The organism is Cellvibrio sp. UBA7661, from assembly GCA_002483365.1.
In the GTDB taxonomy this organism is placed as follows: domain Bacteria; phylum Pseudomonadota; class Gammaproteobacteria; order Pseudomonadales; family Cellvibrionaceae; genus Cellvibrio.
This window is the reverse complement of sequence record DLHT01000003.1, coordinates 403,103-448,338: the sequence shown is the minus strand read 5'-3', so window position 1 is coordinate 448,338 and position 45,236 is coordinate 403,103. Positions and strand designations below refer to the sequence as shown.

The 45,236-nt window shown below is 45.5% G+C and carries 32 protein-coding genes and 1 pseudogene (1 of these 33 cut by a window edge); 12 read left to right on the top strand and 21 right to left on the bottom strand.

Features of this window, described 5'->3' with window-relative positions; genetic code table 11:
• Positions 1 to 185: 185 nt before the first annotated feature.
• The 5 genes and pseudogenes from B2739_RS02215 to B2739_RS02200 form a co-directional block, all read right to left on the bottom strand.
• Positions 186 to 713 carry a hypothetical protein gene (locus B2739_RS02215; protein ID WP_331344239.1) on the bottom strand — a complete coding sequence of 176 codons (528 nt, stop codon included), beginning with the start codon at positions 711 to 713 and terminating at the stop codon, positions 186 to 188.
• Positions 710 to 1,444, bottom strand: a complete 735-nt coding sequence (locus tag B2739_RS02210; RefSeq protein ID WP_331344238.1) for a hypothetical protein — start codon at positions 1,442 to 1,444, stop codon at positions 710 to 712. The genes B2739_RS02215 and B2739_RS02210 overlap by 4 nt, the downstream gene beginning before the upstream one ends.
• A gap of 371 nt (positions 1,445 to 1,815) precedes the next feature.
• Positions 1,816 to 2,169: pseudogene (locus B2739_RS17870) on the bottom strand (DEAD/DEAH box helicase family protein); the annotation flags it as partial.
• A gap of 109 nt (positions 2,170 to 2,278) precedes the next feature.
• Complete coding sequence (locus tag B2739_RS02205) at positions 2,279 to 2,911, bottom strand: hypothetical protein (RefSeq protein WP_331344237.1); 633 nt, start codon at positions 2,909 to 2,911, stop codon at positions 2,279 to 2,281.
• Positions 2,912 to 2,922: 11 nt separating this feature from the next.
• Positions 2,923 to 3,948 carry an ImmA/IrrE family metallo-endopeptidase gene (locus B2739_RS02200; protein WP_331344236.1) on the bottom strand — a complete coding sequence of 342 codons (1,026 nt, stop codon included), beginning with the start codon at positions 3,946 to 3,948 and terminating at the stop codon, positions 2,923 to 2,925.
• Between the two features lie 394 nt (positions 3,949 to 4,342).
• On the opposite strand from B2739_RS02200, the gene B2739_RS02195 reads away from it, so the two are divergent.
• On the top strand, positions 4,343 to 4,936 hold the full coding sequence (locus B2739_RS02195; protein ID WP_331344235.1) for a sce7726 family protein: 594 nt from the start codon (positions 4,343 to 4,345) through the stop codon (positions 4,934 to 4,936).
• Positions 4,937 to 4,953: 17 nt separating this feature from the next.
• Here B2739_RS02195 and B2739_RS02190 read toward each other — a convergent pair whose 3' ends face one another.
• The 7 genes from B2739_RS02190 to B2739_RS02160 form a co-directional block, all read right to left on the bottom strand.
• A complete protein-coding gene (locus B2739_RS02190) occupies positions 4,954 to 5,910 on the bottom strand; it encodes a beta family protein (RefSeq protein ID WP_331344234.1) in 957 nt (318 codons plus the stop codon).
• 101 nt (positions 5,911 to 6,011) lie between these two features.
• Positions 6,012 to 7,421 (bottom strand): thiamine pyridinylase, encoded by a 1,410-nt coding sequence (gene bcmE / locus B2739_RS02185; RefSeq protein ID WP_331344233.1) that lies wholly within the window; start codon positions 7,419 to 7,421, stop codon positions 6,012 to 6,014.
• Positions 7,422 to 8,006: 585 nt separating this feature from the next.
• Positions 8,007 to 8,366: a hypothetical protein gene (locus tag B2739_RS02180; RefSeq protein WP_331344232.1), complete on the bottom strand. Its 360-nt coding sequence runs from the start codon at positions 8,364 to 8,366 to the stop codon at positions 8,007 to 8,009.
• A gap of 521 nt (positions 8,367 to 8,887) precedes the next feature.
• Positions 8,888 to 15,337 (bottom strand): hypothetical protein, encoded by a 6,450-nt coding sequence (locus B2739_RS02175; RefSeq protein ID WP_331344231.1) that lies wholly within the window; start codon positions 15,335 to 15,337, stop codon positions 8,888 to 8,890.
• Between the two features lie 92 nt (positions 15,338 to 15,429).
• Positions 15,430 to 16,083 carry a hypothetical protein gene (locus B2739_RS02170; protein ID WP_331344230.1) on the bottom strand — a complete coding sequence of 218 codons (654 nt, stop codon included), beginning with the start codon at positions 16,081 to 16,083 and terminating at the stop codon, positions 15,430 to 15,432.
• Positions 16,070 to 16,633 (bottom strand): cyclin-dependent kinase inhibitor 3 family protein, encoded by a 564-nt coding sequence (locus B2739_RS02165; protein ID WP_331344229.1) that lies wholly within the window; start codon positions 16,631 to 16,633, stop codon positions 16,070 to 16,072. Before B2739_RS02165 ends, B2739_RS02170 begins: the two co-directional genes overlap by 14 nt.
• Positions 16,634 to 16,635: 2 nt before the next feature.
• Positions 16,636 to 17,370, bottom strand: coding sequence for an NUDIX hydrolase (locus B2739_RS02160; RefSeq protein WP_331344228.1), 735 nt, complete (start codon positions 17,368 to 17,370; stop codon positions 16,636 to 16,638).
• Positions 17,371 to 17,481: 111 nt separating this feature from the next.
• Here B2739_RS02160 and B2739_RS02155 point away from each other — a divergent pair, with 111 nt between their 5' ends.
• Entirely contained in the window at positions 17,482 to 18,603 is a 1,122-nt protein-coding gene (locus B2739_RS02155; protein WP_331344227.1) for a bifunctional nicotinamide-nucleotide adenylyltransferase/Nudix hydroxylase, read from the top strand.
• Between the two features lie 117 nt (positions 18,604 to 18,720).
• Here B2739_RS02155 and B2739_RS02150 read toward each other — a convergent pair whose 3' ends face one another.
• Positions 18,721 to 19,344: a hypothetical protein gene (locus tag B2739_RS02150; RefSeq protein WP_331344226.1), complete on the bottom strand. Its 624-nt coding sequence runs from the start codon at positions 19,342 to 19,344 to the stop codon at positions 18,721 to 18,723.
• The gene (locus B2739_RS02145; RefSeq protein WP_331344225.1) at positions 19,341 to 21,374 is read right to left on the bottom strand and encodes a DEAD/DEAH box helicase; all 2,034 of its coding nucleotides are present in this window, start codon (positions 21,372 to 21,374) and stop codon (positions 19,341 to 19,343) included. The genes B2739_RS02150 and B2739_RS02145 overlap by 4 nt, the downstream gene beginning before the upstream one ends.
• 354 nt (positions 21,375 to 21,728) lie before the next feature.
• Between B2739_RS02145 and B2739_RS02140 the strand changes: the two genes are divergently transcribed.
• The 5 genes from B2739_RS02140 to B2739_RS02120 all read left to right on the top strand — a co-directional run bounded on the left by B2739_RS02140 (position 21,729) and on the right by B2739_RS02120 (position 26,833).
• Positions 21,729 to 23,123: a nicotinate phosphoribosyltransferase gene (locus B2739_RS02140; protein WP_331344224.1), complete on the top strand. Its 1,395-nt coding sequence runs from the start codon at positions 21,729 to 21,731 to the stop codon at positions 23,121 to 23,123.
• A 15-nt stretch (positions 23,124 to 23,138) separates the two neighbouring features.
• The gene (locus B2739_RS02135) at positions 23,139 to 24,152 is read left to right on the top strand and encodes an SPFH domain-containing protein (protein WP_331344223.1); all 1,014 of its coding nucleotides are present in this window, start codon (positions 23,139 to 23,141) and stop codon (positions 24,150 to 24,152) included.
• A 2-nt stretch (positions 24,153 to 24,154) separates the two neighbouring features.
• Positions 24,155 to 25,075 carry a sugar kinase gene (locus B2739_RS02130; RefSeq protein ID WP_331344222.1) on the top strand — a complete coding sequence of 307 codons (921 nt, stop codon included), beginning with the start codon at positions 24,155 to 24,157 and terminating at the stop codon, positions 25,073 to 25,075.
• A gap of 250 nt (positions 25,076 to 25,325) precedes the next feature.
• Positions 25,326 to 25,514 (top strand): hypothetical protein, encoded by a 189-nt coding sequence (locus B2739_RS02125; protein WP_331344221.1) that lies wholly within the window; start codon positions 25,326 to 25,328, stop codon positions 25,512 to 25,514.
• Positions 25,515 to 26,059: 545 nt separating this feature from the next.
• Positions 26,060 to 26,833, top strand: a complete 774-nt coding sequence (locus B2739_RS02120) for a sulfite exporter TauE/SafE family protein (protein WP_331344220.1) — start codon at positions 26,060 to 26,062, stop codon at positions 26,831 to 26,833.
• On the opposite strand, the gene B2739_RS02115 is transcribed toward B2739_RS02120, so the two are convergent.
• The 3 genes from B2739_RS02115 to B2739_RS02105 form a co-directional block, all read right to left on the bottom strand.
• Positions 26,834 to 29,419: a bifunctional diguanylate cyclase/phosphodiesterase gene (locus tag B2739_RS02115; protein ID WP_331344219.1), complete on the bottom strand. Its 2,586-nt coding sequence runs from the start codon at positions 29,417 to 29,419 to the stop codon at positions 26,834 to 26,836.
• Between the two features lie 102 nt (positions 29,420 to 29,521).
• Entirely contained in the window at positions 29,522 to 30,208 is a 687-nt protein-coding gene (locus B2739_RS02110) for a YkgJ family cysteine cluster protein (protein ID WP_331344218.1), read from the bottom strand.
• Between the two features lie 25 nt (positions 30,209 to 30,233).
• Positions 30,234 to 30,851: a response regulator transcription factor gene (locus B2739_RS02105; RefSeq protein ID WP_331344217.1), complete on the bottom strand. Its 618-nt coding sequence runs from the start codon at positions 30,849 to 30,851 to the stop codon at positions 30,234 to 30,236.
• Positions 30,852 to 31,045: 194 nt separating this feature from the next.
• Here B2739_RS02105 and B2739_RS02100 point away from each other — a divergent pair, with 194 nt between their 5' ends.
• From B2739_RS02100 to B2739_RS02090, 3 genes are all read left to right on the top strand, one after another.
• Positions 31,046 to 33,136 carry a hypothetical protein gene (locus B2739_RS02100; RefSeq protein WP_331344216.1) on the top strand — a complete coding sequence of 697 codons (2,091 nt, stop codon included), beginning with the start codon at positions 31,046 to 31,048 and terminating at the stop codon, positions 33,134 to 33,136.
• A gap of 63 nt (positions 33,137 to 33,199) precedes the next feature.
• On the top strand, positions 33,200 to 34,720 hold the full coding sequence (locus B2739_RS02095) for a hypothetical protein (RefSeq protein WP_331344215.1): 1,521 nt from the start codon (positions 33,200 to 33,202) through the stop codon (positions 34,718 to 34,720).
• A gap of 449 nt (positions 34,721 to 35,169) precedes the next feature.
• Positions 35,170 to 36,582, top strand: coding sequence for an alpha-amylase family protein (locus B2739_RS02090; RefSeq protein WP_331344214.1), 1,413 nt, complete (start codon positions 35,170 to 35,172; stop codon positions 36,580 to 36,582).
• A 72-nt stretch (positions 36,583 to 36,654) separates the two neighbouring features.
• On the opposite strand, the gene B2739_RS02085 is transcribed toward B2739_RS02090, so the two are convergent.
• Positions 36,655 to 37,269: a cation transporter gene (locus B2739_RS02085; RefSeq protein ID WP_331344213.1), complete on the bottom strand. Its 615-nt coding sequence runs from the start codon at positions 37,267 to 37,269 to the stop codon at positions 36,655 to 36,657.
• Positions 37,270 to 37,420: 151 nt separating this feature from the next.
• Between B2739_RS02085 and B2739_RS02080 the strand changes: the two genes are divergently transcribed.
• Together B2739_RS02080 and B2739_RS02075 are read left to right on the top strand one after the other, a co-directional pair.
• Entirely contained in the window at positions 37,421 to 38,785 is a 1,365-nt protein-coding gene (locus tag B2739_RS02080) for a diguanylate cyclase domain-containing protein (protein WP_331344212.1), read from the top strand.
• Positions 38,786 to 38,974: 189 nt separating this feature from the next.
• On the top strand, positions 38,975 to 40,099 hold the full coding sequence (locus B2739_RS02075; RefSeq protein ID WP_331344211.1) for a serine hydrolase domain-containing protein: 1,125 nt from the start codon (positions 38,975 to 38,977) through the stop codon (positions 40,097 to 40,099).
• Between the two features lie 75 nt (positions 40,100 to 40,174).
• On the opposite strand, the gene B2739_RS02070 is transcribed toward B2739_RS02075, so the two are convergent.
• The 3 genes in view from B2739_RS02070 to B2739_RS02060 are tightly spaced (at most 39 nt apart) and all read right to left on the bottom strand, a layout consistent with a single transcriptional unit that may run on beyond the window.
• Positions 40,175 to 43,276 carry a CusA/CzcA family heavy metal efflux RND transporter gene (locus B2739_RS02070; RefSeq protein ID WP_331344210.1) on the bottom strand — a complete coding sequence of 1,034 codons (3,102 nt, stop codon included), beginning with the start codon at positions 43,274 to 43,276 and terminating at the stop codon, positions 40,175 to 40,177.
• A gap of 39 nt (positions 43,277 to 43,315) precedes the next feature.
• Entirely contained in the window at positions 43,316 to 44,548 is a 1,233-nt protein-coding gene (locus B2739_RS02065; protein ID WP_331344209.1) for an efflux RND transporter periplasmic adaptor subunit, read from the bottom strand.
• Positions 44,545 to 45,236: the 3' portion of a TolC family protein gene (locus tag B2739_RS02060; RefSeq protein ID WP_331344208.1), read on the bottom strand. 628 nt of this gene lie beyond the right edge of the window; the window shows 692 of its 1,320 coding nt (coding positions 629-1,320); its start codon lies off the right edge, out of view; the stop codon is at positions 44,545 to 44,547. Before B2739_RS02060 ends, B2739_RS02065 begins: the two co-directional genes overlap by 4 nt.

Sequence of the window (45,236 nt, the reverse complement as noted above, 5' to 3'; positions counted from 1 at the left end):
AGGGTGGGGTTTGTCAGCAATCTGAAACCGCCCTTCGGCGGTTTTTTCATTTCCGATGGTTTGAAAACCCCGATAAAGATTTCTATTCGTCGGAGATTTGTACTGTCAATTCGGGTGGGCGTCTGTACTGCCTATACTTAGGATGAAGCAACTTTGATCGTACTATCCACGAGCCATGCCGCAAATTACCGCTTGGGCTTCAAATAATAGAGTGCGCCTTGCGTTCTTGAGACCAACCCGGAATCACCAATTATTTCGACGCATTTCTTTCCATGACAATCATACACGTCGCCATATTTTTTTAGTTCGTCAGCTGAGTTCTGCATTACAATTAACTCACCTCTTGTTGGAATATCTCTCATAAAGAAAAACCATAGTACAAGAATGCTCATTACAAAGAACACAAAATGCAATATTGAAAAAATAAGAAAGGACTTCTGAGATGCCTTATCTAATCGTTCAGCGGCATCATTCGCAAGTTCATTTGCTTTAAACAGATCTTTTGTTATTTTCTTAGCAATTTCAATCGATGCATCTTGAACAGATGTTTTGATTGCGTTGGCGATGGTGTTATCCATCGCGCGCGATTTTGTTTCCAGCAACGCTGAGGATGAATCCAATTTTTTTAGCAAGTTTTGCAGCTCCGCTTGATTCTGCTCCGCTGCCTTCAGCAAATTGTAAGCCGCTTCCATCACAGCATGTTCAGGCTTCATAGTGAATATCCTCTGTCATAGTCCAAGCTCCGCGTCAGATTTTTATTTTTCTGGCTATCGATTCCTGAACGCATTATTGACCCCATCTCCTGACTCAAACTTTTAATAAATTCGCTCTGGTGCAGCTGAAGCTGAAGAGGGTTCGTGTATTGGACGAACGCCAAACCAGTTTTACTGACGCACAATAAAAGGCCGCTAGAACTCATTTCGATTTCCCCATTGTTACTGCGATTTCGATCCTGCGTCCCTTGGCAACCAGCAACAACTTGCAAATAACCTTGTATGCTTTCTTTGCTAAATTCTTCGTTGGGACTTACAACTTCTTCTGTAACGACGTCAAGGAAGGATTCGATGGTGTGTGTTCCAGGAGTATCGAATGCATTTAAATAGGGGACGATTTTGTTGAAGCAGATTTCTTTTAGTGGATCTGTTTCGATATACCAATGAACAGCACACGATATCTCGGTCAATTCCCTGTTATCCGTTAAAGCAATTTTCAGTTGGCGAATTCTATCCTTCTCCTTTGCTTTGCTACTTTTTTTATTCTTAAATTCGATTAGCTTCACCACACCGGGGTATTCCATCAGCAAATCTCCCAATAAAGGATCCGCCGGAGTTTGTTGTAAAAGATTTATTGAAGAAAACTGTGTTCGTGCAGCGGTGGCTTTTCCTACTGAAATCCCCAATGCATATAAAAAGTCACCAATTATTATATTTTCATAAACCTTCACACTAACTCCTTAAGTTGACGAGAGGTATCGTTACCGTTCTTTTTTAGCACGAACGTTTGCGAAAGTAATCTTTTGTTGATCTTTTCCTTAAAGCTATTTGCACTTGCGGAAGCTTTCCCTTCCTAATAGTTTTTATAGAGCTAACAATCATCTCGTCATAAAGAAACCATATCCGATCGGTATAATTTAAAATGAAATAAATCTGATGAACAAACTCAACTGCTCCGAGGTCGTGCACGTATTTTCAAGGTTAGCTCAACGTCCCAGCGTTCCGAACATGAATACTCTTATTCATCAACTTGGCGAGCCAATTATCTTTTTAATGTCAGCCCCGTAATATTCCAGTTCTTCTAACAAATCAGCGTGTCTTATCAATAATTGATCTCATAAAATATAATTGCGTCAACTTCTTCATTAAATAACTTTGACCTTCCGTTGAAAAGTGCTTGATATGTTGTAATGCATACTGCTTTATTCTGCTCAAAAAGATCATTGCTGAATATATTTTGGAAGTAAGTGGTGACATTGATTCCATAGCTTTCAAATTTATTTTGAGTTTGTTGAATAATTTTAATTGATCCGCAAACATACACAACCTTTCCTCGTGTTTCGTTCACTAAAGATTGTGATATCAAGGCGCATATAAGTGTCTTTCCTGCGCCAGTATTTAGCACTAATGAGATGTCGGTTTTTTCTCTATGCCGGTGCCATCCTCTTAATGCGTCGACTTGTACCGCCCATAGATCATTAACTCCTCAATCCGACATTCTGGAGACGTTTCGTCTAAATATTTCATAAGGGGCAATCGGATGGTCTTCTTTTTTTTCGATTAAATTATAGCGCCCAAAAAGTCAGTGAATCACATTTTCTTTTCAAGTCGCCGATATAGCTTTCCAATGCTGCAAATACATTCTCCATTGTGTCGGGCGTGGCGCCTCGAAAACAAAGATCAATGGCTTTGTCAACATTGGGTTTGCCAAGTACTTTACTGATGACCTCTTCCGGATTATAGATCTTCAGAAGAATTTTTAAGGTGTGTTCGAGAATGATGATTATGCAATGCTCTAACGGTAGAGTTTTTGATTCTACAAGTTTGTTTGCTGCTTGAATTGCCCTCTTGTCGCCTGAGCAAAATGCGGGATCGTCTGACTCCAACGCACAGCCTAAAAGTGTAAGTTCGCCTTCATCTAAGTGTGGATCGTTAATAGATGCGATGAGTTGAAAAGTAGAAGGATACGCAATTGATGCAATATCTGTTTTCCCAATAAAGGCCTTGAGTTGTTCGAGCGCTTTTGCATTGGAGGGTAAATTTTTTCTCCCGGTTGGTTTGAATAATCCTGCAACATAAGGAAGGCTTTCAAGTGTTTGAATATCATGGCCTGAATTGGCAATGATTTCCTGAAGGCATAGCAGTAGCTCGTATTCCGCGAGTTTTATGGCAACGTCATTATCAACAAAAAGCAGCATTTCAATCCCTGTTATTGCAAGCGTTCTAGAAGCTCAAGATCGTCAGTTTTAATGTTGTACCGGCTCTTCACGTTTTCATAAGATGCCTTGAATATGGTTTGCGCCGTATCGCGCTCCAGAAACTTCAGTGCTTGATGTGCGAGTATCCAATTACGCGTTTCTCTGCCATATGTCAGCACAAAATGACCGGGGTTCACATTGTGTGAATTGCTCAGTTTTTTCGCGTGTAAAGCGAGCTCTCCTGGTCGCTCTATCGCACCAAGATTGCGTAATAGCCCTCTCAAATCGATTCCATTTCTGAGAACGTTCAACGCGAACTCATCCGCTTCGATTTCTTGCTGGTCTGTATCTTCTTTTAGTGTTTCTCCCAATGCCGAGATGCTTACGTCAGTAATTAAGCCGGATGTTTCTAAGTGGCCGAGCTTCATGTGACCAATTTCATGAAGCAGTACAAATAGCTGTGTAGATACGCTTTTATGTTTGTGACTTAAAACAATTGCGTAACAGTCCTCGTCACGAACAATGGCGCCCGCGGGGCGGGATAGCGCTGACGGAAAATTATCTAAATACAAAACGGGAATGTTGTGCTTCCACAGAAGGTCCACCACATTCGCGAGATCCACGTTTGCACGGGCAAGTTCGGAAAAAAACAATTCAGTATTTTGTAAGGCGTCGTTGTATCTCAGTATCCTAATAAAGGTTTTCCCCACCGCTTGGGTTAAAAGTGCGGCATCGGCAAGCTTTTCGTGGTCAGTATTTGCTCGCTTTTTGAATTGGATGGGCGTTGATGCAGCTCTGAAACTTACGGATCCGGATTCGGCCACGTCCATTTGTATGCCGAGGCGATTCCTTAACAAAAGAGAAAATTGAAGCAGCCCTGTATTGGAACTCAATAGGCTGTCGTCCCACCACTGAGGAAGTACTCGTTTAAGGAGCGTTTTGCTTACTCCGCAATCTTTAATCATTTTGTAAATGATCGATTTGGAAGGGGGTGTGAACGATTCCATTACCTTGCTAAGCCTCGTTCTGATTTCCATTAAGTCTACAAGAGTGGGCCACCATTAGCAGCTTGGACAGTTGCTTGGCATGCGCGTCCGTTCCGTTCCACACCAGGTTTAATGCTTCCATTAAGTACTTGTTCGAGGCCGGATCCTTATCGCTGTATTTTCTGATATCAAAATTTGCATAATTGCATAGCTTTACTATCCCCTTGGTCAGCTTAGCGTGTTCTTTGTATAAGCTTCTGTGAACCGTTGACTGCGGCATTTCTAAGAGATCAGCTATCGCCGTGGACGTCGTATGTCCTTTCTTTTTGAAGAAGGATTGGAGATCATTTTGCAATTTTTCGATATTCATAAAGTCATAGATAAATGCATAATTGAATAGCATAATAGTGGTATACTTACGGCAGGTCAAACTGAAGTCGATGCTATGAATGATGCGGATATAAGAGTTAGCCTGGCGGCGTACTTATCCAGACGAAAGACTTTTTCGGCCAGCAGGTTGCTGGAGGAAGTTTCGCTGCAAAATGGGTTGGTCCGTGCAGATTTGGTGTACTGCTCAAATCGTTTGGAGTGTTTTGAAATCAAGAGTCATAACGACACGTTAAAGAGGCTCGTCGCCCAAGGGTGGCAATATGAGCAGTCCTTTGACCTTGTTACCTTGGTCTGTGCTACCAAACATTTGTCCCAGGCTACTGACATCGTCCCGGAATGGTGGGGAATTTTAGAAGTGACCAAGGGAGGCGCCTTGCAGTCACTGAGAAAATCAATCTCAAATCCAAACGTAGGTGCTGCTGGAATGGTGGATTTACTTACCAACGATGAATCCAGAGCATTTCTCGCCTATATCGGCCACAGCGAGGGGGTGAGTAAACTCTCTCATTCGCAGCTGAAGATGAAGATACAGGCTGTAACCACTGTCCCGATTTTGAGGCGTTGGATTTTGGACACTCTCCAGGGGCGAAGAGATGGTTGGGGGCCTCGCGCCGACGGAAGTTATCAGGACGCGAGGCTATGTGGTTAGGTTACCGTTGTTGTGCCCTAACCGTATTTAACAACTTGGGCGATGTGATGATGGATAAATTCGGAAACGTGGAAGGTCGAATTACCTGGGCCAGTTTGCGGCGGCTCTTCTGATCTTTTTTTCCATATATCGTCGGCCCATGAAAATTCAGCCCCTCTATACTCATCTTGTAAGACTAGCAGTTGCGTTAGTTCGTAAATGGCAGCGGCATCCTTCCCTCTTTGGCGTAACACGAGCCAGTGATCATCGTGTGTGTATCGAATATTGATATGGTTGCTTCTCAATATTTCGGATTGACTCCAATCGGGACTCAATGTCGCATAATCGCTGTACTGAATTGTCGTTGAAATATTTGCAGATATTTCTGTGTACAAATTCTTTTCAATCCTGGCTATCGGGCGCGCTCCTTGTACGTCTTGTAGTGTGCTAGGGAAGCTGCCACCCGATACGATAATCTGTCGCTTGAGATTTGTAGAATACATTTCAACAATCTCAGCCAAGCGCTTACTCTCATCAACGAAGTGCGTAGTAACAAAGCCAAAATCAATGATTACAATTAAGTTTTGGTTTTCTGCGAAGGCTTTGATTTGGTCGATATTTTTGGTGTGTCTTTCAACTTCTAATGTTTCTTCGAGAGACGGAGGACACGCTACCCGAAAACAGGGACGCTTCGAGAAAGCTTTCAGCAAATTTTTTGTAAGGTGAGGTACGCTTTGGGGCAGAATCGCAAACGGAAGATTTGTTGATTCCACTGCTGTGTATAAGTCTTCCTCAATATCTTCTATATCCACTCTGCTCATATCAAGGATTTGGTCGCCACTCCAAACGGAAGCAATTCCCAAGGCTGCATCAACAAGAACGCCCTGTGGATTTTCTATTATCCAGATAGGGCACACTGTCGAAATCCACTCATCGGGAGCGTTTTCCAGCGCTTTAATCTCTCCTTGTTTCCATCGTAAATTAGGGTAATACATTCCATTTCCTCTTGTTGATTGCCTGGCCAGTTTTTAATGCAGTCGCGCGGTTGTTCCCACGCTAAGATTGTCAGAACAGTAATAATATTTTTATTTGAATACTATGGAGAGCTGGGGATGTCGCATGCATTGCATCCGCAGACTCCTTTTGCTGATTCTGGAACGAATGGGCGTTCAGACGTCCATTGCTCACTCCAACCCAATTTTCCACAAGCTTTATTGCATTCCTGTGCAGCATTCGCTGCTATCAAGAAAACATCGGTAGTCTTGTCGCATCCGCAGCTGAAGTCTTCCCGAATGTCTGTTCGAATGGCGCTCTTGTTGGAGTCGAACCAGGTGTACAAGTCGTTTGATAAGGTGAACATATTTATATCCGGGTTACTCGCTACGTGTTTCATATCTTTATAAATTGGGTATGAAACTGCTAGCTCATCAAATGCGGATTTTAGAGTGAGCAATAAGTATTGTGGTACCCCGTCTTGTGTTGCTCCGGTCGAGCTTTTAACAACGACTTTTTTAGAACCCAGCAAGGCGGCAAGTTTTTTTGCATGAGTCAAATTTTTACTCTTTGCATTAACGCCAATCACATCGGCGAAAAAAAGAGGTTTACTGGTTTCACCTGGATTCCAGAGCGGTAATGGCATGAAACTAAAATCATCGGGCAATTTTTTCCCGTTTCCTTGCGATATTCCCCACATGTCTTCTGTAAACCCTACGAAACTATTGCCATGACCTTCTCCAAACCAAATTCCGCGTTGGTAGGGTTGTAGGTCACCATTTGTTGAATTTAAGTAGCTGCTCATTTCCATTAGCTCGGTTAAACGCTGTGTAACCTTTTCGTCAATGGATGAAGGTGTTGGGAAAGGATACTTCCCATGAATTGCGTATTGTGTTGCAACATAGAATGTGCCGTTTGTTGTTGATCCTGAAATATCAAGCATCATTCCATTTTTATCCCCTGCACCAGGAACAGTACCGGTATATCTGCACGTTTTTACTGCTTTCTTTACTTCCGCGAGAGTGCTCGACGGAGTAATATTCAAATTCTTCTTATAAAACAAAATATTGGTGCATCCCAAAAGTGGTATTCCGGCGTAAGTTTGATTGTCGGAATTTTTAACTCCATTGATAGCGTAAGGAAGAAAATCGTCGAGGCCAGCGGGATTGATTTCTTGAGTTAAAAACGGTTCCAGCAAATCCTGGTTTCGGTATTTATTTAAAAATAGGGCATCAAATACAAACACATCGAGATTTTCCGGAGAGGTTCTATATCCACCATCCCACAATTTGTCATCGGTAATTACGTTTAGAGTTATCCCGGTTTGCATCGCATTCCATTCCTCGATCAGGACCTTTTTGAATTGTTCTGGACGAGGTACATAGGGGTACAGGCCTACATTTAACGTGATCTGCTGAGCGGTCGGTGTGGGTACATCGTTGTTAACTGAAGGTTGTGAAGAGCATGCAGATAAGATAACTAAAATTAAGACAACGAATATCTTCGATTTCATTTCATACATCCTTTATTTTGAGGAGGATTCAAGCCGTCGATGAGATTTTTAGCATCCAAGATGTGGAATAGCTCAACCAGTGTAGAGTGGCATTAGTTAGGAGGTCGGATAGATGTGGTTATTGAAAAATAAGATCGTTGCCAATCGTTGTGTGGCCAGCGATTTAATGTATTTACTTCTACAGGGCGTTTCATATCCTTACTTTAACTCCGTTAACCGCCTTATGGGATCCACAAAACTCTAGTTCACAGAACATGCATTGTCTAAACACTTGAGACGGAAATTTAATTTCCATGGAGGCAAAATGAAAGGAGCGCCATATCAAATGGATTTAAATTTACATATACATCTAACGATAATTTTACCAGAGTAACAGTTTTAGCCTAGCTGGACATTACAGCACATTACACAGTTATTCTGTAAGAATTGATGCCATTTAGCGTGTAGTAAATTCTTTCTGAGCAGTTTCTCGTATCGTCCGATAAGTTGATGCAGGTGTAATAATCTCAATGTCGTTCTTCAGCGCGAGCAACATAATTCGAGCAATTTAGGTTGTATGTCATCAGGGTTGCTATTGAACCGAAATTAATCGGGGACGTAGTTCATTGGTAATGAACTATCCATAGATTTGATGTTGAAGGTTCTGTGCTCATAAAATGTTTGGAAAATCTGGCGGAGCATAAAATCGAGCCGTTCTTGTGACCCATCTGCCAATTTCAAAATATATATAAATTCATGTGGATCAAAAAGGTGCACAAAAGCCCTGGTTTCTTCATAAATGTTGCGCGCAAAATTCACGCATTCATTCCATGCTTCATTATCAGGAATGAATTCAGAAATAATTGCAATTGCATGAACAGGTAAAGTGCGATTAAAATAAATAACATCGCCACTTTCAAATTTTGTTATCTTTTCACCCCTACGAATTGATTTGACGGCACACATGTACCTGTGCGAATGCTTTTTCGGTATGAGACGTTAGTGTAGAAATTCTCCTTTGCATGGATTTCTTATAGCCTGACTGATACAAAGACATGGCTTTCGACGATATCAATAAGTTGTATGTATTGGAAATTACAAAAATATCTACAAATACCCTTTTCTGGGTGTCACGAGTCTTGTCTGGAGAGTGATGCACATCTCCCTGAAACAAAATGCTAAGTTTGTGAGCAAACAGTTTTTCTTGAACGATACCTTCCTTTCCAGCGTCAATTTTATATGCTGCATTACTATGGTGTTCATAATCCAGGATCGTTACATTCACAATATTACTTATCGGAATGTGATGTGTCACCGCGGCTAAAACATAAAATATATTGGTCGTTGGCTGTTATTTGAAGACCGGCTCGTTCAAATTATGGGAAAATTTGTATGTCTGATTGATGTTGTTCTGTGCAGTATTTCTTGACGCTGCTCATCATTAAGTGAAAATTCAGGTAGGACTAATAGCATTCTACGTCTCTGCTTTAATAGTGCGCTTGCTTATGTCTCTGAAATGCAACGCAGAGTTTCTCTATTTCATTGCTGAGCATTTCACTGAATCGTTGGTCGGCCGTCTTACGTTGTTGTTCCAATTCAGCAATTCGATGGAGCATCCAGCGCCCTAAAGTATCAACACTATTTTCAACGTTCTCTCGCCGCACTAAAAATCGTCCTAAGCTCTTTCTTTCTCGTTGAATCCGAGTCAGTTCACCATGCGCATTAAATACGTAGACTAGCCATTTGGGGCGGTTGTTATGATAATCCTCCGCTTTCAATTGGCGCGAAATCTCGACGACAAAAATCAAGCTTCTATCTTTTTTCCTAAGGAAATCAATGATAAAAGCTCTATCAGATGTGGCTCGCCAGCCATGACCATTGGGACTATCCTCACTACCCCACAGTGCAATTTTAATTTTGGGCTCTCTCGATGTTGGCGACTGCCAGGCATTATTAGTTATATCGAAAGTTAGTCCCTCAGATTCTGCTGCTCCTATGGGTTTTACGGGAATTCCATATACCCTCCCGCGACGAACATCAAAATCGTCCGCTTTTGTTTCGCGCGAGGTCTCATGTAGCCATGGTTCAAGTTGAAATCCCGGCATATCAAGATCGTGCCCATATGAGCCATTCGGCAAAGCAAAGTCCCAGCGATCCCGGGTATTGGCGAGAGCTTGAGCAAGTGCTTTTGCTGTTGAGGGTGATACTAAAGCAGAATGAATTTGAACGCTGTGGATGGCATGATTCCACCGAACTTCGAAATCTGCAGCCACCACTAATTTGTTGACCGCATTAATTTCTAAATCGAAATCAGTAGGCACGAGCGTTTTACTCCAGGCAAGCGCTTGCGCCTCACGATCTTCGACTGTGTCATGTTGCTCTGGAGGATCTATTGGAGCTATTCCCCAGAAGCGTTGTTCGAGAGGAGGAGTTGTCCGTAAATCGTTTAACCAATATGGCGATATGGTTGGCAAGTTACGGCCTATCCATTCATCCAGTGCAGCGTTAGCATCGTCGTATGAGATCGCCAGTGGTACCTCGGCGATCATTTCACCCACCGCGCACATCATGGCTTGCCACTCTAAATAATGACTTAGCCTTTCTATGGTTGCGAGTTCACCCTGTCGGCGAGAAGTGTACTCATGCTGACCCCTCAAGCGATCAAGGCGCGGCTCTTGATCCCAATGGGTCGCAGTTTCTCCATAACCCCATTTGTCATGAACCCACTTTTCTAGCCGATCTAGAAAATCATCCATACCCATTCCAAATAATCGTGAAATAGGATGATACCAATTGGGTATGGCGTCAGTGCTGTCGAAGTGGTACTTACGCTGCTCACTCCTGTGTTGTCTTTTACTTCGCCAGTTCGAATTTTCAGGCTCAATTAGATCCAGCTGACTTCGATTCAGTTGCTGCACAAAAACGTAGTCTTCTGCAGAGGGTAGCCATACTTTAGCCTCTTCAAGTGCCATAAGTACCGAACGTCCCAATTCCCTAATAATTACGTGAGAGTCGGTCCGAATCGTTTCCAAAACAAGAGGCGCATAGCGAGCTACGTCTGGTGCGCTTTCTGCTGCTGCGCGTAGTAAAACAATCAAAAGTTGCTCACGAGCCGCATAGTGATAAAAGGGGGCGCCAGCAAATACCGGTTCCTCAGTTTTAGCCAAACAAGAGACTAACCTATCCCATGCAGGATCATTTCCTCGCATCAGTATTAATGCGGCGTGGCTTGCTCGCCAGCGCACTCGGCGATCCATATCTCCCATTGCTGCAAACAAACAACGTGCAACGCTATCGACGATATCTTGAGGTGGTGTGATACCGATGAGGTGAACACGTGGAGGGTGTGATGTGCGGCTCTCAACCCTTCGTAAGAGTGCATCGAATAATCCTGCGCGATCTTCATCCGGGGTACGCGCTGCAATCATGCCAGTTAAGGTGTAGAGAAGATCCGCAGAGATTCGATTCCTATGCTGCTCAATTCCAGAAAGAATGATATTTGCTTGTTCAGCAGCGCTAAGACCAGTCAACTTAAGTACTTCGTCGAGTGTATCGGTCTCGCTGTAATTCCAGCGAAATAAATGACGTAACGAGCCAGCGATATAGAATGGAAATTGCGTACGCATCCACTCTGTTACCGGAGGGTAACTCGTCCACTGGCTGAGGATTTCGAGCATAGCTTCACCAAATTCCCCTCGCTTTTTGTCAAGTTCAACTGCGATATTGAGAAAGGCTACTCTAAGCGTAATGCTTGCAAGTTTTTTTGCTACCTGACAAAACTGATAAGCGTTTGGTCCGTATTCTCCAGATCCTTCTTCTAATGCCAAACGTATCTCATCCGAAGTTCGAAGAGTGGCGGTCAGATTCTCATCAGGAGCATCTTCCATTACGTCAGTAGATCCTTGTTGTGTCCCAATAGCATCAAGCCATTGCTGAAAAGTGTCACGATGTAATCTGGCTGTTTCAATAGCAGGTTTAGCATCAGGTGCAGAGCTGTTCTCGAGCACGTCAAATTCAGAAATAAAAGCTTCGATATCGCCTTCACATAACTTTGCTTTCAATAGTGGTTCGACCACCCAATTTGGAAGCAGCGTTCTATCGTCAAGTATTGCCGCGGTATCAACAGAACCATCAGAAGCTAACAATCTGAGAGCTACTCTCTGAGCGAGAGACATTGTTGTGCTGGTTGCTGTGACATTTGGCAAGCTGTAATCAAATGGGACAATTCCTCGATCATGCCATCGTGCGGCAGCAACCAAACCCATAGGAAGGCTTGCCGCAGTGATCCAGCCAACCACCTCTCCCCAATCAAAGTCACCTGTGAGACCAAGTGATTCCACAACTGCGCCGGCAGCATCCCCGAGCCGAGCGGCGTATACGGTTCGTTCAGCATGACTACCTGTGAGGCCGGTTCTTGCGATAGCCCCTGCGGCTGCAAGTGCGCTTCTTGCTTCGTAGTCAGCAGCCCCAGTTGCCTCGACGGCCTTATTGAAAAACCATTCCGCTAGAGCTGGATCAAGTGGAAGTGCAATCCGGGCATTCTCACTTAACAGTTCGACACGGTCTGATGCAGCGAGAGGAGCTTTTTCGATTTCATCTACAAGCTCTGTCAAAAGTATTAGTACAGCATCGTGCGTACTTGGTAACAATGCCAGTGTTCTGGCCAGATGCTGAGCAGTTTTAGTGTCATCTGCCCGCCAGTTCTGTAACACCTTACGCATCGAGGGTATCAATGTTGTCACATCTCCCCCGCCAATCCCTAAATGCACAAGATGTTGCCGCATGAGAAAAAAAGCTTGGTCAGAGTCCCTCTCAACTGACCGATTAAAGCTTCTGGATATATCGAGTACGCTGGCAAGCTTTGGCCATGAAACAACTGATTTGTTGGTAATAGCAGCTAAGTTAACCCGGGCAGCCTCAACGAACCGCGAAAATGCGGTTATTGCATCCGCAAGCGACTCATTCCAGCGTGCTTCTGGGGATTTCTCTTGTCGTTTTCCTAAACGCTCTTCGTTGTGTGGTTCTTCGCGTTTCGGCGGCAACCATTTTTCTACAGGAATAACTATCCCAGAAATTAGCTCACGTAGTGCGTAGGCTCGCGCTTGTCTCGCACCAGCTGAACGTAGCCGATAAAGATGATACGTCTCGGTGAGTTCAGGCGTTGGAAATGCGCGTTCAAGAATTTTTGAAATTAGGGGTTTAAGTTCATCGTGAGTAACGGAGCGCTCACAAATAAGAAGTACCGCTTCATGCCAATCCAAAATCTTCGAATTCAAAATGCCAATATCAATCGGTTTGTTCCATCTGGCTCTAGTTGCTTTTGCTAAACGCGACAAAGCATTAGCCATCACTGGGTCACTCATTTTTGCACCAGCCAGCAGAGCTGCGGCCATAAATGGTGCAAGCCCAAATGGCGACCACTTTCGGGAATCGATCACATTGAGCAACGTTTGGAGATTGCGTCCTGCAGCTTGTGCTGCAAGCATTCTAAATACGGAAAGTAGAGCGGATTTTGGTCGCCAAGTGAAAAGACGATGGAGAGCTGCCTTCTCGCCAAACAATGTCGCATAAGTGGCATATTCGGATGCGATATCTGTGTCTGATACTTTGAAGTCGTTACTGCCCCTGTTATGCGGCAATTCGTCAAGATAACCGTGCCACCATCTAAGGTGTATCTTTGCGGTCTCGGGAAAATTTTGTGCTGCTTGAGAAGCAAGCTTAATTCTTAGGCTCGGGCGTTTGGTTTTATGATCCTGCCCTACCATCACGAGCCTATTTGCTTCATCCGCTGCAAACTGCACTGACAAATCTAAATTTTTGACGATTAAATCCTCCAGGAGTTTTGCTCGTCTAATCGCATCGGCCGAAGTGATAAGTAAATTACAAGCGTTTGTTATATCCGAAGCCATTCGACAACAACGAATTGCAAGGCCGAGATTTCGGGACCAAACAAACTGAGCTTCAAGCGAAGTTAGAACTTCAGATGGTTTTTCTTCCGCAGTAACCAAATCATAAAGTTCTTTAAGGCGATTGGAGGCCACTAGCACTTCTGCCACATTGGTGGCGGCATACCTATCAATAAAGCGGCTTTTTAGAAGCAAATCAGCACCACGAGTAAGGACTTCATCTCCATCATTGTTGGGGCGCTCAATTACAAAAGCCTCAAAGTCTTCATCATGGAAAGACCATCCCTCCTCTCGTTCAATAATGCCGCCTACATCCACAGCTAAATCTTGGATATCTGCCGAAGCTAGGCCTGTTAGTGCTGCGAGCGTTAGCGCCGGAACAGGGCGAGGCAGGCGGGACAATGCATCAAGAACCTGCCAGACTTTTTCGGCGGAACCCAAATGCTTGCCAGCTTCGGCAACGCGCTGTTCAAATAATGGATTTATACCCTCAGCCTTCGGCATCAGACGCTCAATCGCACGCGCTGCACCATCATTTGACAGGCCCTCAACTGCATATACAAGACGTCGAGGATTGCCTCCTGTTAAATTTTCAAATGTCGCTGCTAATTCGGGATTCCATTGTGGTTGCCATAGTGCAACAAGCTTGCGAACCTCATCGACATCGAAACTCGGAATCTCAAAGTCATCATATAGCTTCTCGTGTCCTACCTCTTCTCGTCGAGAAGTCCGACAACTGGCCACGATACGAACATTGGTCGGCCAGCTTGATGCCTGGGTCAAAACATCTAGGAAACAAGGTTCTTGCCAATGTCGAGCGCCAGTTTTTGCATTATCAACAGCATCAAAGCACAACACCAACTTTGCATCCGGGTTACGAAGTTTCACGAGATCGGCTGCGATCAAAACGCGGTTTCGAAATGCTTCGAAAATATCAATACTACCTTGCCGCCGTATTACAAAAGGAGTTTTGAGGCGAACCGCCAATTCGTTACCAAGTTGCGTAAATGCTTGCTCAGATAGGTGACGTTTTTGATCAGAGGCTAAAAACAAACCTCCACCATAACAATCGTAAATGAATAATTCAGAGCCTGAAGGTAGAACGGAGGTCAGATCGGAAATCAGGCTTGTTTTTCCGCACCCACCTCCAGCATGTATACGTAAAGGTTTTGATTGAGAAGAGTTGAGCTTCTCACTGAGGCGATCAATTACCATTCGACGCAAATATGGCTGTGCTGGCTTGATATGAGATGGGGCTGGAAAAAACATATTTGTGCTGCCAACACCCAGCCAAATTAATAGAGTTTCTCGCGTTATCGCCGGATGGCTCCTGTTCTCAGGAAGCATCAAGGTGGATACTCTCCGTTGCAAAAGGTTGGAATCATCGCGAGCATCAGCGTCGGACATACCGGCAAGGCGTTGAATAACTTCACTTTCCAAAATTAGTCGTGAAACTGAAGAAAAGCCCGTTGTATCCCAGGCCTTTAGGAAAGTTATTAGTTGTTTGGGAGTGAGCCCGAGTGCCTTGGTCAGGGTATTAAATAATTCTGCATCTTCAGGAATAGGTTTACTGCCATTACTAATCAACCGCGCGACATCGTCAGCCACTGTGGTGGACAAGGGTTGATTAGTAACGATGGAGAAATCACCTTTAAATCCTACAGCCTTCATTAATCCCGCGAGTTTCCCTAGAACACTACTTAAAGGTTTTCTCTTGGTTCTGCGAGTGAGCAATCGTGACCAGCTCCAGCCTTCTTCTGGAGCTGATGCTGAGTATTTGAGTTGCAGATAGGTGTTGGTTTCCCCGTCCTTAGTGTTGCGAGTCAAGTAGATATCTACTGCTTGGCCATGTTCACCAACATGAGCGTGAATTTCATCTGGTGGAAGACCTTCAACTTTGATAGCGGTTACATCGCCATTTGCATCAAGCAACCGCAAAATTTCACGGGTTGCCCAAAGAGTGTGGAAATCATCTCCAGCATTTGAAGCAACAGCGCCAAGAAAGCTCTCGTCTTTTTCCAAATCGCCCACTTATTGACTCCAATCTAGGTACATACTGAAGGTATCAAAACGCATTTCCAATCAGACGTGACTGAAAAACTTATTACTAAGCATCATCATTCTTAAGGGTATATTTGGTTTATCACCTCAGCGTTTAAGGCAATAGTGCCGATGCTATTCCAATGTAACGTTTCTGAGCCATGCGCTAAATCATTTCTAATTTTATTGGAATGATCAGAGATGGCGGCAACCATATCTAGTTCGCTCATTGCTAATGCTATTTCTTCCTCGGTGGGGTCATCAATCAATAAAGACTGCCCTTCTTCCAGTTCACTTACAGAAAGTGCTTCGGAGGCTTTTTTTATCTCTGCATTTTGCTGTGCAATCGCGTAACGATTTTTAAATCCTTCATTGCGCAGCCACTTTTCCTTTTTCGCATGCTGTAACAGCTTATATAGCGATAGCAATTTCTTTTGGCTTTCAGAAAGATCAGGGTTTTCTGAAAGATAGCGATGACGTAATGCCATTTCCATAGCGGCAAATGAAATTAGCTCTGCTGGTTGGTGAAAGCGGTATACAAACCATGTGTAAAGGGACAAGTTTTTTGCTGTTTCAAATAATTGTTTTACCGCTAAAGGAACCGCGTCGTTTAAGGTTATTGATGCTAATGATTTATGGATATCTGGCAAATCGGCAATAAAACTTGATTGCCGTTCATCTGGCTCATATATTTTATCTAGCGATTTAAGCGGATCTTGAATTTCATCGTCTTGCATGTGATTTCCTTAATTGCGAATAATCCATCAAAAATTGCTCTTGAGCTAATGTTTCAACTGATAGCTCTCTCGCTTTTCTACACTCGATAATCGCATCAGTAACTGAATATCCGAAGTCCATTAATATCATCGCAGCCACAGTGCCGGTTCTACCAAAACCACCCTTACAATGAATCATTATCTTTTCGCCATTATTGAGCTGGGTGTGTATGAGCCCCCGGATTGCTAGCCAGTTTTCTAGCCAATTTTGGTTGGGTGCATTTTTGTCCTGGATCGGAAGGTTGTACCAGGTTTTAAATTCTCGCTGATAAACGGCAGGTAATTCTGGAACCTGGAGTTCTTCGTGCTCGAAATCTTCGAGTAAAGAAATAATCGCGTCAGCGCCCCAGGATTTTATGGTGGCGATATCCAAAGTAATATCGCGATCCCATGAGCCCGTCATAGCATTGGGTTGTTTCTTTCCCGGGCAAAAGGTCAACCCTAACTCTCCGGCCGAAACGGATATGGGATTAATAATGAGCGGATGGGTAAGGCTGGTACGCGCACTCATGCTTAATCCTCCACTCCGCCGAACGCCCGGAGAAAAGCATGTTGTTCGCTACCTTTCTTTGGGCGATATAACGCTGCAATTCTTCCTCTCCCTCCCTCGGGTAAGCCTTCACCGACCTCTTCGAGTAAATCTGCTGCCTGAATACGGCGTCGGAAGGATTTTTTTTCAATTTCTGTCCCCAGTAACTCCTCAAACGCCTGTTGAAGCTGGGTCAGAGTAAATGGAGCATTAAGGACGTAAACGGGTAGAACGGTGTATCCACTTTTAACTCTGAGCCTTTCCCTTGCCTGTGTGACTAGCTCTATGTGGTCGAAGGCGAGGTTTTGTTTGATGGCAATTTCATAAGGCCACCAGCGAGCGTCCGCCACAGTTTCAATAAAGTCGGCAGTGGGTGCATAGGGGATCAGCCCCATATATAACGCCGTTACCGACCATCCCCGAGGATCACGTTTGGTGTTGCCAATGGTGGCCACCTGTTCAAGGTGCGGCGTTTTTACACCGGTTTTCTCTGTGAGTTTGCGCAAGGCCGTTGCATGCAGGTCTTTATCTTGCTGCTGATTAATAAATCCACCGGGTAATGACCAGCGGCCCTTTTCGGGAAAGTCTCCGCGCTCGACCAGCAAAATATGAAGTTTTCCATCCAGCAAGGTGAATATGGCGATGTCCACTGACACTAGAGGTACGTCATAGTCATGGACGTTGTAATGCTTCAGATATTCTTTTTCGGTAGTAAACATAGCCGTTTTAGATGTCCGAATAAAAAATTAGAAAAGGGGTTGTCAATTAAGTGGCAATACGCCAATAATAAGCCTGCCGCTTGGTCATAGCAAGAAAACTATGGCTGGAGCATGAATAAATTAAAGACCAGAAGAAAGACTTTTGGTCATCCACATCAGCAAGGGTCTTGCGATATGACACGTCCATTTGATTTCACCGTATTTATTGGTCGCTTCCAACCATTTCACGCAGGCCACCTGAAAGTAGTTCAGGAGGGCTTAAAGCAAGCGGATAAATTAATCCTGTTGATTGGTTCTGCATGGCAGCCGCGTAACACACGTAATCCCTGGACTCATCAAGAGCGCGAGGAAATGGTGCGTGCTTGTTTGAGTGCAGAAGAAAATAACAGACTTTTATGTTTGCCGTTAATGGATGTGCCCTACAACGATGAGATATGGGTTCGAAACGTACAATCGACAGTGAATGGATTGGTAACTGCGCATCACGCAACGCCCCATCGCTTAGCGAAAATTGCATTGATCGGCCATAAGAAGGATCAAACCGGTTTTTACCTGAATTTGTTTCCCCAATGGCACAGCATCAGCATTGAAAATTATCGTGCAATTAGCGCGACGCCTGTGCGTGAGGGATATTTTATTGGCGATGCCAAGCAAGTTATTAATAGCATGGTATGTACAGAAGTATTACCGGACGCCGTGGCTAAATACTTAATTGAATTTGCGAACAAGAATGATGGCTATCAACAAGTGCGTGATGAAATTCTGTTTATCAAAAGATACCAGGATGCCTGGAAAGCGGCACCTTATGCACCCACTTTTGTCACTGTTGATTCTGTCGTAGTGCAATCAGGTCATGTGTTATTGATTGAGCGCCGTGCGAATCCAGGCAAAGGTTTGTGGGCGTTACCGGGCGGATTTGTAGATCAAGGTGAGCGATTGCAAGATGCTTGTTTACGTGAGCTGCGTGAAGAAACCAAATTAAAAGTACCTGCACCGGTATTGAAAGGCTCTATCAAGCGCAGTCAGGTGTATGACGACCCACACAGATCTGCACGCGGCCGCACTATCACCCATGCGTTTTACATTGAACTGGAACCGAATGCGGAGCTGCCTAAAGTCAAAGGTGGTGACGATGCAAAAACCGCAAAATGGATTCCGTTGAGTGAATTAGATCCGCAGCAAATGTTTGAGGATCACTATTTTATTATTCAGGACTTATTGGGAGCAGTTTGATCGTGTCAAAGAAATTGAAGCCTCATTAAAATTCAGAAGTCTACTTTTTTATTTCATACATATATTGGCCATCTTTTTTCAAGTTGACACGATTAAATTTACATACTTAAAAATTACCTACACTCTTTCTAAAAATTTAGCTTCACATTTGTTATCCAAGAGTTGACCAAAGTAATTAGAGCAAGGTTTATGATATGTGCCAATTTTAAATGTTGAAGCAGTTGTATAGCAAAAATCGATGTGCGACAACGGATGAAATCTTCCCTTTTCGTTAATGGGGTCATGATCGTGGCGAAGATAGCCATCCTCAAATAGCATCAACTCATGAACAAATGCCCATATTCTGTCAGGGTCGTCAAACAGCTCTTCCAGAGGTTCAATAAATTCAATATAGTTTGGAGAGTTGAACCGCTCATCTTTTACGAATGCTAGTATTCGAGAGGAAATAACGCTATCTATGTCAGCAATGTGGTTAGTATAAAACAGAAGTTGGTCTTGCTCTTTTTTGACATGAAATGGAGAGCGAATGGAAAATATTTTATGCTCTGATTTGTAAATAAAGCGATTCATATCATCTATAATGATAGTTAAAGTGTTCTGTATAGGGCCAGTTATACTAATGCTGCTTTGCACGTATTTTATCGTATTCATTAATAAACAAATAACATCTTTTTTGCATCTGATCGGGGCAAAAAATACATCAGCAATAGCATCTGAAATGGGAATTTCGAACTTTTTCATATGGAACTTCCCTGTGAAAGAAGCCCTTTATTGAATTCAATGACTTTTATAACGGTGGTTCTATCAAATTCGTTCCCAACAGTCTGTTGTATGATCTTGTAAAATTGCTTTCTAAATTTAATTGGAACATCCAAGTCATCGAATAAATCGTAAACAGAGTCATAAAAAGATTTGGTAATATCTGTATATTTTATAGTTGTTTTAATTTGAGCTTTTTCTGCTTCCGTTGGCTCTTGTACTATTAGCATCTTTGTTTTGTTTATGCTTGTCAGTGCGTTTTCCATGATGGGTAATAAGTTAGCATTACTTTCTTCATTGATTAACAAATAACTTTTCAAGAAAGATCTGGTTAACATCATGTATAACGCATTTCTATAACTTTGATGATTGTTTATCTTTTTTGTTACGCAGATTACAAAAGGAAATTCAAGTCCCTTTACATTGTTTTTGTTGCTTAAAAATAGTGTCCCTTTAATTTTATTTTTTGTTTCATATGCCTTGTTTACATCCCATCCAAATTCCTGTTTCAAAGAAAAATATAGGTTGTCTGCAGTACTGTAAACATAATCATGATTATCAATAAAAATTATTCCTATGTCATCCATAGTAACTGATGGATTTTCTATCTGTATTTTTTTAATTACATCTATAATTTTTGTTTCTGATGTTTCATTCAGTTGTGCACTTGTGCGCACAATTTCTACGCTTGATGGGTACTCATCTTTTGAATCCTCAAATCTGCGAAGCGGCTCCCTAGACAACTCATAAATATTGCCATTCTTTTTTGGTTGATATCCACACGCAGCCCACTCGCTATCTTCAAGCCAGCGAAGCTTTGGTGTTTCAAATAAACCCATTCCAAGTGCATGAGCAAACATTAACGTTCTGGGGTCAGTGCGATAACATTTGCTTAACAAGTAGTCTGGTTCTATTTCACTTACAAGATTTTCATCGAAAATGCTTTGAAATATATCGCCAGCAACATAAAGGTGAGTGCTTGTTACCATTTGGCACAGTTCGATAAACGATGCGGGGAAGTCTTGGCTCTCATCCAGTAAAATATAATCGAATGCATATCCTTGCTTCTTTACCAAATCATTCTTTTTTATATAATCTACAGCCGTTTTACATACTTCATCAAAAGAAGTGTATCTACTATACTGAAAATATTGCGCGCCATAAAAATTGCAAATATAGGTGTATGCTCCTGAGTCTTTATCTGATCGGGATCCCCATGCGCTAACACACCATAAGCGCTCATTCCATAATATTTGCTGCTCTACTTTCATGAAATCAAAAAAGTCTGGAATCCGTTTTCTCAGGCTATCAGCTAGAATTTTATTATGGCAGGTAAACATTATTTTGCTTGCTGAGTCCTTTTCAGAAACATATATTTCTTTTAATTTGTGAAGAAGAAGCTCAGTTTTTCCGGTTCCAGATAGGCCTTGTATGCGAATTACAGGTTTAATTGGCTTTTGATAAATAAATCTTGTTTGGTCTCCGTCAAACAGTAATATTTTTTGCTTTACCCTATCAAGTACATTATCAGGAATATCATCTTTTACTTTATCGATGTCATTGATGCTCCCAGTCAATAATGATATCAGCAACTCTGATTTTTTCTTCTCTATTGGATCTTCCAAGTAAATACTTGTAAAAAACTCCTCCCAGTTTTCTATGTCTTTAGAGCACACTTCCTCAATTAAATCCTGCTTCCATTTACGCGGCCTTCCTATTTTTTCTTTATATCGATATTTGTCAGATATCGATCCAAGGTCCTCGATGAAATCATCTACATACTCATCAAATAAATCGTTATCGTCATCAAGATTTACAAATGTAATTTTGTGGTCGGGTGCTAGTAAAACCAATGCACGTTGATAGCGGTAGCTATATTTCGAATCGCCTAGAGGTCTGTCTACTACATAAACCTGTTTCAGTTTGTTAGTGGCGTATTGCTCTAAGCTGTTTAGTAAAACTTTATTTTCATCATTTTTTTCTACTTGAAGATAAAAGAAGCTACTGAGCATTTTTCGGATATCCTATTCTAAATTTAAAAAGGTAATTATTTGTCGCGCCGAACGAATTTAATCTGCTCTCGATTGTGATCTTATTTTTAATTTTCTGGATTTCTCATTCAGCCCTCATTATTGACTAGGGTCGCGCGGAAGACTAAATATTAGCTCAATTTTCAGGCGTGTTGCTACATTGTTAATGGCTTCCTTATTATAGTGTCAAATGGCCAATAAATATGTTGACATAATAGTGTCTATTCGCCACTATATGTCCATGGGCGCAGGAGCTGCTTCCAGATAATCCAAATGAATACCCTAACAGCGCTGGATAGACCGGTGCTTAACCACGATGACTGGAGGATTTCCATCATGCAAAATCTGATTCTGAATACCGACTCATACAAAACCTCTCACTTCGTTCAGTACCCACAAGGGGCTGAATTTGTCTCTAGCTATATCGAATCTCGCGGTGGTGTACACGCTTCTACTGTGTTTTTCGGTCTGCAGATGTTTATTAAGCAATACCTGACCAAGCCTATAACTCTGGCGGATATCGATGAAGCAGAAATGATTTGCGCTGCTCACGGTGTACCTTTTAACCGTGATGGCTGGATGCACATCCTGACCGCCCATAACGGCTACCTGCCGTTGGAAATCGAGGCGGTACCAGAAGGTACTGAGGTTCCAACGGGTAATGTCTTGGTACAAGTAATCAATACCGATCCAACGTGTGCCTGGTTGACCAGCTATATCGAAACCGCCTTGTTACGTGCGGTTTGGTATCCAACTACCGTTGCGACAGTATCTAAAGCCTGCCAAAACATCATTGCACGTTACCTGGATGAAACAGCCGAGAACCTCAACGGCTTGCCATTCAAGCTCCACGACTTTGGTGCACGTGGTGCCAGCTCAGAAGAAACCACGGCGATTGGCGGCTTGGCACACTTGGTGAGCTTCATGGGTACCGATAACTTTTCTGCCTTGGTGGCGGCACGCCGTTATTACGGTGCAGATATGGCTGGCTTCTCTATCCCGGCAGCCGAACATAGCACTATCACCAGTTGGGGCCGTGAAGGAGAAGCCGCTGCTTACGCCAATATGCTCAAGCAGTTTGGTGGCAAGAATAAATTGGTTGCTGTAGTCAGTGATTCTTACGATATCTGGAATGCGATTGATAACCTCTGGGGCGGTGAGTTGAAAGCTCAAGTGGAAGCCATGGGGGGCACCTTGGTGGTTCGTCCGGATTCTGGTGAACCCGTAGAAGTTGTACCCGAAGCGATTGAGCGTTTAATGGCAAAGTTCGGTTACACAATTAACGCTAAAGGCTACAAAGTGTTGCCCGCTTGTGTGCGTTTGATTCAAGGCGATGGTGTGTGTGCCGCCTCTATCGAAGCCATATTGGCAGAGATGAAAAAACGCGGCTTGAGCGCTGACAATGTTGCGTTCGGAATGGGCAGCGAGTTGTTGCAAAAGGTAAATCGCGATACGCAAAAATTTGCGATGAAAGCGTCTGCGATTTGCATCAATGGTGAATGGAGAGATGTGTACAAAGATCCAATCACCGATCAGGGCAAGCGTTCTAAAAAAGGCCGCTTGGCATTAACCAAAGTGAATGGTCAATTCCAAACCGTTGCGCGCAACGGCATTAACCCGGTCGCCAATGAGTTAGTGACTGTATTCAGAAATGGTAAATTGATTATTGAGTACACCCTCGACCAGGTGCGCAATCAGGCGCTCGGCCAAACCCAAAGCAATGCCGCTTAATTAAGGAGCTCTACCATGTTTAATATCGGATATTTCAAAGCCAACCCAACCACCTTTGTGGTTCAGTATCACAAAGGCAAGATCAAGCGTCAGGGTGTAGGGCTATCATTTTTTTACTTTGCACCGTCTACATCTTTGGTAGCCATTCCCATGGCTAGTCAGGATGTACCTTTTATGCTGAAGGAAACCACCGCTGATTTTCAGGAGGTGACTATCCAAGGGCAACTGGTTTTTCGTATTGCTGATGCCGCCAAGCTCGCAGGAATGATGAACTTTGCATTGGCCGATAACGCAAAAGATTACAGTGCTAAAGATCCGGAAAAACTACCCAATCGCATTTTGAATTTGGTGCAGGTGTTAATGCGTGCCGAGATACAACAACTGCCACTTCGTAATGCACTGACTGCATCACGCACACTGGTAACCAGTGTACGGGCACAACTTAAAACGTCTGATGTTCTAGAGAGCTTGGGTATTGAGGTAGTGGATCTAGCCATTCAAGCATTACGTCCTGCACCGGAAACTTCACGTGCATTGGAAGCCTCTGTACGTGAGGCGCTTCTGAAAGAAGCCGACGAAGCAACTTATGCCCGTCGTAATGCGGCGATTGAGCAGGAGCGAGCCATTAAAGAGAATGAATTGCGCACCGAGCTAGCCATAGAAACCAAAAAACGTGAACTGCGTGAAAATCAGGTAGAAGCAGATCGTGCAGTAAAAGAAAAAGAGCGGTTGATTCACAAAGAGGATATGGAAGCGCAGGTAGCTCTGGAAGCAAAGCGCCAGGAGCTTGTTGATCTGGCAACGGCCAATGAACGCAAACAAGGTGAAGCCAAAGCCTACGGCATCGAAAAAATGATGGAAGCGCTCAACAAAATCGATCCGAAATTGTTTGAGGCAATTGCAGCTAGTGGTACTGATCCGGAATTGGTCATTGCTCAAGCATTCAAAAGTCTCGCCACCAACTCTGGCAAAATTGGACAACTTAATATCACCCCGGATTTGCTCGGCAGCTTATTGCAAAGGAACTGATCATGGAGCGTTTAAGTGATCGCAATATCATTCTCGTCCACCGCGAAACGCGGTTGGACGGTTTGATTCGCCGCCACAATACCCGTGAGCAAGCGGCGTTCTATTTGCAAAGCCGTGGTGATCATGTTGCTGATTATCAGGACGAAGATCGGGAACTCAAACAGGCATTGGATGAAGCTGAAAAAACATTGCGACAATACGGTCGTGTGCAGCGATTGGAGCGGAGCTTCTTACCCAATTTTCTATTCGGCCCTGATGATATCGTCGTTGTGGCTGGGCAAGATGGCCTAGTCGCAAACACACTCAAATACTTGAAGGGCCAACCGTTAATTGCCATCAATCCAGCACCGCAACGATTCGACGGAAAACTTTTGCCGTTCCAACTGCATGACCTCACCGACATCACCACCGCAGTTCTGAATAAACGCTTTACTGCAAAAGCAGTGACTATGGCAGAAGCCAACTTGAATGATGGGCAAACCTTACTTGCCGTAAATGATTTATATATCGGCCCCAAATTGCCGGTGTCTGCACGATATGAGTTGTCCTATCGCGATCAAACCGAAGTGCAATCTTCATCAGGAATTATTATCTCTACCGGATTGGGTTCAACCGGGTGGTTAAGCAGTTTGCTTACTGGTGCCAGTGCTATTACCGGCACTGAACCAAGCACGCTTAATATGCCGTGGGATGCTCGCTGTTTATGCTTTTGCGTGCGAGAACCATTTCCGTCTCACACTACAGGAACCTCTCTGGTTTATGGAAAAATTGAAGAGCGCGATACCTTCAGGCTCGCTTCGCAAATGGCCGAGGGCGGAATTATTTTTTCAGACGGTATAGTCGATGATGCAATCGAATTTAACTCAGGCGTAATTGCCTCGATTGGAATAGCGGCTGTACAAGGTCAATTGGTTGCCAATTAATAAGAATAAAATTACGTAGCTTCAGCAGCTTGCCGAGGGAATTTTTACTATCGATAAATTTCTTGACGAAGGTGGATACAAGCGTTTGATTGGGTTAAGCGAATCCTTGGGATGCAAGTAAGTCGCTTTTGAGAATTAATTGATCTTTGTCGCCAATCGGTGGCTAAGCTAGCATAGTGTTGCAGCTTGTGAGTTGTCCTTATTTGCTGTGATTATTGAATCATTTCCCTACCTTGAAAAGGTGGTAATTGTGTCTGATTTAAAAGACGAACTTGACGCTCTATTAGTACGTATTTCTTCTCCAAAGACCCGCAAAGCAGGTGACGCTTTTTTCTCAGCCGAGCCTCTGGACTTGGCACTTACGTATTCACCAGACAATTTCGGTAGCTATGATGCTCAGCCGGATTCCAAATCGAGCGACACCATCTGTAAGAAATGACAGTGCTTTGTTTTTCATGTCGCAGAAATGAAAAAACCACCCGTAGGTGGTTTTTTCGTCCCAGACAGAAATCAGTCAAGTGATTCCTGCTAGGGAGGAGTTGTGTTTATAGCATACACTCCTGCATTTTTATGAGATGAAGAGTTTACATATCTTAACACTGGCGACAACGGTTACTCGTGCAACCGCTATGCGGACGTTGATCATAAGATAACCATGCATCTTTTCACCTACGGCTTACTCTTCGTTTACCTGAAAGATTTGAGCCTATAAATTTAGCGGAAACTACTGTTAATTGGATTTTGGCTATTATTTAAATATAAAAATAAGCCCACGCGATATTTACATTTCACTTTTATCCACGATTAAAAATCCTTATATTTCAATATGATATAGTTATTATCATTATTTTTTACCTAACTTGCATAATTAATATCAATAAATTTTACCCAAAGACACCTGCGTATGTATAAATAAGGCACCTTTTGGGTGCCTTATTTATTTGTGGTTGCTTTGTACCCGCTGTTAGCGATTGGATTTCTCCCATGAATGACCTCTCTCTCATCCAACTTGTTCTTGTCTTGCTGATCTTCATCTGGAGCGGTTTTGTGCGCACCGGTTTGGGCTTTGGTGGGGCGATGATGTCGCTGCCGCTGTTGTTGTTGGTAGATAATCGCCCGTTGGTGTATTTGCCGATTATTGCGGTGCACTTACTCATTTTTTCCACACTTACCGTGTGGCAAAACAATCGCAAAAAAATGGCGACGGAAGAAAAAAAGCCATCCACGGTGGATTGGGTTTATCTGAAAAAATCGCTCAAGATTATGATCATTCCCAAACTCATTGGTGTAGCCGGGTTACTGACCATTCCGGCGGGCATTATGAGTGCGATTATATTTTGCATTATTTCTGTGTACGCCATCACTTATATTTTGAATAAACCGTTCAAGAGTTCGCACCCGGTAAGCGATGGCATTTTTCTGTCGCTCGGTGCTTATATCAGCGGCACCTCATTGATTGGTGCACCGCTGATTATGACGGTGTATATGGTGCATGTCGCGCGCGAAAAACTGCGTGATACTTTATTTGTGCTCTGGTTTATTTTGGTGAGCATTAAAATGGTGGCGTTTTTGATTGCTGGTGTAGATCTGCAATTGCAGGCGCATTTGTGGTTGTTACCGGCGACGGCGGTTGGTCATTATTTTGGTCTGAAATTTCACGCGCGCTTGGTTGCGGCTGACCCGGTGGTGTTTTACCGCGTGATTGGTTGCGCACTCTTGTTGATTAGCGGATTTGGATTGGTGTCGGTGTATTGGTAATTAATCTCTGCGCTCAATGCAAAAATTATCTATCGCCACCGGTTTACCAAAAAAATAGCCCTGATATTTAAAGCAGCCTTCGTGCTCCAGCCAATCGCGTTGTGCCTGGGTTTCTACACCCTCGGCGATTACGGTTAATTCCATACTCTGCGCGAGGCGGATAATCATGCGCGCGATGGCGGCGTCATTCGCATCGGCGAGAATGTCGTTGACGAACGATTTATCAATTTTCAGCTCACTGATCGGCAGACGTTTCAAATAGGACAATGATGAATAGCCAGTGCCAAAATCGTCGAGTGAAAATTTAATACCGGCGGCTTTTAGTGCATCCATTTTGGTGATGATGTCTTGCTCATTGGAAACCAGCATACTCTCGGTGAGTTCCAGTTTGAGTTTGGTTGGATTTGCGCCCGTGCGCGCAATGATTGCCAATATCTGTTCGACAAACTGGGGATGCTGGAACTGGCGCGCGCTGACATTGATGGATAACAGCAAGTGAGCGGTGAGCGGCGATTGACTCCAGCGGATTAATTGTTCGCACGCGGTTTTTACAATCCAGTTGCCGAGCGGCAAAATCAAACCGGATTCTTCGGCGATGGGAATAAATTCCATGGGCGATACCATACCGCGCTGCGGATGCAACCAGCGGATCAATGCTTCGGCTCCAACAACAGCGCCCTGGTTATCCACTTGCGGTTGGTAATAGAGTTGGAATTGTTGCTGTTGCAATGCCTCGCGGATTTCATTTTGCAATGCAAAACGTTGCGCGGTCATGGCTTGCATTTCCGGATCAAAAAACCGCAGGGTATTTCTGCCCGCGGCTTTGGCGTGGTACATGGCTTGATCGGCTTGTTTCAGTAATTCATCGATGGCAACAGTCTGGTCGCCAAACAAACACAGACCTATGCTGGGGGAATTAAAATATTCCTGATTTTCCAGTTGATAAACTTCATTAAGGCTGGCGAGAATTTTTTCAGCGATCTGCTGCGCTTGTCTTGCTGCTGCATCGCGCGTCTGATCCAGCCCTTCCAACACCACCAGAAATTCATCGCCACCCAAACGCGCCACTGTATCCTGGCTGCGCACTGCTTGTTTCAAACGCTCTGCAACTGCGATCAACAATAAATCGCCGACGTGATGGCCGCGGTTATCGTTCAAGGTTTTGAAATCATCGAGGTCGATAAATAGCAGCGCGCCCAGACTTTTTTGACGTTGGCTGGTGGCGATGGCGTGTTCCAGCCGATCTTGCAACAAACGGCGGTTGGGCAATTGCGTCAGTGGATCAAAAAAGGCGAGCGTGTTGATTCGCTCTTCGTTTTGTTTGCGCTCGCTGATGTCGCGGCTGAGCACTAAAAAACGCGGCACACCGCTTTCGTCGTTTGCCTTGCGCGATACAGATAATTCAAACGTTGCAAGGCCGCGTTGTGGCAGCATGACGGAATAACATTTGCCTGAAGACACGCCTTTTTCGATCGCTTCATCAAAAGCCTGGTGGATAACCACGCAGGCGTCTTCAGGCAGATAATGATTAAAATTGGTGCCCAGAAATTGCTCTGGCGAAACAGTTAGCAACTCCGGTTGGTTGGTGTGATAGCTGTGAATAATGCCTTGGTAGTCGATATCAAACAGCAAATCGGGAATAGCATCGAGCGTCGCTTGCAAGTGCGCACGGGCGTTGAGTAATTCACGTGTCTGTTCAGCCACGGCATCCTGCAAATGCAAACGCTGCCGCTGCAATACCGCCATCAAAAATGTCTGGTAAGACAGCAGTAAGCTGATCATCAATGCCGCCAGACTGGCTCCCGTCAGCTGCCAGAATTGAATCCAACCCGTTACCGGGGAAACGCTGAGAGTCCAACGGCCATTGGGTACATCAAAAGATTTTTGCACCGGTTCGTAGAGTGCATCTGGTCGATATTCGGCAATTGTCTCTGGTAAGCCTGTATCCGGGTTGGTACGCCAGAGCCGGTAGGCTATACCTTGGCCTTCCAGTTGGTTGAGATTAGCGGCCTCCAACAATCGGTTGATACGGATCACCACCACCGAAAACCCCCAAAACTGGCGGTCTCCCCGGTCTTCCAAAAACACCGGCAGGCGCGCAATCGCACCCAGTCCGCCCTGTACCATATTCACCGGACCTGCCAGCGTCAGCTTCCCGCTGTCGCGCGCGCGAATGGCTTCCCGGCTTTGGAGTTTATCTTCCAGCAGGTTGAGGCCGAGGGATTTCTCATTGCCTTCCAGCGGATACACCTGGGTAATAATGCCGTTGGGCGCAAGGCTGATATGGGAAACACTATCGAAATAAGGCAGCAGCTCGCGCGCAGCATCGTCAAACCGTGGGGTGTGACCTTGGCCGAGGCGCACCATAGTCGCTATTGAGTAGTTGAGTGTGAGCGCCTGATTGAGACTGTCGCGCACCAGGAAAGCATGGTTTTGCGCCAGATTTTCGACATCTGCACGGGTGCCGTGGCGCAGGTTTTGTTCCATCTGCCAGACAATCAATGCCGATAAGCAAAGGCATATTGCCAATACCACAAACGCCAGCGCGCGCGGACGGCGAAACAGTAAAGGCACAACCTCGGGCATAAAGGGTCCAGTGAGCAGTCAGCAGTCAGAAATAAGTAAGGTTTACTATAGCACCTGATTTCTGGCTGGTTTGTGGCGGTTTTCCCCGTGCGCTCGGTGGCGTTAGTCCGCGATCACTTCAATTGCTGACGGGAAGGCTTTTTTACCGCGCTGGTATCGTTTGAGAGGTTGTTCATCGGTGAGCGCTTCCAGCAGTGCGGTAGTGAAATCGTAGATGCGATTATCGCGCCCGGTCTGTTCCGCGGCCGCTTCAAAGCCCTGCGTATGGGCATCGGCAAGAATCGCGGCCTCTTCGATCATACCCGTCACAATATTCATATCCTCGGGGTGATTAAAAGAATCCTTGCAGGCTTGCGCATCGGTTGAATGGAAGTTGCGACAGCGGAATGGGCGCGCGGGGTAAATGCTGCATTGGTTATTGTCCAGCAGCGCGCAGGGGATATTGGTCAGCAGATGTTGTTCGGGCGTAAGTGCGCGAATGATGGCTGCATTTTCTGTCAATCGCTCCAGAAGCAGCGCCTTTTTCTCTGCACTGAATTGGTTGTGGATATAGTCCTTCGCCAACAGCACCTCATGGGCACGCGCTTCCACTTTGTAATGGCAACAAAACGCACAACCGGCTTTGCATTCTGGCTTGGCCGATGCTTCATTAAATGCAACAGCGATAAGATTATCGTAGCGCTCATAGGATTTTTTCAGCGCCGCATTGGCATCTTTGCTGTTTTTTAATTGCGTCGCCGCGCGTTGGTATTCTTGCTGGGCGGTGTGTTGGAAGGTAGATGAATGCATAGAGAATATTTTATCAGCGGTGTTGTTAAACCAATCCTAAATCGATGGCTTTGCGGGTGGCTTCTGCCCGTGAACCCACTTCCAATTTTTGATACACATTTTTTAAATAACTGGCAGCGGTATTGTATGTAATACCTAATTCATTGGCCGCACGTTGGACGCTGTAACCCCTCGCGACCAAACCCAGTAATTTGTGCTCCCGATCCGAGAGATTATGTTCTTTGCTGGTCGGTCTGAATGTCTGCAATATACGTCTTGCGATACCGGCAGACAGTGGCGGCTTTCCTTCCAATATGCCTGCCAGTGCTTGTTCAAATGACTCACCCAGATCGTCCTTTAATAAATAGCCGCGCGCACCAAGCCGCAATGCTTCAAATAAACATTCATCGTCATCAAAAATAGTGGTGATAACGACCCAAGTGTGGTCACTCAATGCACGATGCAACAGTAAATTGCTGCCACGGCCATCAGGTAGACCAAGATCCAACAGGATAATGTCAGGTGTAGCCAGATTCAGATGTTGTATTGCATCAGCCAAGGCTGGCGCGAAACATACTTCAATGCCAGGAAATACTTTGGTGAGTGACCCGGCGAGTGATTGAGCCACACTATCGATGTCTTCCACAAGCAACGCTGATTTCACGCCAACCCCTTTTATTGCTATTAAATAACGTATGTTTATGTTTACCATCATCAGATAGTGATGATTATAGTTTATGCAAATTATGATCGTTCTGGATTTTCCTCGTGCAAGGGCGCAACTAGCGTATGTTAAAACCTCAATCACCGTATATTTTGATTTCCGCATCAGCGTTGGTGTGCTCTGCGGTTGTGCTTATGTGTGTCTATCTCGCATTGCAATTGCCCTGGTTGGGGTTAAGCATGGATTATCACAGCGATGGTGATCGCTGGGAACTAACCGCCGTAAATGAGCAAAGTGCTAATCGACAAGTAATTGATAAGTACTTACAGCAGCATGCGGTAGCTCTTCCATTAGATGTTATCGGGCTTCAATCAGGACAAGAGCAGTATCACTTTGCCCCGACGTTATTTATGGAAGAGCCGGATACACTGCCCAGCTATGAAGAGTTCAATCAATTGATGCGCGATCAGCAGGCCTTGTTCCAAGGTAGCTCAAATGGCGAGTTGTCATTGATCACTGCAGATGGTCAGATAATTCCCCTCTACACAAGTAGCCGTCCACTCACGTCGCTGCCAGTCTTGTTTTGGTTTCAATTATTTGTCGGTGTCGGCGGGGCGTTAACGGGGGCGTTGGTGTGGGCATCTCGCCGACGGGATTCTGCAGCGATTTTATATGCACTTACCGGAGTGGGTTATTTAATCTTTGCTCCTGCTGCTGCCATCTACAGCACGCGAGAATTGATCATCAGTGGAGAAGTATTCCGTGTATTGTCGGCAATCAATCATTTTGGTGCACTGTTTTTTACTGCATCACTAACGTCGTTGCTCTGGACTTATCCTATACGGCTCGGCAATCTAAAAGTCCCGCTGGTTATATATAACATCGCATTAGTCGCTTGGGTGTTAAATCTTCTGCAATGGTTAGCGCCTGCATTTATGCATCTTGCGGTGTTATTTATTTTTTCTATCAGTTTTATATTTTCTGTTATCCAATGGAAAAAAACGCGAAATAACCCTAGCGCGCGCGCAGCACTACGCTGGTTTTTGTTATCTATTTATACCGCAACGGGTTTATTTGCAGGTCTTATTATTATTCCTGCCGCTTTGCACATTGCACCACCCGCGCCACAAGGGATTATGTTCGGTGCCTTTTTAGTCATGTACTGGGGGCTGGCATTGGGAATAGTGAAGTATCGGCTATTTCAATTGGAACAATGGTGGCATTCCATTACGGGCTGGTTTGTCAGTGGTTTATTTATCGTATTGTTTGATATTGCGCTGGTCGGTGGATTAGCGCTGCCGCAGGAGTTGGCATTACCTATTGCGCTAGCAATTGCTGGCTGGCTTTATTTTCCGCTGCGACAATTTTTATGGAACCGAATTGGCAAACATAATAATGCGGGTATGAATGTCTGGATTGGCAATGTCATCCACCTGTTAATTGACCGGGAAGCCAACCAATCTTTTAAAACCAGTAATGAGCGGTGGCTGGAAATTTTTCGTGAGGTGTGGCGCACGCCTCACGTTAAACAATGCGATGGAAAACAGGAGTATCCAGCAATCACCAACGACGGATTAAGGCTATTAGTGCCTGCCTACCCTAATCACTTGCAATATCATTTTCAGATTGATTTACCCGATTCCGGAGCAAGGTTATTTACGTTTGCAGATATCAAAACGGTAAAACATTTACAGCAAATCGTAGGATTGGCGTTAGAGCGAATAGAAGCTCGCAACCAGGGTGTTCAACTGGAGCGCGATCGAATTCGCAGGGATATGCATGACGATTTAGGTGCGACCTTGCTTAAATTGTTGCATGCCAGTACTGATGAAACCAAACCATTGGTGCGTAGTGCGATAGCAGATATGCGCCAGTTGGTTTCAGCCTTGGAGCAGGCGCCAGTTGAAAAAGAACAGGCGCTTGCCCAATGGCGTAAAGAAGCAGAAGAGCGGTGTAGGCTTGCCGGTGCACATCTTGATTGGCTCGACCAATCTGAAAATTTACCGATACTTTTATCGCCGCGTATGTACACCAATTTGTCTCGCATCCTGCGCGAAGCGATTAGTAATGCGCTTAAGTATGCGTCCCATCCATCCATTCAGATTCACTTTCACGAGCAACACATTTGTATCAAAAATCCGATGGTTACAAATGAAATAGCGGGAAATGGTAGTGGCCAGCGAATAATTTATGAACGTGCACGTGAAATAAATGCGCAGCTTGAGTGTGTGAATGATGGTACTCATTATGTCGTCAATTTAATCATCCCCCCTGAACAGGGGTAGTAAAAAATCAAACGCTGCATGATGCTGACCTACTCACTCAATCGCTGAATAGGAAAATGCATCATGAGAGTTAATATAAGTTCGTTAGTTGGTGTTCTTGTCGGTTTGCTACTGGTTGGATGTGGCGGTGACGATAACAAGAAAAAACCGATGACTTCTTCCAGTAGTTCCCTATCGTCTGCTGCTGTGAGCAGTGCAGCAGAATCCAGTGTTGCGCCATCAAGCGAAGCAACAAGCTCAGCACCAGCATCCAGTGTTGCACCATCAAGTGAAGCAGCAAGTTCAATGCAGGCATCAAGTACACCGGCTTCTAGTGCACCTGCCAATTCATCAGCAGCAAGCAGTCAGGCAAATGCCGTTGTCAGTGGAACCGCTGCGGTGGGTGCGGCAATTGTAAATGGTACGGTCACTGCTAAATGTGCAGACGGCAGCGGCTTTATCCAAACTGTAACGACTAATGCACAAGGTGTTTTTTCTGGCAGCTTGCCACTTGCATCATTTCCCTGTGCTTTACAAATTACTGATGGCACCCCGGCAGTGACCTTGCATAGTTATGCATTAACATCCGGCACGGTAAACATTACGCCCTTAACAGATTTGTTGGTTGCTAATGCTTCTACACAACTTCCATCAACCTGGTTCCAAGGTACTAGTTGGCAAATTGACAGCGCCCAATTGCAAACAGCACAAAATAATCTGAAAACCATTTTGACCAACGCAAATTACAGTTTGCCCTCAGGTAATTTTGATCCGCTCACCATCAGTTTCCAAATTGGCGATGTATGGGATCAATTGTTAGACCAGTTGCAAGCGGCCATAGATGCATCCAGCACATTATCCAGTTATGCGGATTTGTTGAATCTGGTGAAAGACGGGAATTTTAATTCGATTCCACCAAAAACCAGTGGCGGTGGCAGCGGCACAGGTAATGCTGCCTCCTGTTTCAACCCGGATTTGATAACATCGGGATATCGCAATGTGTTGAGCTATAAAACTACCGATGGCGAAACCGGAGCAGTCGTTAATTTTACATCGAATACTGAAGTTAAAGGCAGCGCGACATTTAATGGCAAGTCTGCAATTGAATCGGTTAGTCAAACCCATGCAACAGGCGATGCTCCTTCTATATCAACCACAAAAAATTATTTTAAAGTGGATAACAGTGCAAAACGCTTTAGCTATTATGGTAGCCAGGTGGATACCACAGCACCTGTTGCTTCCAGTTCAACACTGACGATTGCGCCTGAACGTATTGAGCGTTTTGATTTGAATGCAGGTGAAAGCTACACCCAGAAATATTCTATTACATCAACTGTGCAAGTATTGGGGTTCCCTGCTACTGTCACCAGTGATTACGACAGTACAGTCACCTTTAAAGGCACAGAATCCGTCACTGTTCCAGCAGGTACATTTGATGCCTGTCGTTTTGAAACCAACACTAAATCAACAACATCGAACATTACCACTACAAGTGTGTACATTAACTGGGTGACAGTAAATTCAGGTGTATCTATAAAAACAGAATCTGAAGGTGATGTCACTGAATTGGTATCTGGCTCGATAAACGGTAGTGCAATCAAATAACACACATTTTTGGATAATAAAAAAATCCGGGAAAGAGCACTCTTTCCCGGATTTTTATTTTGTATTCACACAATTCAATAAAACTGATAACAAGCGTATGAATACGTATGCAGCAGACTTTTCAAATTCCTCTAAATGGATTTAACTATTTTGGCTGCAAATTAACCGCAAAGAGTTGGCAGCTTATGCGTGTACAACCCCTGTTAGCGCGCGTGCTCTGTTAGTGAAATAACAATAACTCTGGATTGAGAATTCAGGATAGAGCCAAGGTTACAACCCATTTCTGTCTTGTTGCCAAGTGTGTGATCCACGCTGCGTAGCATTGCATTTTGGATACATTTATCCAGCCGGTGAATCGATTTTTTCATGCGCATTTGCGTGAGGGAATTGCTTTACCCAAAAAAACACAATAACCATAATCAACCCCGAATCTCCGCGAGGGAATCCACATGAAAACTACGGTTCTAAAACGTTTTTTATCGGCTGCGATGATCAGCCTGTCGTTAACCGGCATTGGTATTGTGCAACAGGCCAGTGCCGATGCGATTTTGCATGCGTTCGATTGGAATTACAGCGATGTATCGGCCAAGGCCACCGAAATCAAAAATTTGGGCTACAAAGCCGTATTGGTTGCGCCGCCATTAAAATCTAATGCAGCCAATTCGGCATGGTGGCAACGCTATCAGCCGCAAGATATCCGCGTTATTGATCACGCGCGCGGTAACAAACAAAGTTTCCAAACCATGGTTAATGCATTAAATGCACAAGGCGTGGCTGTGTATGCAGACATTGTGCTGAACCACATGGCGAATGAGCGCAATGCCGCAACAGATTTCCCCGGCACTGCAGCGGTTAGCGCGTACAATTCCAATGCGACTTATTGGAACAACCAAAAATTATTTGGTGATTTAACCCAGGGAATATTTGGCAGTGGAGATTTTAACCCTGCCAATTGCATCAGCGATTATAACGATGTGTGGCAAGTGCAAAACTGGCGCATGTGCGGCGGTGGTGGCGATACCGGTTTACCGGATTTGAACCCTAACAATTGGGTTGTGACGCAACAGCGCAATTATTTAACTGCACTGAAAAATATGGGCGTAAAAGGTTTCCGTATTGATGCAGCCAAACACATGACGGCGTATCACCTTAACCAAATTTTTACCTCCACCATCAAAACCAATATGTATTTGTTTGGCGAGATCATTACCAGCGGCGGTGCAGGCAATGTGGAATTTGACCGCTTTCTCAGCCCTTACTTGCGCGATACCAATCACAACGCCTATGACTTCCCGTTGTTCCAACACATCCGCAATGCGTTTGGATTTAACGGCAGCATGAGTTCGCTGGTAGATCCACAAGCGGTAGGTCAAGCGATTGACCGTTTCCGTGCGGTCACCTTCACTATCAATCACGACATTCCACTCAACAGTGGTTTCCGTGCCTGGATAATGGATGCAACCGATGAAAAATTGGCGTACGCCTACATCATGGGGCGCGATGGTGGAAAGCCATTAATTTTTAGCGATAGCACCGGCACAGATAGCAACCGTTGGGTAAATGCGTATAAAGCGGCACACATTGCCGCGATGTTGAAATTCCACAACACAGTACAAGGGCAAGGTATGGAAGTGTTGGCGCACAACAGCTGCGCGATTTTATTTCGCCGTGGTGAAGAAGGTGTGGTGGGTATTAACAAATGCGGCAGCCAACAAAATTTCAGTGTGAACACTAACAGCCGCTTTAAGTGGTACCGTAATTACCGCGATGTGTTGACCAACGGCAATTTGGTTTACATCAATAGCAGCAGCTATACCTTCGCGTTGCCAGCACGCACCGCGCGCATGTGGTTGCCGGAATAATCCAGATACTTTTGCAATCAGTTAGCAATAAAAAAACCCGGACATCTCCGGGTTTTTTATGTCATGCAATTGTTAATGTTTTAATTCAATTTGCGCGTGTTTGATTACCTGAACCGATGCGGTTAACGCAAGGCTTGCCATAATGGTGGCGACAATTAAATCCGGCCAATTGGTGCCTGTACCAAATACTCCAATTGCAGCGAGTATAACGGCGATATTGCCCAACGCATCGTTGCGTGTACACAACCACACGCTACGCATGTTGCTGTCGCCATTGCGATACGCATAAAGCAAAATCGCCACAGTCACATTCGCTACCAGTGCAAGAAAACCAACCAGCGTCATGGTCTGTGCATCGGGTACCACGCCGGTAATCGCATTCCAAATAGCATGACTTAATACCGCAATACCAAAAAATCCCATGGATGCAGCCTTAACCAGCGATGCTTTTGCGCGCGTTTGCACACTCATCGCCAACACCCAAATACTAATACCGTAGTTAGCGGAATCACCCAAAAAATCGATCGCATCCGCCATTAACGAAACCGAATTGGCGCGCTGGCTAAAAATAATTTCAATTACAAACATCAGCGCATTCACAATCAGCGCAATCCATAAAATCCGGCGATATTTCGGATCGGGAGCGTGTGGAGGTTCATGATCATCATGGCAACAAGTAGCGCCCATGATTGACTCCTGTAGTTTGAGGACAAGGGAAGGTGTGCACCCAACAAGGCCAGTCATAATGTCTGGTTTTATTTATGTGCACGGCTAATAGCGACCTATACTATAAGCCTAGTCACTAAATTGACGCACTTCTAGCGATAAAAATTTTTCTATGGAACGTCATTTACTCCGCACTCTGGGCGATAACGTGTTCGATCTCATCTATGCCAAGGATGAGCAGGGTCGTTTCATCTATGCCAATGCGGCGCTAGTCGCTATTGTCGGTGCTAAATCGCCCGATGAAATATTGGGTAAAACGGATTTTGACCTGAATCCGCCCGATGTAGCACAAGCCTACCGCAGCGATGATCAACAGGTGATGCGCAGCGGGCAACCGCTCATGGGGCGCGAAGAAGAGCTGCGCGATTATAAAACTGGAGAATTGCGCTGGCACTCTACTACCAAGGTGCCATTGTTGGATGATCAGGGCAAGGTCATCGGTATTGTTGGTATCACGCGCGATATCACGCAATTTAAACGTGCTGAATTTCAAGCACGCGATCTGAATGCGGCATTGGAACAACGAGTGGCAGAACGCACCGCGGAGTTAAGCCAGATTAGTGCGGCCCTTGAGCAGGAGCGCAACCTGATGCGCACACTGGTAGATGCTTTGCCCGATGCCATCTTTGTGAAAGATATTCACAGCAAATTCTTATTGGCCAATGAAGCGGTCGCACGGGGTATGGGCACCACGCCGGAGCAATTACTCGGCAAAGATGATTTTGATTTTTTTCCCGAAGCCATGGCGCAGCAGTTTTTTAATGACGAGCAACGCATATTGCAAACTGGCGAAGGCTTAATTAACCGCGAAGAATTAGCCGTTAATAAAGAAACCGGGCAGATGCGCTGGTTATTAACCACAAAATTACCCGTTAAAGATGCGCAGGGAAACATCGTTGGCTTGGTAGGTTTGGGGCGCGACATCAGTGAGCGCAAACGCGCCGAAGAGCGCATTCATTTTTTAGCAACCCACGACAGCCTGACCCAACTTCCCAACCGTTATATGTTTTCACAATTGGTGGATTTAGCGATTCAGTCGGCGCAACGCTATCAGCGTGGATTGGCCATTTTGTTTATTGATCTGGATGGTTTTAAGCGCATCAATGACACTTGGGGGCACGATGCGGGCGATCTTCTATTAAGCGAAATGGCGCGACGTTTTAAACAGAGTTTGCGCGTAAACGATATTGTCGGGCGACTCGGCGGCGATGAATTTGTGATACTGCTGCCCGAAACCAATAATCGTGATGCCGTTGCCAAAATTGCCGAGAAAATATTACAAGCCGCACGCGAAGAAGTTTATATCGAAGAGCAGGCCTGTCATATTTCAGCAAGCATTGGCATTAGCCTTTACCCAAATGACGCGAGCGATGAAAAAAGCCTGATGAAACAGGCCGACAGCGCCATGTACCGCGCGAAGCAACAGGGTAAAAATAATTACCAGTTCTATTCAACGCAACCGGAATCTACCGTATAAAGCTTAGCAAGAAACAGCATTTCTTTCCGGGTCTTCATCATGCAACTACTTCCAGATTAAAGACCATAAGACAAAACAGAAACCCGAAATAGTGTTTCTAAAGGTTAATCGTTTTTCACCGGCCATTCCTACTCGTGATGATTAGCAGCAGGAATTTTTAACGCATCAGTACTATAAGGATTAAATTATATGAAGGCATTACAGGGTATAGGTTATTTTCTTGCGTTGCTACTTTCGATATCAATTTTAGCGGGGTGCTCAAGCCAACAAGTTACTCCTATGGTTGATGCAAAAACGAAAGATAATTATAACGCTGAACAAATATCGGCATATTTTCAATCATTATCCGATCCAAATTTGCCGGGCTTTTCTTATTTAATCGCTAAGGGTGGAAAAATTATTGCGCAAGGCAGTGTAGGTTTGGCGGATGCAGAAAATAAAGTGCCGAATGATAGCAACACAAAATTTAGAGCCGCTTCCATTACCAAGCAATTTACGGCAGTTTCTATTTTGCAATTAGCCGAGCAAGAAAAGTTGTCGTTGGATGATCGCTTGATCCAGTATTTTCCTGATTTTTCGCAGGGCGAAAAAATTACGATAAGAAATTTGCTTAATCATACGTCTGGTATTTGGGATCATCAAAAAGATGAAGAATTTCCTTTTCCGTTAGATCAAGCGGTTGACCCTGATGTGCATATGGAGTACATCAAAAAACATGATCTCTTTTTTGAGCCGGGAGAAAAATGGGCTTATTCGGGTAACGGGTATTTTATGTTAGGGTTGATAGTTGAAAAAGTAGCAAACATGCCGCTTGCAACCTATATGCAGAAAAATCTGTTTGATCCGTTAGGCATGAAAAATTCCGGGCTTTACGATAATCACATCAACTATCCCCACAGTGCGATTGGCTACATTATGAAAGAGGGAAAGCCGGTTCGCGCAATCAATGTCAATATGACGACATGGAATGGCGCAGCAGCTTTATACACGACGGTAAATGATTTATTTATTTGGAATGAAGCGCTCCATAACGGAAAGCTGTTAAATAAAGCCAATTACACAGAAGCGACTACACCGTATAAATTTACCAATGGCTTTGTGCCGTTTGTGGGCTATGGCTATGGTTTGGGAATTGAAGATATTTCAGGTAAACCAACCATAGGTCATCCAGGTCAAATATATGGTTTTCACTCAGATATTTTACGTTTACCGGAAGACCAGATTAGCTATATTTTTCTTTCCAATGTCGCTAATGGGCAATTGAAAAAAGAAGGCAGAGTTGCAGGGAAAGTGATTGAAATTCTGTATCAGTAGGCAGGTTTAAGTATGTCGGTTGGGGGTTACCAATGCGGTTTATATTCGGTTCGCCCCAACCTACATAGAATTAAATTATGTTTTTTTTCTGTGTACTAACGCATATAAAATCGGTAACACCACCAGCGTTAATAATGTCGATGAAATAATCCCACCAATCACTACTGTCGCCAGTGGCCGCTGTACTTCTGCACCAATGCCCACGTTAAATGCCATGGGCACAAAACCTAAGCTTGCGACGAGTGCGGTCATTAACACCGGACGTAAGCGCGTTAAAGCACCTTCGATAATCGCGTGAATTAAATCGCCAGACTCGTGGTAGAGCTGGCGGATAAACGCGAGCATGACCAAACCATTCAAGACGGCAATACCGGAGAGTGCAATAAAACCCACGCCTGCACTCATCGATAACGGCATATCGCGCAGCCAGAGTGCGAGTACGCCGCCGGTGAGTGCGAGAGGTACGCCGGTGAAAATAATCAGCGCATCTTTTAGTGAACCGAAAGCCATTACCAATAGTGTGATGACCATTAACAGTGTTAATGGAACAACAATTGCCAAACGTTTGCTCGCGGATTCGAGCTGCTCAAAGGTGCCGCCATAATCCAGCCAATAACCGCTCGGCAATTTCACTTGCGCGTTAATTTGCGTTTGCACCTCGCGCACAAATGATCCCAAATCGCGGCCGCGCACATTGGCAGTGACGATGATCTGGCGTTTGCCATTTTCGCGACTGATTTGGTTGGGTGCGGGTGTGAGTTCAATGCGCGCAATTTCATTGAGCGGAACAAAATACGGTTCACCACTAATGGGAACCGGCAAGCGTTCCAATGCGAGCACATCAGTGCGCAAATGTTCGGGCAGGCGCAGAATAATTTCAAAACGACGGTCGCCTTCATACATTAATCCTGCGCTTGTACCGGCAACTGCGGTGGCGACAAAATCCTGCACTTCATTCACCGTCAAACCATAAGCTGCCAATTGTTGGCGTTTGGGTGTGATGGTGAGCACCGGCAAACCTGTGACTTGTTCCATGCGCGCATCGGCAGCGCCGGGAATTTTTTCTACAACTTCCAAAATTTCAGCGGCCGATATTTGCAATTGATTGAGGTCATCGCCGATCACTTTAATCCCTAAATCTGAACGCACACCGGAAATCAATTCGTTAAAACGCATTTGAATCGGCTGAGTGAATTCGTAATTGTTGCCGGGCAACTCGCGCACTGATTTCTCAATTGCATCGACCAAATCCTGTTTACTGCGTTTGGGATTTGGCCATTGGTCGCGCGGTTTGAGGATCACATAATTATCGGCAACTGATGGCGGCATAGGGTCGGTTGCGACATCGGCAGTGCCGATTTTGGCAAACACATTATCCACTTCCGGAAATTGTTTGATGCGCGCTTCAAGCACACTTTGCATCGCCACCGCTTGCTCCAAACCGGTACCGGGAATACGCAGCGCGTGCAGCGCAATATCGCCTTCGTCCAATTGCGGGATAAATTCCGAACCCAAACGTGTGGCGAGCCACACACAACCGATCACCAATACCATCGCACTGCCAAGAATAATCGCTTTAAAATCCAATGCTGCGACCAACAGTGGTTGATAGCGACGTTTTAACCAATGCATTGCACGGCTTTCATGGTCGGCAATTTTTCCGTTCATCAACAGTGCGATAGCGGCAGGTACAAAGGTGATCGACAAGATCAATGCTGCTGTTAATGCGATGACAACAGTGATTGCCATGGGGTGAAACATTTTTCCTTCCACACCGGTGAGCGTAAAAATCGGCAAGTACACCAGCGTAATAATGCCTACACCGAATAAACTCGGGCGGATGACTTCATTGGTGGCTTCATAGGCGAGTTGTAATCGCTCTTTAAGCGAGAGTGAACTGCTGCGCTGTGCTTCGCCTAAGCGGCGGATGCAGTTCTCTACAATAATGACTGCACCATCCACAATCAGACCAAAATCCAGCGCCCCCAAACTCATCAGGTTGGCCGACACACCCGCTTCCACCATGCCGGTAATGGTCATCAACATGGTGATGGGAATCACGGCGGCAGTGATCAGCGCCGCGCGTAAATTACCGAGCAATAAAAATAAAACCGCAATCACCAGCAGCGCGCCTTCGAGCAAATTTTTTTGCACGGTAGCGATGGTTTTATCGACCAGTGTGGTGCGGTCGTAAACCGCCGTTGCGGTAACGCCTTCGGGCAGTGAGCGATTAATGTCTTCCAGTTTGGCCGCGAGTGCGCGCGCAACGGTGCGCGAGTTTTCGCCCATCAACATCATCGCGGTGCCCAGCACAATTTCACGCCCGTTTTGCGTGGCCGCGCCGGTGCGCAATTCTTTGCCAATTGCAACCTGCGCCAGATCGCGGATGCGCACTTTTACGCCGGTGCGGTTGCTGACAATGACGTTTTCAATATCCGCAATGCTTTCAAGTTGGCCTTGGGTGCGCACCAATAATTGTTCGCCATTGCGTTCGATATAACCGGCACCGCGATTATTGTTGTTGGCATTGAGTGCATTAATCAGATCATCAAAACCCAATTGCCATTGCAATAATTTCACCGGATCGGGCGCAATGTGATACTGCCGCGTGTAACCGCCAATCGCGTTAATTTCCACCACACCTTTGACTTGCATTAATTGCGGGCGGATTACCCAATCCTGCAATTCGCGCAATTGCATTGCGTTGAAGGTTTCAGGACCTTCTTTTGATGAAGAGGTTGCTTTGAGCGTGTACATAAAAATTTCACCGAGGCCGGTGGCGATGGGCCCCATGACCGGCGAAATATTTTCCGGCAGTGCGGATTTGATTTGCGCGATGCGCTCGCTAATTAAATTGCGCGCAAAATAAATATCCGTTCCCTCTTCAAATACCACCGTAACTTGCGATAAACCGTAACGCGAAATCGAACGGGTGTAGGCGAGTTTGGGCAAACCGGCAAGCGCCGTTTCTACTGGATAAGTGATGCGCTGTTCAGTTTCCAGTGGCGAATAACCGGGTGCTTCGGTATTGATTTGCACTTGCACGTTGGTGATGTCGGGCACTGCATCAATTGGCAGGCGCTGGTAATTCCACATGCCCAAGCCGATGAGAAAACCCACAGCGGCCAGCACTAACCAGCGCCGCGCGATGGCGGTGCGCAGGATTGCATCAATCATGGTGACAATTCTCCTGAATCATATTGATAGCTCCTGCGCTTAGTGGTCGTGGCTCGCCCCGGATTTCTCCAGGTCGGCTTTGAGGATGTAAGCGTTTTCCACCACATATTCATCGCCCGCGTTCAAGCCAGCGAGCACTTCGGTGTAAATGCCATCGCTGCGGCCAAGCTCCAGCGGGCGAATCTCATAGGTGTCACCAACTTTAATAAACACCACCTGCCAATCGCGGAAACTTTGCAGCGCGCGGTTTTCCACGCGCAAGGCAACGGGCGTATCGGCCACACTTACCCAACCCTCAACCGCTTGGTTGGGCACCCACTGGCCGCCGCTGTTATCCACCGGCGCATGGACTTCGAGCGTAGGGGTATCGCCGTGGCGCGGGGTGATGTATTCAATGTTGGTCTGTGCCTGCTGCCCATTGGCGTTGATCACAATCGCCTGGCCGTTTTTGACCTTGGCGGCATCGGTGGGAAAGGCTTGCAGATGCAGTTCGAGCACGCGCTCATCGAGGATGCTGAACAGCACGCGGTCGGCCGTAAATTCACCGGCATTGGCGTGGCGCTCGACTACTGTGCCATCGATGGGCGACAGCAGCGGATATTCGCGCAGGCTTTCGTTGGACTCCACCGTAGCAATCACCTCGCCCGCTTTTACGCGCATGCCGATGCTGGGTTTGACGCTGCGGATCAGGCCGGGATAACGCGCTTGAATATGGCTCAGCCGCAAGGGGTCGGCCACGATATTGCCGTAGAGCTTGATGCGCTCTTGCAGTGCGCCTTCAGCCGCGATGGCGGTGGTGATAGTGGACGCTGCAGCAATGTCGGCGGCCATAGCGATGCGCCCTTCATAGGAGGGATAAGTCCATTCATGGCGTTGGTTTTGATAACGCGCAGTGACTTTGATATCGAACGAATGCGGCTCTTCCACTACGCCCTGCCCGCGCAGGAAATCCTGTTCGGGTTTGAACGCAAAGCGATTGACCTCGCCACCCAAACGGGTGAGTTCCACTTCCAATTGCCAGTCATCCGGTTTGAGCGGTTTGCCATCAACACTTGCCCAGGCGCGGTATTCGGGTGGTATGCCCTGCTCAACAATCGCCAACTCGACCACAAATTCGCCGTCTTCCAACAGACGGCCATTGTGGCTGCCCTTTGCGGGTTCTTCGGGGTGGTGTTCGTCGTGTTCATCGTGGCCGTGATCGCCAGAGGCGAACAGTGGGGCCGAGAGGCCGAGGCTCGCAATTAACAAAAGGGTGCTGATAAGACTGTTCATTGGGCTGTTTCCCCTGATTGGGTTGAGGGAACGGGCGCGGACGCGGTCAGGCGCTCCAGTTCAATGCGGGTTTGGTGGGCGCGCAGGGCGGCGCTGATGAGTTCGGCGCGAGCATCGAGCAGTTCGCGCTGTGCCATGGCCAGCTCCAGCGAGCTATAGCGCCCCTGTTCAAAGGCGTTGGCGGTCGCGCGGCTGGCCTCTTGCATGAGCGGCAAAATCTGGTCGCGCAGGCTCTGCGCCTCGCTCCAGGCTTGTTGATGGGCAGCAAAGGTTTGGTTCAAGCGAGTTTCAAGCTGCGATCTGATGCTATCTTCGGCAAATTGTGCAGCATCTTGTTCGGCACGGGCGGCCTGGATCGACCCGCTGGCGCGTTTACCGCTTGCCAATGGAACACTGAGGCCGAGCACTAACGCTGTGTCATTTGATGCCTGCAACTGACGCACTCCGGCATTCCAGCCCAAGGCCAGCTTGCCCTCTGCTTCTGCTTTGCGCAGTTCAGCCGCGCGCAGGCGGGTTTCATCACCCAAAAGTGCCACGTCTGGGTTCTGTGCAAGGCGTGTTTGCCATTCGGCAAGGGTTTGCGGGTTAGTTAGTGCAAACAAATCGCCGCTGGCGCGGGTGAAGTCCGGCGTGGGGTCAGCCCAGTAAGCACTTAATTGCAGAGCTTCCTGCCGGGCTTGCTGGCGGG

Excerpts from the sequence above, each read along its gene's own strand:
- B2739_RS02120 (WP_331344220.1), top strand. The coding sequence starts at position 26,060 with ATGAATGACCTCTCTCTCATCCAACTTGTTCTTGTCTTGCTGATCTTC.
- B2739_RS02115 (WP_331344219.1), bottom strand. The coding sequence starts at position 29,419 with ATGCCCGAGGTTGTGCCTTTACTGTTTCGCCGTCCGCGCGCGCTGGCG.
- B2739_RS02100 (WP_331344216.1), top strand. The coding sequence starts at position 31,046 with ATGTGTGTCTATCTCGCATTGCAATTGCCCTGGTTGGGGTTAAGCATG.
- B2739_RS02155 (WP_331344227.1), top strand. The coding sequence starts at position 17,482 with ATGAATAAATTAAAGACCAGAAGAAAGACTTTTGGTCATCCACATCAG.
- B2739_RS02065 (WP_331344209.1), bottom strand. The coding sequence starts at position 44,548 with ATGAACAGTCTTATCAGCACCCTTTTGTTAATTGCGAGCCTCGGCCTC.
- B2739_RS02130 (WP_331344222.1), top strand. The coding sequence starts at position 24,155 with ATGGAGCGTTTAAGTGATCGCAATATCATTCTCGTCCACCGCGAAACG.
- B2739_RS02140 (WP_331344224.1), top strand. The coding sequence starts at position 21,729 with ATGCAAAATCTGATTCTGAATACCGACTCATACAAAACCTCTCACTTC.
- B2739_RS02070 (WP_331344210.1), bottom strand. The coding sequence starts at position 43,276 with ATGATTGATGCAATCCTGCGCACCGCCATCGCGCGGCGCTGGTTAGTG.
- B2739_RS02095 (WP_331344215.1), top strand. The coding sequence starts at position 33,200 with ATGAGAGTTAATATAAGTTCGTTAGTTGGTGTTCTTGTCGGTTTGCTA.
- B2739_RS02090 (WP_331344214.1), top strand. The coding sequence starts at position 35,170 with ATGAAAACTACGGTTCTAAAACGTTTTTTATCGGCTGCGATGATCAGC.
- bcmE (WP_331344233.1), bottom strand. The coding sequence starts at position 7,421 with ATGAAATCGAAGATATTCGTTGTCTTAATTTTAGTTATCTTATCTGCA.
- B2739_RS02195 (WP_331344235.1), top strand. The coding sequence starts at position 4,343 with ATGAATGATGCGGATATAAGAGTTAGCCTGGCGGCGTACTTATCCAGA.
- B2739_RS02190 (WP_331344234.1), bottom strand. The coding sequence starts at position 5,910 with ATGTATTACCCTAATTTACGATGGAAACAAGGAGAGATTAAAGCGCTG.
- B2739_RS02215 (WP_331344239.1), bottom strand. The coding sequence starts at position 713 with ATGAAGCCTGAACATGCTGTGATGGAAGCGGCTTACAATTTGCTGAAG.
- B2739_RS02200 (WP_331344236.1), bottom strand. The coding sequence starts at position 3,948 with ATGGAAATCAGAACGAGGCTTAGCAAGGTAATGGAATCGTTCACACCC.
- B2739_RS02150 (WP_331344226.1), bottom strand. The coding sequence starts at position 19,344 with ATGAAAAAGTTCGAAATTCCCATTTCAGATGCTATTGCTGATGTATTT.
- B2739_RS02080 (WP_331344212.1), top strand. The coding sequence starts at position 37,421 with ATGGAACGTCATTTACTCCGCACTCTGGGCGATAACGTGTTCGATCTC.
- B2739_RS02085 (WP_331344213.1), bottom strand. The coding sequence starts at position 37,269 with ATGGGCGCTACTTGTTGCCATGATGATCATGAACCTCCACACGCTCCC.
- B2739_RS02160 (WP_331344228.1), bottom strand. The coding sequence starts at position 17,370 with ATGTTTACTACCGAAAAAGAATATCTGAAGCATTACAACGTCCATGAC.
- B2739_RS02110 (WP_331344218.1), bottom strand. The coding sequence starts at position 30,208 with ATGCATTCATCTACCTTCCAACACACCGCCCAGCAAGAATACCAACGC.
- B2739_RS02165 (WP_331344229.1), bottom strand. The coding sequence starts at position 16,633 with ATGAGTGCGCGTACCAGCCTTACCCATCCGCTCATTATTAATCCCATA.
- B2739_RS02075 (WP_331344211.1), top strand. The coding sequence starts at position 38,975 with ATGAAGGCATTACAGGGTATAGGTTATTTTCTTGCGTTGCTACTTTCG.
- B2739_RS02135 (WP_331344223.1), top strand. The coding sequence starts at position 23,139 with ATGTTTAATATCGGATATTTCAAAGCCAACCCAACCACCTTTGTGGTT.
- B2739_RS02180 (WP_331344232.1), bottom strand. The coding sequence starts at position 8,366 with ATGTGTGCCGTCAAATCAATTCGTAGGGGTGAAAAGATAACAAAATTT.
- B2739_RS02205 (WP_331344237.1), bottom strand. The coding sequence starts at position 2,911 with ATGCTGCTTTTTGTTGATAATGACGTTGCCATAAAACTCGCGGAATAC.
- B2739_RS02145 (WP_331344225.1), bottom strand. The coding sequence starts at position 21,374 with ATGCTCAGTAGCTTCTTTTATCTTCAAGTAGAAAAAAATGATGAAAAT.
- B2739_RS02170 (WP_331344230.1), bottom strand. The coding sequence starts at position 16,083 with ATGCAAGACGATGAAATTCAAGATCCGCTTAAATCGCTAGATAAAATA.